Below are 57,671 nucleotides of genomic sequence, written 5' to 3' on the forward strand. Positions count from 1 at the left end.
TATGACGCGGGGATCATCGAACTTCATTTCGTTCGACACCCATTGGTCATAGACTTCAGGTGGTTGCGTACGCAGCATAAGATCCTCGACCCAGTCCGTCGCAGGCCAACCCGTTGCGCCGCCCGAGGCCAGACCGACGCACAAAGGCGTCTCGCCGTCCTCGACCATCTGATCCATCAGAGCCTTGAATTCTTCCATGGTTTCGGGCACTTCATACCCAAAGTCTTCGAAGTTTTCGGGCACGTACCAAACCAGCGATTTGACGTTCACATTGAAGAAGAACCCGTAAAAATCGTCAGACCCTTCCGCGTCCTCAAACGTACCCAGATCGACCCAGGATTGTCCCGCGGCGAAGTTTTCCTTGATCCAGTCCGCAGTGCCTTCGGCCAATGGCGTCAGATAGCCCTGTTTTGCGAGGTTTGCCGCCAAACCAGGCTGCGGGAAAACAGTCAGATTCGGCGCCGAGCCTGCGGCCGCATCAATCAGGATCTGCTGTTCCAGAGAATCCGAACCCACATAGCTGGAATTCGCGCCTGTTGCCTCATCGAAATAGGCCACGAGGTTTTCGAAGGACTTGCCCTCGCCAGCCAGCCAGGGGCCGAAAATGGTCAGGCTTTCGCCGGAAAGATCATTCGCTTCGGCAAAGGCCTGAAACCCATCCCAGTCAAAACTGCCCTCGCCGACGGCGTGGATCATCTCACCCTCTGCCTGAACTGATCCGGCCATCAGGGCGAGTGCCGCCGCACCTGCGTAAAGCCCGTGTTTCATCAAATCCTCCTCCCAAGCTTTCATGTACTCAAAGACTCGCTTTCAAAGCGCTTTGGTTGACGTGTGTTATCCGCTAACATCGGCACCCTGTCAATATTTTGCTTCCCAGCGCCAAAATAAATTATATTTTTTGCTTTTAACGCAAAACAAGTTGACGGATGCCGTATTTGCTCACAAAACAAAAAAGAGCCACTCAATTTAAGGCGCTTTGAATCGTAAAATGAACCTGAAGCAGCTCTCGGAAGTTCTGGGCCTTTCGCAAACTACGGTCAGCCGGGCGCTGAACGGGTACCCCGAAGTGAGCGAGGACACACGTGCGCGCGTTCAAGCCGCGGCACGCAAACACGGGTACCGGCCGAACAGTCGCGCCAAAGGGCTTGCGACCGGACGATCGATGGTGATCGGCCACGTCATTCCCAGCTCGTCCCGGCATGAAATGGTCAACCCGATCTTCGGAGATTTCGTCGCCGGTGCCGCAAAGAAATACGCTGAACATGGCTATGACATGATGTTCACCAATGCCGACGACACTTCGATTGAAGAAGCGTATCGGAGTCTTTTTAAGCGCGGCGCGGTGGACGGAGTCGTGCTGCAAGGCCCCAAAGTAAACGAACCACGGATCGAAGTCCTGACCCGCATGGGCGTCCCATTCATCGTGCACGGACGCTCGACCGGCGTCGACGCTCAGTATGACTGGATCGACGTGAACAACAAAAGTTCGTTCATGCGCGCCACGCGCTTTCTGATTGACCTTGGCCATCGCCGTATCGCTCTGATCAACGGTCTGGAAGATATGGATTTTGCCCAACGCCGCCGCGACGGATATCTTGAGGCGCTTGGTCAGGCCGGGCTTGCGCCCGATGCAAATCTGATGCGCAGCGCTGAAATGACAGAGGTTTACGGCCATCACGAAACGCAGAACATGTTGCGCCTCGATTCCCCTCCGACCGCTATTTTGTGTTCATCGATGATCTCTGCCATCGGCGTACGGCGTGCGCTGTCCGAAAACGGGCTTGAGATGGGTACGGATGTGTCAGTGATCGCCCATGACGACGACCTGTCCTATTTGAAGAACGGGCAGGATGTTCCGATTTTCACGGCAACACGCTCATCCGTCCGTCAGGCGGGTGAAATGGCGGCTGACATGTTGATCCAGCGCATCAAATCCCCGAATGATCCCGTCAAAACCAGGCTGCTGGAGGCCGAGCTGGTCGTTGGTAGGTCAACCGGCCCTGCACCCAACAGGGTGCAACCATGAAATACGCACGCGCTGACTTTCCCAAAGATTTTCTCTTTGGTGTTGCCACTTCTGCGTACCAGATTGAAGGCCACGCACAGGGCGGGGCGGGGCGAACTCATTGGGATACCTTTGCGGCGTCGCCAGGCAACGTGGTGCGCGGGGAAAACGGAGACGTCGCATGCGATCACCTGAACCGGTTCGAGCAGGATTTCGATCTGGTGCGCGAGGCCGGGTTTGACTGTTATCGTTTTTCAACCAGCTGGGCACGCGTACTGCCCGACGGGCGTGGTCAGGTCAATCAGGCAGGGTTGGATTATTATGACCGATTGGCGGACGCCCTGCTGGAGCGCGGTATCCGCCCCTGTGTGACGCTTTATCATTGGGAATTGCCGTCAGCGCTTGCGGATCAGGGGGGATGGTGCAATCGCGACGTCGCGGATTGGTTCGCGGATTATACACAGGTCATCATGGGTCGGATCGGAGACCGGATGTTCAGTGCCGCGCCGATCAACGAACCCTGGTGCGTCAGTTGGCTGAGCCATTTTGAAGGCCACCATGCGCCCGGTCTGCGCGATATCCGCGCCGCGGCCCGGGCGATGCATCACGTTTTGTTGGCCCACGGGCGGGCCATTCAGACCATGCGCAGTCTTGGGATGAGCAATCTGGGTGCCGTGTTCAACCTCGAATGGTCCGAGCCCGCGGATGACAGCGCAGATGCGCGGCTTGCGGCAGATCGCTACGATGCGATCTACAACCGGTTCTTCCTTGGCGGTGTTTTCAACAAGGAATATCCCCAAATAGCCCTGGAGGGGTTGGAGCCGCACTTGCCCAAGGGCTGGCAGAACGACTTTGAAACCATCGGCACACAAGTCGATTGGTGCGGGTTGAACTACTATACCCGAAAGTTGATAGCCCCGGCGGACACCGCTTGGCCCAGCCTGCAAGAGGTTCCCGGACCGTTACCCAAAACGCAGATGGGATGGGAAATCGATCCCTCTGCCCTAACCCGCTTTCTTGTCAGAGCAAGGAAAGACTATACGGGCGCCCTGCCAATCTATATCACCGAAAACGGTATGGCGAGTGAGGAGCGCGTGCAGGACGATGATCGTATCGATTATCTCGACAAGCACCTTGCGGCCGTACTGGACGCTTTGGCACAAGGTGTTCCGGTGAATGGCTATTTTGTCTGGTCGCTGCTGGACAATTATGAATGGGCCTTCGGGTACGAGAAGAGGTTTGGACTGGTGGACGTGGATTTCGAAACACTTGCGAGAACGCCCAAAGCGTCTTTCATGGCGCTGAAATCCGCCCTGTCCGGGGGTCAGAGTGTCTCTCGGCCGTTAGCGCAACCATTCGGTGCCGTGCATGAGCATTGGAACCTGGTTGCGGATATCGGCGGTACGAACACACGTCTGGGCGTTGTTACGAACGGAGAATTGGCAGATCTTCGGAAACACCCGACGGGGACATTGGAAGATCTGCTCGAGGCGTTCCATGACCTCAGGGACGAGATCGGAACCAACCCACAGGCCGTCGTAGCAGCCGGAGCCGGGCCGGTCAGGGACGGAACGATTCAGTTGACCAACGCGAACCTGGATCTTTCGGAAACCGAGCTGACGAAAGCAACAGGAGCAGAGCGCACTTTTGTCATAAATGATTTCACCGCTGCGGCGTGGTCAGTGGCCGAGGTGACTCGGTCGGATGTTGCGGTCTTGCAGGGTCAGGAGGCGCCGCCCGCAGGCACACGGCTGGTTGTAGGGCCCGGAACCGGGCTTGGCGTTGGTGCTTTGCTTTTTTCCGAAGGCAGGTATCACACGGTCTCCGGCGAAGGCGGGCACGTGGGCCTGTACCCGCGCCATCGCGACGAAGTTGATATCTTTGAGGCGGCACGTCGCATCGCACCGGGCTGTTTCTTTGGCGACAGCCTGGCGCTGGAAGCAGAAATGTTCCTGAGCGGAACCGGCCTGCCGATCCTGTATCAGGCGGTTGAATTGGCAGCCGGTCAGGCGCGGTCTCAGGCGCGCTCTGCAAAGGAAATTCTGAACGATGCCCGCAACGGTACCGATCTGGTCGCCGAAAAAGCCGCGCAGATTTTTACCACCCATCTGGGTGCTTTGATGGGTGATCTGGCGGTCACCTTGATGCCAGAGGGAGGCGTTTTCCTCGTCGGCGGCGTTGCCGAGAAAAACCGCTGGCTATTCAGCGACAACTTCAAGGATGCGTTCAACGGCGGCGGCCGCTTCAGCGACTTGCGCCGCTCCCTGAACCTTTACGTGTCTGAACAGGCAGAGTTCGGGATCATCGGCGCAAACAACTTCTGCAAGAACGCGCTGAGACAGCAACCAGACTGACCGAATTCTCTGTACCAAGAAGGACCAAGACATGATCCTGTGCTGTGGTGAAGCGCTGATAGATATGATTTCAGAACCGACCGCGTCGGGCGCAATTGGTTTTGTGCCACATACTGGTGGTGCAGTTCTGAACACAGCCGTCGCGATGGGACGTCTGGGTGTTCCGGTTGGGATGCTGACAGGTTTGTCATCGGACATGTTCGGCCAGCAACTGATCGATGCGCTGAAAGCGAGCCATGTGGACACGACACATGTCATCATCTCGGACCGCCCTACCACGCTTGCCTTTGTGCAGCTCTCGGATGGACACGCGTCTTACAGCTTTGTTGATGAAAACACCGCAGGCCGGATGTTGCTGCCCGAGGACATGCCCGATCAGCTTCCCGCTGTCTCTGCCCTGTATCTCGGCGGAATCAGCCTTGCGTGTGAACCTTGCGCAGATGCATATGCCGCCCTTCTGGACCGCCACGGTTCCGACCGTGCGGTGATGCTGGACCCGAATATTCGCCCGGATTTCATCAAGGATCAAACCCGGTTTCGGACGCGTTTGAACCGCATGATCTCGCGTGCGGATATCGTCAAGGTTTCAGACGAGGACCTGGACTGGATCATTCCGGGCGCTGAATCCGAAGCCGCAAAGGCGTCTGTGCTGTTGCAGGCGGGTCCTTCCGTTGTCATCGTCACGCGCGGCAGTGACGGGGCGCACGGTTACTTGGCGGATGGTTCCGAAGTTTCGGTTCCTGTGAAGCCCGTTGAAGTGGTCGATACGATCGGCGCAGGTGACACGTTCAACGCCGGCGTTCTGACCGAGCTCAGCCGCGCAGGGCATCTGACCAAGTCAGGTCTGCGCGGATTGACGGTTGAAAGCCTGCAAGCAGCCATGGAACTGGGCGCTGACGTGGCGGCCGTGACCGTTTCCCGAGCCGGGGCAGAACCCCCCTGGGCGCACGAACTTTGATCTGTGGGACGGCATGATGAAACGATCCGAAATCAACCGTATCAAGACCCGGGCACAGGCGTTCATTCAGTCCTTCGGTGCCGTGTTGCCACCCTTTGCGGATTGGTCGCCCGAGAAAATGCGCAGCCCTCTGGCCGAAACGATCCGCAGCCGCGGGCTGGGATGGGACATTACCGATTACGCCCAGGGCCGTTTTGATGAACTTGGACTGTTTCTATTCACTTTGCGCAATGGTGAGGCGAAGGATCTGAAATCCGGGCGCGGGATGCTCTATGCGGAAAAACTGTTGATCTCGAAAGAAAATCAGCTTTCTCCGATGCACCGGCATATCATCAAGGCAGAAGACATCATCAACCGGGGCGGCGGCGATCTCGTTCTGGAAATCCATGCGTCGGATCCAAACGGTGGCGTCGACCGCGACAACCCGGTGACGGTCCCAAGCGATGCCTGCCCTGTAACCTTGCAACCCGAAGAGCACTTGCGGCTGAAGCCGGGGCAAAGCGTAACTCTGATGCCCGGCATCTGGCACGCTTTCTGGGCTGAGCGCGGCGATTGCCTTATTGGCGAGGTATCGACCGTGAATGACGACCGAACGGACAATGTGTTTGAAAAGCCAATCCCACGGTTTTCAAAGGTCGAGGAAGATACCGAACCGGATTTTCTTCTTGTATCAGACTATTGACACCGTTCGGTCCGGGCTGGCGCAGCAGGATCGCTGGCTCAACCGTTGCAATTCCGTCCACCACCCTTTCGCCTGCCGCTTGACAAGTCAGGCGTAGCCGGACTAGCTGAGCGGGATGGTTCCGTTAGGGATGAAAATGGGAACACGGTGCGGCGCTGGAATGTGCCAAGTCCGTGACTGCCCCCGCAACTGTAAGCGGTGAGCGACGCCACTTCACCACTGACCCAAAAGGGTTGGGAAGGTCGGCCGAGCAACGACCCGCAAGTCAGGAGACCTGCCATCACACTATGAACCAACCCGAGGCGGGGCGTCTCGGAAGGAGGCTTGATGGCGCGTTTGCGTAATATCCGGGTATGTGCCCTCTGTCTGCATCTGGCAAACGACGGAGAAGGCAATGACCTGCTATTCTGATCACTACGTTCTGATCTGTTCAACATGTCAGGGGACGATGTCTGCCGAAGCCGCACAAGACGCGCTGGATGCCCGGTTGCCTGACGGTTTTGAAACCCGAATGGTGGCCTGCATGGCAGGTTGTGAACGGGCCATGACCGTCGGATTTCAGGCCCCGGGCAAAGCGCAGTACCTGTTTGGCGATATCACGACATCCCGCGATCTGTCTGCCTTGGTCGAATTTGCGATCCAGTTCGGCGACAGCGACGACGGCTGGACCAGTGCCTCGGACCGCCCCCCTGCCCTTTTCGCAAAGACCTTATCGCGAATTCCCGCGTTGCCTTTCGGGGGGTCATCATGAGTTTTCTGATTGCAGAGAATTTGGAATACTACGCGCTCAATGGCGACATCCTGTTGCAGGATGTGTCCTTTCGTCTGGAAGAAGGATCAATTCTGGCAATCGCCGGGCCGAACGGCGCCGGCAAAACCACTCTGCTGAAACTGCTGTGCGGGATTGAACGGATTGCGTTGGGCGATGTTTGGATAGAAGGACAAAGCCTTCGGACCCTGTCCGCCCGCCAACGTGCCCGCTCCATTGCTGTGGTCGGGCAGCAGGAAATGCCCGACGGGCGGATGCGCCTGCAAGACTACGTTGCGCTGGGGCAAATCCCGATTCAGGGCGAACGTTCGGTGGCTCAGCACAGGGCTGATCTTGAACGGGTGCTGACGACGACCGAGCTGTTGCATTTTGCCAACAAAACTATGGGTCAACTGTCCGGCGGAGAACGTCAGCGCGCACATATCGCGCGCGCGCTGGCACAGAACCCGTCCTTGCTGTTTCTGGACGAGCCAACCAACCATCTGGACCCCGATGCCAAGGGGCACATGCTGTCTCTGGTCGCTGATCTGGGGGTAACGGTCGTCATGATCGTCCATGATCTGGTCATGATCCCGGAATTCGCCACCCATGTGGCGTTGATGAAAGCCACGCGCCTGACGGGGTTCGGGCCTGTTGGCGAAGTTCTGACCCCAGACCGGGTAAGTGAGACATTCGGCGTGGATTATCTGTGCTTTCAGCACGAAGGCCGCATGATCCCCGCACTGGACATCCGAAAACGGAAATTGTCATAATAACAGGAGCTTACATATGATGCAGAAACTCTGGCCGGTGGTTGTCTTCGCTGGCTTGGCAGGTGGCGTGGCAGCGGAAGCCGTCACCGTGGACAATTGCGGCGAACCGCTGGTTTTTGACTCGGCGCCGGAACGTCTGGTCGTGCATGATATGAACATGGCGGATATGGCCTTTGCACTCGGCCTTCAGGACGAGATCGTGGGACTTACCGGGATTTCGGGCTGGTACAAAACCAGCCCTGACTTTGATGCTCAGCGCGGCGACATCCCAGAGCTTGCCCCCAAATACCCGACGATTGAAAACCTTGTGGCCGTCGAACCTGATCTGTTTTTTGCCGGTTGGTACTATGGCATGAAACCCGGCGGAGATGTCACGCCCGACACGCTGGAACCCTTTGGTATCAAGACCATGATCCTGACCGAAAGCTGCGTGCATCTGGACGAGGATCGCCCCGAAGCCAGCATGAACCTGTTGTTTGATGACGTTCTGCGCCTGGGCAAGGTCATGCAGGTCGAAGACAAGGCCGAGGCGCTGGTTGCCGGCTGGAAGGACAAGTTGTCCGCCATTCAAGCAAAAACAGCCGATCTGGAAAAGCCGCGGGTATTCCTGTTGGACGGACCGGCCGATGCTCCGTTTACCGCCGGCAAGTTCGCCATTCCCGATGCGATGATCGCAGCCGCTGGCGGTGAGAACGTAACTCATGATCTGGATACCAGCTGGGGCCGCACGTCGTGGGAAGCTGTGGCAGCGGCTAACCCGGAATTTCTGGTGCTGCTCGACTATCAGTCCGGCAACGGCGCAGAGGACACTTTCCAGTTCCTCAAGGATCACCCGGTGATGTCACAAACGGACGCGGTAAAGAACGAGCGCTGGATTGGCCTGCGTTACGAAGAGCTGACTCCCGGCCCGGCAAATATCGAGGCGATCGAGAAGATGGCACAGGCGATGCACCCGGAGACCAACTGATATGGTCCAATTGGGCCGTTTGATAGTGCTGGGGGCGGTTGTTCTGACCGCCCTTTTGCTGTTGTCGATCGTCTATGGGACCACCCCAATCCCCGTGCGCGAAGTCTTTTCGGCAATCGGCCTCGGAACCGGTATGGTGGAAGGAGACATGTCGCCCTTGCACCGGATCGTCTTCGACCTTCGCCTGCCCCGCGCCCTGTTTGCCGCCGTGATTGGTGCGGGGCTGGGCGTCGTTGGTGTCGTTCTGCAAACAACGACGCGAAACGATCTGGCAGATCCGTTTCTGTTCGGTCTGTCCTCGGGTGCTGCTGCCGGCGCCGTTCTGGTGATCACCGTCACAGGGGATGTCCTGGGAATCTGGACGTTGCCGCTGGCAGCATTTTGCGGTGGCCTGATCGCGTCCGGCATTGTTCTGGCGCTGGTTCAGGGCTTGCGTACGAGCGCACCCGAAAAACTGATCCTGGCTGGCCTGGCGGTGTCCTTTCTGTTTTCCGCAATCACCAACTACCTTATTTTCTCTGGCGACAATCGCGCGGCTCATTCGGTGATATTCTGGATGCTTGGCGGCCTGGGACTGGCAAGATGGGAAACATTCCCGCTTGTCCTGATCGGACTGGGCCTGATCCTGAGCTATTCACTTTATCGCAGTCGGTGGCTTGACGCGCTGCTGACCGGGGATTTCACAGCCTCGTCACTGGGTATTCCCGTTCAAGGTCTGCGGTTCAGCATGTTTTTCGTTGCCGCTTTGGCGACGGCCAGTTTCGTTTCAGTTGCCGGTGTCATCGGCTTTGTCGGGCTGATGGTGCCTCATATTGCACGCGGCATCGCCGGTACTCTGCACCGAAACCTGCTGATTGTCTCGGCGATCGTGGGCGCGATTCTGCTGACATTGTCCGATATCTTGTCACGCCTTCTTCTGGCCCCGCAGGAGTTGCCCGTCGGAATCGTCACAACGTCAATAGGATCACTTTTTGTCTTTTTGTATTTGTTCAAATCTGATCGCGGAAGCTAGTTTTCCAAGGTTGCGCAACACTGTCATTTCTCAGCATTGATGAGGTCAAGCAGTTCAGCATGCAGTTCAGGGGTTGCGGCGGAAACGACCGCGCCATCTGAATCGAGGGCCAACGCATGCCCGTGCCAATCGGTCATCACTCCGCCAGCAGCCGTGATCAGAGGTGAAAGCGCCAGATAGTCATAAGGTTGCAGATCGTAATCCACCACAGCATCGACATGGCCCGAAGCAAGCAAGGCATGGGGGTAACAATCATAGGCAAATCGGCGCGTCTGCCCTGCATTCATCAACCGGTTGAACAGGTCAGGATGGTCGCAAAAAATCTTGTCGCCTTCATTCACATACAAAACCGAATGATCCAGACGCGTGGTGTGCGACACCTCTATCGGCCGCCCGTTCAGGCTGGCCCCGTTACCAACCACACCCAAATAGGTCTCATGCAAGGCCGGCATTCCGACCAGCCCCAACCGAGGGCGCCCATCCACAAGGTGCGCCAAAAGGAACCCGAACAAAGGATGGCCGGACAGAAACGAACGGGTTCCGTCAATCGGGTCAATCACCCACATATGACGCCCGTCGCCTGCTTCTTGCCCGTGCTCTTCGCCAAAGATGCCGTGTCCGGGAAAATGCTGTTTCAGGTAGGTACGTACTTCTGCCTCAACTGCCTTGTCGGCCTGCGTCACCGGGCTTTCATCCTGTTTGAATTCAATGCCCAAAGACCCCCGAAAAAAATGCATCGCGGATTCCGAGGCAATATCAGCAATCTTCTTCGCATGCTCAGTCAACGCATCTGGGGTTACCATTTCCGGTCCTTTCGGCTGAAGTCATCCAATCTCCGACGGATGAAAGGTTGTTTACCCTGAAAGCTGAATGAGAAGTCTTGCAGTTCAGTTTTCAGATGGGCATGAGGTGTGACAATACTGAAACTTTATCAATGGTTTATGGATCGAAACCCGTCAGATTCGACGAACTTTCGCACATTCGGGGCGGATTTGCCCTGTTTGCATGCTTTCCCCGTGTGTTCCGATCGCTGTGCGTGTGTCTGTTGATCAGCTCTTGCACCCTCGGGTCAGGTCTTCACCCGGCTCATCTGCGGGTCGTAAAGCGGTTGCAGCGTCACTTCGCAAGGAACCCTCTGAGTGGCGACATCCAATTCATATGTCCCTGATGTGACGTATTGTGCGTCGACACCGTTGGCGTTTCGGATGTAACCGTAGCCGATCGACTTTCCGACGGTGTAACCATAGCCGCCCGAAGTCAGCCATCCGACCCTTTCGCCATTCCGATAGATCGTTTCACGCCCCAAGAGTACAACCTCGGGGTCAACCGTGAAACATGCCAGCATCTTCTTTACGCCGCCGGTTTTTTGCGCCTCAGATGCGGCGCGCCCTTTGAAATCAATATTTTTCCGGAGTTTCACGGCCCAGCCCAAGCCGCTTTCGAACGGCGTATGATCTGGCCCGATATCCGAGCCCCAGGCGCGATAGCCTTTTTCAAGACGCAGCGATTCAATCGCCCTGTAGCCCGCATTGATCAAACCATGCGGGCGCCCTGCCTCCGTCAAGGCGTCATACACGGTCTGTGCATATTCCACCGGCAGGTGCAGTTCCCAGCCCAGCTCACCCACATAAGTCACGCGCAGCGCCTTGACCGGGCACCCCGCGATCCCGATGGTGCGGATCGTGCCAAACTTGAATCCGCTGTTCGAGACGTCATCGCGCGTCACCGTCGCCAGAATCTCACGCGATTTTGGCCCCATCAATGACAGAACCGCATTCGATGAGGTGATATCGAACAGCTGGCAATTCATGCCCTCGGGAATGCTGCGGTTGATCCAGTCGAAGTCATGCGTGGCATAGCCGGTGCCGGTGACAATATAGAACTCATCATGGGCTACGCGCCCAACAGTCAGGTCACACTCGATCCCGCCCTTGTCGTTCAGCATTTGGGTATAGACAAGCGCACCAACCGGCTTGTCCACATCATTGGCACAGATCCAGTTCATCGCCGCCAAAGCATCCGGGCCCTTGAGGGCGAATTTGGCGAAAGAGGTCTGATCGAACAACACAGCCGCTTCGCGTGCCGCTTTATGTTCGCGCCCGACAGCATCGAACCAGTTCTGGCGGCCAAAGCTGTATTCATCCTTGGGCACCTCGCCCTTTGACGCGTCCGCGTACCAGTTGGGGCGTTCCCAGCACAGTTTCTCGCCAAAACACGCGCCCTGCTTTTTCAGCGTGTCATAAAGCGGCGACTTTCGGCAGGGGCGGCCCGAGTCGTGTTCCTCATGCGGCCAACCCATCGTGTAGTGTTTGCCATATGCCTCGACGGTACGTGTGCGAACCCAGTCGGTGTCGAAATGCGGGCGGCCAAAGCGGCGGATATCGGCAGACCACAAATCGAAGGGCGGCTCACCCTTGTGCACCCATTCCGCCAGCGCCATGCCCGCACCACCGCCAGCCGCGATGCCAAAGGCATTGAAGCCCGCACCGACGAAAAAATTCCTCAACTCGGGCGCTTCGCCGATGATGAAATTGCCGTCGGGCGTGAAGCTTTCCGGCCCGTTGGTCAGCGTCTTGATGCCAGCGTTCTCCAACGCGGGCACGCGCCCCAGCGCAAGTTCCATCAGCTGTTCGAAATGATCGAAGTTGCTGTCGAGAAGGGTATAGTGGAAACCTTGCGGAATACCCTTGGTGGCCCAGGGGATCGGGTTCGGCTCATAGCCGCCCATGACCAGACCTCCGACTTCTTCCTTGTAGTAAGTCAGCCGGTCGGGATCGCGCAAAGTGGGCAGATTGCCGGGCACGTCGAAAGGTTCTGTCACCATGTACTGGTGCTCCATCGGAACCAAAGGAACGTTGACGCCAAAGCGGCTGGCAAAGGTGCGGGACCATTGCCCGGCGCAGCAGATCACTTTTTCACACTCGATCCGACCGTGTTCGGTGATTACCGCACGAATTTTGCCATCTTCGATCTCGATATCGGTGACTTTGGTATCTTCGAATATCTTCGCCCCGGCCATGCGGGCGCCCTTGGCCAATGCCTGCGTGATATCTGACGGGTTCGCCTGACCGTCTGTCGGCAGGTAAGCCGCGCCGATCACGTCAGAGACATCCATCAAGGGCCACAGCTCCTGCGCCTCGGATGGGGTCAGAAGCTGCATGTCCAGACCAAAGGAATGCGCCGTAGTGGCCTGGCGTTTCACCTCGGTCCAGCGCTCTTCGTTGCAGGCCAGACGCAAGCCGCCGTTCATCTTCCAGCCAGTGCCAAGCCCTGTTTCCTCTTCGATCTTGTTGTACAGATCGACGGAATAGCCCAGCAATTGCGTGATATTGGCGTTCGAACGCAACTGTCCCACCAGCCCTGCGGCGTGGAAGGTGGTGCCCGAGGTCAGTTTCCTGCGCTCCAGCAGAACCGTATCCGTCCAGCCCAGCTTGGCCAGGTGATAGGCGGTCGAGCAGCCGATGATCCCGCCACCGATAATGACGGCTTTGGCTGTATTCGGAAGGTCGGTCATGTCTGTCCTCAGGTGTTTTTGAAATCAGTTAGGGCTGCGCGGAACCGCGCCAGGTTTTCAGCTGTGTAGGCTGCGTAATCAAAGTCGATATCCGAGGTGATCTCGGACACCATGCTCCACATGGTTTCCCGCAGCAGCGAGGCGCATTTCATCGCCGTATAGCGGTGGCGCAGATCGTCGGTGACCGGGGCTTCAAAATAGCTCTCCAACACCCAGTCTTCCTGTTCAGGCGACAGGCCATTGTTCGACGCCAGCCCGCCCAGATCGAACAGCGGAGAATTGAACCCGGCATAGTCGAAATCGATCAGCCAAAGGCGGTTGCCGTCGTTCAGAAAGTTGCCACAGAGCAGATCGTTATGGCCAAACACCATGTCATACGGGCCGGCCTCGCGTTCCAACGTAGCGCCTGCATCGATCAGGTCAGGGATCAGCGTTGTATGGACACTGCCGCGTTCAGTGAGTGTCGCGGCATAGTCGCGGATGACGTGGAACACCCAGAACACCAGCGATGGACCGCGCAGGTGCTTCGGTACCTCGGCATGGCACGCCTTAACCAATTCCAGCACGCGCGGCAGCATATCCGGGTTGCGGACATCTTCCTCGGTCAGTGTACGGCTTTCGATGAACTCTAGCACCGTCAGATCGCCTGACGAGTGTACAACCGCTGGCGACAAACCCGCCGCATGGGCGGCTTTGCTGGCGGCCAGCTCATTGAACCGCATCACCTGATGCAGGGGGATGTCGTCGCCTACACGCACCACATAAGACCCGCTGCCATCCGTGACCTTGTAGTTCACATTGGTTATGCCACCGGTCAACGGAGCGGCCTCGATCTCTCCCTGCCAGATCGGCAGAGCGCGGATGTGGGTCATCAGGTCGGAATGGCTCATATCAACTCTCCAGTCCAAAGCGGATGCGGGCCTGACGGGCACTGGCATTGATCAACCGATCGGCGATGATGGCAATGAAGGCAATCGACAGGCCGGCCACCAGACCGCGGCCGGTATCGGCCTTGGTCAGGGCGATATAGACCTCCTGCCCCAGATCGCGGGTGCCGACGAGGGCGGTGATCACCAGCATCGACAGCGCCAGCATGATCGTCTGATTGACGCCCAGCAGGATTTCAGGCAACGCCATCGGCAGGCGGATATGGCGCAGCAATTGCGTACGGGTGCAGCCGGAAACCAAACCGGCTTCAATCAGTTCCTCACTGACCGAGCGCACGCCATGGGCGGCATAACGGACCGCCGGGGCCAGCGCATATAGAACGATGGCAATCAGGGCGGTGAAATCGCCAACCCGGAACAGCATGACGACAGGGATCAGGTAAACAAAGCTGGGCAGGGTTTGTAGCGTGTCGATCAGCAGGTTGATGGCCGTCCCAGCGCGTTTGTTCAGTGCCGCCAGAACACCCAGAGGCACCCCGATCAGCGTCGCCAGAGTGACAGATGCGCCGCACAGATAAACCGTCACCATCGCCTTGGACCACAGGCCCGACACAAGGATCAGAGAGGCCATTCCTCCGCACAACAGTGCCAGACGCCAGCCGCCCGCGTGCCAGCCCAACAGGGTCAGCATTGCAATGACCCATGGCCACGGGATGCCCAGCAGAACCGTTTTGATCGGGATCATAAACCAGGTCAGGAAGAAAACCTTGATGGCCTCGAACGTGTCGAAATAATTTACGTTCAGGTATTCGACCGTGTTGTCCCAGAACGCGCCGGTGGTGATGGTCTGGCTTTCAGGATATTCCAACAACAGAGGCGAGAACTGTCCCAGCACCCAGGTCAGCAGCATCAGGACCACAACCAGAACCGTCCGGCGATGACGCGCGATCCACGAGCCGGGGACCTCATGATGCACCTGCCCCATCCGTTCGGCAAAGGCCTGGCTCAGACGGTCGACGGCGATGGCCAGAACCACGATGGCGATGCCGGCTTCGAACCCTGCCCCAATGTCCAGACGGCGCAGCGCGGCGAGGACGTCAAAGCCCAGCCCCCCAGCTCCGATCATCGAGGCGATGATGACCATGTTCAGGGTCAGCATGATCACCTGATTGACGCCCACCATCAGGCTGTGGCTGGCCGAGGGCACCAGCACGCGCCACATCAACTGCCGCCGGGTCGTGCCCGCCATGCGTCCGAAATCCAGAATCTCAGGATCCACACCTTTCAGCGCCAGCGTTGTGATCCGCACCATCGGCGGGGTCGCATAGATGATCGTCGCGACCAAGGCAGAGATCGGGCCAAAGCCAAACATGAACAGGATCGGCACCAGATAGGCAAAGATCGGGATTGTCTGCATCAGGTCCAGGATTGGTGAGATGATCTTTTCAAAAAGCGGATGGCGATAGGCGAGAATGCCCAACAGCAACCCTCCGCCCGCGCCAATCGGCACCGCGATCAGGACCGAGGCCAGCGTCACCATGGCGCTGTCCCATTGTCCGAAAACTGCAAGATAGACGAAGCAGGCCCCGACCAGAGCGGCCAATCCCCAGTCACGGCAGTATTGCCCCAAGGCGACAACGGCGGTGATGACCACGATCCAGCTGATCGCAGGCAGGATGACCTGCGCGTCATTTCCCTGACCGCTGACAAAGCCGTCGGCCAGCAGAGCCAATACCAGATTATAGGGCTGCTCGATCAACCACGCGATGGCGCGGGTGACATCGGTGAAGGACACTGGCCCGATGGCGGCATCCTCGATCAGCCATGTCATCGCCGAGGAAATGTAGGTTTTGAACGGGATCACCCAGGCCGAAGGGAACTTGGTCAACCAGCGCGCATCCAGCGCCTTGCTCAAATCACGACCGAAATAGCCAAGCACGATGGTGACCAGAACAAGCAGCAGAATGGCCATCTGGCTGCGGGTCAGGCGGATCATGCCATGTCTCCGCCGCCGAACAGCACATGCGCAACGGCCTTGCGGTCAATCGCTCCGACGGGCTGGCCCTCTGCATCCACGACGGGGATCGGCGCATCTGCCGCGATAATCCGTTCCGCCACGTCCGAGATGCGCGTGGATTGAGAGATCGGATCGCCCTCGCCCACAGCGCCGCAGGTCATGACACCGCCGACGGTCAGGACCTTTGAACGGGGAATATGTTTCGTGAATTCAGCCACATAGTCGGTGGCCGGGTGCATCACCAGCTCTTCCGGCGTGGCGATCTGGATCACCTCTCCGTCCTTCATGATGGCGATGCGGTCGGCCAGGCGAACGGCCTCTTCGAAATCATGGGTGATGAAAACGATGGTCTTGTGTAACCGCTCCTGCAACCGCAGGAATTCATCCTGCATCTCGCGCCGGATCAGCGGATCGAGGGCCGAGAACGGCTCGTCCAGAAACCATAGATCAGGCTCGGTCACCAAGGAACGGGCAATGCCGACGCGCTGTTGCTGGCCGCCGGACAGCTCACGCGGGTAATAATCCTCGCGCCCCTTCAAACCGACCAGTTCCACCACCTCGCGGGCCTTGGCCTCGGCTTCGGGTCTGGGCGTGGCCTGAATCGTCAACGGAAACATCACATTCTGCAAAACGGTCAGATGCGGCAGCAACGCGAAATGCTGGAACACCATGCCCATCTTGTGACGCCGGATTTCGATCAGCTCATTCTCGCTGGCGCGCAAGAGGTCAGCATCGTCGAACAGAACTTCTCCGGCGGTTGGTTCGATCAACCGGGACAAGCACCGTACCAGAGTGGATTTGCCGGACCCCGACAGGCCCATGATGACGAAAATCTCACCTTCCGAGATCTCGATATTGGCGTTGCGCACTGCGCCGATCACGCCTGCCTTGCGAATTTCTTCTGCCGTAGGTTCGGGGGTTGTCCGCAGCAACCGATCTGCGTTGGGGCCATAAAGCTTCCAGACGTTTCGGCACGACAGTTTGGTCTTGGGGGGCATCAGGGTGGTCCGGTTCGTTCGCGAAAAAGGCCAGAGCGGTCCGAGAGAGCGGCAGGCCCGCTCTGGCCAGTGGATTACTTCGAGATCCAGCCAGACCAGCGGTCTTTGTTGGTCTCCATCCACTCTGCAACAACGCTGTCGATTTCCACGCCGTCCAGATCGGCCTTGCCAACCATGGCGCTCATTTCATCATTGTTGATTTTGTAGGCTTCGATGATGTCATAAGCGCCCGGCCATTTTTCTTGCAGGCCAGACCAGGCTGCTTTCCAGATCGGGCCACGCGGCTTGCCGCAATCATAGGCCATGTTCGGGTTCACACCAACCGAAGGGTCGCTGTAACACTCTGGCGTAAATGGCGGAAACTCGACAAACTCGCCTTCGTATTTCGCCGGCGCCCAATGTGGGACATAGACCCACAGAACAATTGGATCCTGCCTTTGATAAGCGGATTCCAATTCTGCAAACAGGGCCGCGTCGGTGCCCGCATGGACGACTTCGAAATCCAGTTCAAGCGCTTCGACACGCTCGTCATCGAAGCCACCCCAGGTCACCGGGCCGCCGACATAACGCCCGTTCGGAGCAGTTTCCGCCGTCGCGAATTCCTCGGCGCAGTCTTTCAGTGCCTCCCAATTCGGCAATCCCGGGCACCGTTCCTTCATGTAGCTGGGATACCACCATTCTTCGATCGCCATCAGGCCGGTTTCGCCGACATTGACAACCTTGCCGGTGCCGGTTGCCTCGTCCAGCGCTTCGCGCCCGGTGGTTTCCCAGATTTCCATTGCCAGATGCAAGTCACCCGTTTTCAGACCGGCGAATTGAGCAATGTAATCCGCCTGAACATATTCAACGTTGTACCCGGCTTCTTCCAGGATCGAACCCATGATCTTGGTATTGATCAACTGCCCCGACCAGTCGTGCAGCGTCAGTTTGATTGGGTCCGTGGACTCAACAGCCCATGCAGTTGTTGCGGCTCCGGCGGCCATGAGGGCCAGCGCGGAAATTCCCATTTTACAATTCATAACACCTTCTCCCTGTCGTGATTTTTTTTGATGAATCGGTGGTATTGAGTATAGACGACCACATCGTGGGGTTTTGTGTCAATAAAAACCACGTAAAGCCACATAAATTCCTGCTCGAGGCAAGTTTCAACGGCTTCTCTTTGGTAGAACGTTGCTTTATGTGGGTATTGTGGTATGACTTAACGTCCCTTATGACGATGCCATCAGAGCGCGAAACATGAACCTGCCGACCACAAACCAACGAGAAGAAGAAATCCTGCGCGCCCTTTTTCGCGCGGGCGGTTCGTGCCGCGTAAGTGTTCTGGCGAATGAACTTGGGGTCAGCCTGGAAACCATTCGGCGAAACGTCCGCAATCTGGAAGAGCGCGGCATCGTGCGCAAGGTCCATGGCGGGGTTCATCTTCTCGAAGACATTCTGGAACCGTCGCTGCAAAGCCGCCTGGACAAGAAGGTTGACGCGAAAGAGAAGCTGGCGAAGGCGGTTGCGGAGGTCATCAGTGACGGAGACTCCGTTTTCCTCGATATCGGCTCTACTACCGCTTATGTGGCGCAGGCACTTTGCAACCACAGTGACCTCTTTGTCGTGACGAACTCGGTTTTTGTTGCTCAGGCATTGGCTTCAAGAAACAACAACCGGGTCTTCATGGCTGGTGGCGAGCTGCGGTCGCACGATGGGGGCGCATTTGGTATTGAAGCTCAGGACCTTATCAAACGTTTGAACGTCCGTTTCGCCGTTCTTTCAGTCGGGGCGGTCAATGCGGACCCGGGCTTTATGCTGCACGACCTGCAAGAAGCAAACCTGGCCCGCGTCGCCATTCGAAACGCACAGGTCCGCATTGTCGTGGCCGATGGCGAAAAGCTGGGAAAGCGCGCGCCGGTCACATTGGAACCTGCCGACAAGATCAATCTGTTCTTTACCGATGTGAACCCGCCCGAGGACATCTGCCAGATGCTGTCGGCAAATGAAATCGACCTTGTCGTCGCCGAATAAGCGCCTAACGCTTTTCGGCAATGACCCAAACCGGGTGGTAAGTCAGAGGAACCCTACCGTCTTCTCCGAACTTTTGCACGTAGTCAGCTTCGAACCGGGCCAAGGTGGACCGGGTCCATGCACCCTGAGCCCGGCCATTTACCCCTGTACTGCGCAAATGCTTCAGCACATCTCTGGGTGTGTCAAAATAGGATGGCCGAACACTTTGGCCAACCGTCAGAATCTTGAACGGCCCATCTATGGCGGTTGCAAGGGCGTCAGGCAGGCATAGGCCCGGTGCACGGGCTGTCGATCCGATTTGCGCAAGCTCTTGATATTGCAATGGACCAAACCCGGAAATCGCCAGCCACCCTCCGGGTTCAAGCGCCTCGGCAACCTGTTGCAGTAAACCGGCCGGATCCTCCATCCATTGGATCATCGAGGCCGATGCGACCAAATCCAGCTTTGCAGGCCATTCGACCAGGCGGACGTCTCCGTCAACGAAAGCCGCATTTTCCGCATCTGCCGTCGCCCGAGCCTGCGGCGCGATATCGTTCAGGTGAAGATCGGGAAGATCAAAGTTCTGCCGCAGCAACCGGGTCAGATGGCCAGTGCCGCATCCCAGCTCGAACGCCACATCAAACCGGTTCGGCGCGCCAACCCGGCGCATCTCGGAAACCAGCTTGCGGGCAACCCAGGCCTGCTGGCTGGCTGTATCGTTGTAAGTCTGGAAGCTTCGGCTGAAGCTTCGCTGCACCTTGTCTGCCAATTGCGCGGTCATGACATCCACTCCGCCCAGCTTTGCCCCGGTTGGAAAGGTACATGCGGAGCAGCGACGCCCTTGACCACATCCGGGGGCGCGGCCCAGGCTATCCTTTGAGCATTGGACGGAATGATCCGGTCCCGCTCTGATATCCAAACCCGATCAAAGCCGGGATCAGGCGCCGAGCCGCGTTCGATTACCGCGTGAAGTTCCTTTCTTGCCTGCTCGATGTCCAGTTCAGGTACGTCAGCAGACAGTCCGGCGCGTCGGCAAAACTTGACGAAACTTGACGAAGACAGCTGATCCGCCGTGGCCCGGACAATATCGGGCGCGATGCCCCTGCCTGCGCAGGCAGGATGCAACGTACCGCTGACGGCAACCAGCCGGTCAGGGCGAAACCCTGTGCTGGCCAACCAATGGGCCGCGGATGCGACGCCGAAAGAGAACGCAAGCATTTCGACTCGGTCATACCCGGCCAGATCGGGCAAGGGATCATCGAGCCGGGTATAGTCATCCACCAGCAGAACAGATCCGCCTCCGGTCAGCCCGCGGAACGGGGCAGAACCCAGCGCCCACCCCCCGAAGACCAGTGTCAGCTTGCTGTCATCCGATTGCGCCAGCCACTGGTGTCTCATTGCTTCCCCCCGGCCAAAGCGACCATCGCGCTGGTGATCCGGCCGAGCTCATCAGGTGAAACAATGTAAGGCGGCATACAATAGATGTTGCGCGCAAAGGGGCGCAGCCACACTCCGGTTTCAGGGGCCAGCCGATGAGCGACTGAAGGATCAACCGTTTCCTTCATTTCAATAACGCCAATGGCGCCAAGAACCCTGACATCTGCAACGCCCGGCAAACTGCGCGCTGGCTCCAGTTCGGTCCGCATCTGGCGTTCGATATCAGCCACCTGGCGTTGCCAGTTCCCCTCGGCCAGAAGTCTGAGGCTGGCCGAACCTGCGGAACAGGCCAGAGGGTTGGCCATATAGGTCGGGCCGTGCATGAACACTCCGGCCTCACTGTTGCCAATGCCATACGCCACCTGCCTGCTGGTCACGGTAGCAGCAAACGATATATGCCCCCCGGTCAATGCCTTACCCAGACAAATAATATCCGGGGTTATGCCCGCATGATCGGTGGCGAACAGCTTGCCGGTTCGGCCAAATCCGGTTGCGATCTCGTCAAAAATGATCAGCACGTCATGGGCATCGCACATGGCGCGTGCCGCGCGCAGCCATTGGGGATGATAGAAATACATGCCCCCGGCGCCTTGAACCACGGGTTCAAGGATCAGGGCCGCGAGGTGATCGCCCTTTTCGGCCAACAGTCGTTCCAGCGCCTCCAATCCGTTCAACGCGCTATCTTCGGGCCAGTCATCCCCCAACCGAACCTGGGGACGCGGCAGGAAGTGCTGGATCGACAAAGCCCCCCGGAACAGCCCGTGCATACCCGTCACAGGGTCACAGACGCTCATCGCTTTCCACGTGTCACCGTGATAGCCGCCCCGAATTGTCGCAAATTCGAATTTGCGGGTGCGGCCATGGGCCATTTGATACTGCACCGCCATCTTCATCGACACTTCGACCGAAACAGACCCACTGTCGCAATAGAAAATGCGGTCCAGCCCTTCGGGCAACATGTCGACCATCCTGCGCCCCAGATCAATGGCCGGATGGTGCGTCAGCCCTCCGAACATCACATGAGGCATCTTGTCCAGCTGGGACTGCATGGCGGACGTAATTTCGGGATGCTTGTGGCCGTGGATGGCGCACCACCATGACGACATGGCGTCTATCATCTTTGCGCCGTCCTCCCGATAGAGATACACGCCCTCGGCCCGGTCGATGAGATGCATCGCGCCGGGATCGGCCACGTTGGTATAGGGATGCCAAAGGTGGTTGGCGTCAAACTCCAGCGGGGTCACAGAAACCTCCGTATGGTCGCCACGTCTATGGACGAGAAGGCATCTGACAAGCTTTGCTGCGTCAGGTCTCCAAGATAAGGCAGGCGTCCGAGGTGTCGCACCTTGCTCATTTCGACGATGGTTTGTTCCACGTCGGGCTCCGGATCTCCGACAAAGGCAACGCCGACCACTTCGCACCCAGCGCCTCGGAGTGCCATCAGGGACAACGTAGTATGGTTGATCGTTCCCAACGCCGTGCGCGCGACCAGAACGACCGGGGCCTGCCATTGGGCAATCAGATCCAGATAGTAGGATTTGCGGTTCAGAGGCACCATCAGCCCCCCTGCCCCTTCCACAACCAGCGGCCCCTCAACCTGCGGCAGCGCTAGCCGGGACAGATCGATCTCTATACCCATATCTTCGGCAGAAAGATGGGGTGAGGCGGGCATGTTCAGGCGATACGCCTCGGGCAACACGCCCACGCCGGACAAGGTGCAGACGGTTTCCGTGTCCGTTGCATCCTCGAGCCCCGATTGAACCGGCTTCCAGTAAGTGGCGTTCAGGGCCGCCGTCAGGCCAGCCGAAAAAACTGTTTTTCCGACGCCCGTGTCGGTTCCGACAATGACCAGAGCGCTCATGCGGCCTCCGACTGATGGCTGGAGATGGTTGCAAACAGGGCCGAAATGTCCTCAGGACTGACATTCCCGGTGATCGAGACGCGTAGACGGGATGTGCCTTTCGGAACGGTAGGCGGGCGAATGCCGCGAATGTCAAACCCCTGATGTTGCAAAGCCTGTGCCATCGCCATCGTGCGGGCCTCGTCCCCAAGAACGACGGGAATGATCTGGCTGTTCAAGGCCGCGTCAGGCAACCCAGTTTCACGGGCTGCATCATGTGCATGGCGCAGACGTTTGAGTGCAGCAGTGACCAAATCGTCATTCCCGGCCAGTTCACGCAGGACGGCCCGTACCAGCGCAGCATTCAGAGGGGACGGCGCCGTTGCAAAGATAAAGGGCCGTGCGCGGTTGATGAGGGTATCGATCATCGCCCGCGGGCCACAGATCAGCCCGCCGGAAACTCCAAGCCCCTTGCCGCAGGTGTGCAGGGTCAAAAGGTCAGCGTTCAGATCATGCGCCAGACCTTTGCCATTTGCCCCGAAAACGCCGGTTGCGTGCGCCTCATCCACGATCAGAACAGCTTGGGCTTCACGCGCCAGACATGACAAATCTTCCAGCGGAGCCAGATCGCCCTCCATGGAATAGACGCTTTCAACGGCAATCCATACCTGACCCTGCCCACCAGCGGATCGCCATTCGGTCAGAACGTTGCGCGCATCCGCGACGTCGTTGTGACGGAAAGCGCGCAGATCCGCTCGGCTGGCGCGCATCCCCTCATGGGCGCTGGCGTGAACCAGTTCGTCATACAAAACCAGATCCCCGGCAGCCGGCAGGGTGGAAAAGATTGCCTGATTGGCCTGAAACCCCCCGCCCATGAACAATGCGGCCTCGGCCCCAAAGAACGCAGCTGCTTCGTGTTCCAGCGCCTCATGCTCGGGGTGATTTCCCCGCAGCAGCCGCGAGCCACCCGAGCCCACGGGCACGCCGCGCGCCAGCGCGGCCTGTGCGGCCTCTTGCAACAGGCTTGACCCGGCCAAGCCCAAATAGTCGTTGGACGCAAAATCCAGCCCGCGCGCCGGGATCAAAACCCGGCGGCGGTGCCGGGCTTCCAGCGCACCCAGCATGGATTCCAGTCGTTCGACTGCTTTCATTCGGCGGCTTCCGTGCGTTTATGGTCTTCAGCCGTTTCGGCCTGAAGGCCCAGTTTTGCAAACAGGATCGAGTCGGTGTCTTCTTCGGGGTTTTCCGCCGTCAAAAGAGTTTCACCGACAAAGATGGAATTTGCTCCGGCGAAGAAGCACATCGCCTGCATCTCGTCGCTCATGTCGCTGCGCCCGGCGGACAACCGAACATAGGCTTTGGGCATCAGGATGCGAGCGGTTGCGATGATCCGCACAAAGTCGATTGGATCAACCGGTTCCGCATCAGCCAGCGGGGTATCCGCCTGTGGCATCAGCATGTTGATCGGCACCGAATCCGGCGGCGGGGTCATGTTGGCCAAAGTCAGCAACATATCGATACGGTCGCCAGTGTGTTCACCCATCCCCAGAATACCACCCGAGCAGACCTTGATCCCGGCTTCTTGCACCCGGGTCATCGTGTCGATCCGGTCCGCGAAAGTACGGGTTGTGATCACTTCGGAATAATAGCGTTCGGACGTGTCGATATTGTGGTTGTAATAGTCCAACCCGGCATCGCGCAGCTGAACCACCTGGGTGTCATCCAGCATGCCCAGCGTCATGCAGGTTTCCATGCCCATCGCCTTGACGCCTTCCACCATGGCAACCAGGGCAGGCATATCGCGCGGCTTGGGCTCGCGCCAGGCGGCCCCCATGCAGAACCGGGTCGCGCCACCGTCGCGGGCCTTTTTGGCCTCGGCCAGTACACGCTGAACCTCGATCAGCTTCGATGCAGGCAGGGTGGATCCGTTGCGGGCCGATTGCGAGCAATAGGCGCAATCCTCGGCGCACCCGCCGGTTTTGATCGACAGCAGCTTAGAGGTCTGGATCTTGTTCGGATCAAAGTTCTCGCGGTGCACGGTCTGTGCCCGGAACAGAAGGTCCATCAACGGAAGGTCATGAACAGCTTGCGCAGACTTTCGGGTCCAGCCGGAATGAGGGATGATCATTTTATCTATAAAACTTCCTGCAGCTTGCGTTGCCGAGGATTTATTATCGATAAAATCTGAAGGCGCAACCGTGTTGGCGCAAACGATCCCAAATCAAGCGGAAATGCCGCGCTTTTCAGAAATCAAGACCAAGATCAACGGTTCGGGCGGAATGCGTCAGCGCCCCGGACGAGATGTAATCGACCCCGGTCGCCGCAATTGATGCAACCCGGTCCAACGTCACATTACCGCTGGCTTCGGTCTTCATCCGCCCGTCCACCATGGCAACCGCTTCGCGCAGCATCTCGTCATCCATGTTGTCCAGCAATACGACGGACGCGCCGCCAACCTCGAGCACTTCCGCCAGCTGGTCCAGTCGATCGACTTCGATCTCGACGGCCATCATGTGGCTGGCTTGCGCTTTGGCGGCCTCAAGAACCTGACGCACACCCCCGGCAGCGGCAATGTGGTTGTCCTTGATCAGGATCGCGTCGGACAAAGAGTAGCGATGATTGAAACCGCCGCCATGCAGCACGGCCTGTTTTTCGACAATGCGAAGTCCGGGCGTGGTTTTGCGGGTACAGGTCATGCGGGCATTCGTGCCCTTTGTCTGCTGAACAAAGCTGGCAGTTTTTGTGGCAATACCGGTCAGACGACCGGCAAAATTCAGCGCGACCCGCTCACCCGAAAGGATCGAGGCGGCAGAACCTTTGATGGTCATCAGCGTGTCGCCGCGCCGACAGGGCTGGCCATCCTTGACATGCGCCTCAACCTCAAGCGTCGGGTCGACCAGCCGGAACGCAATCGTCGCCACCTGCATGCCCGAAACGACGGCATCCTCACGCGCATTCAGCCGGGCCGTATAGGTCGCGTTCGGCGGGATCACGGCGCGGGTGGTCACGTCACCGTATGCTCCCAGATCCTCCATCAACGCCGCGCGGATGACGGGTTCGAGGATCAGATCGGGCAGGGTCGCAAAACTCATGATATTTCCTTGCAGGCTTCGGCGCGAATGTGCAGCGCGTCGCTAAGATACATCCGGGATCGTTTGCCGGGGCCATCGGCAGTTTCCGGAAAGTCGGATCGCTCATGCGCGCCGCGGCTTTCTTCGCGCTGCAATGCCGCCGCGGCGATCAAGGTTGATGTGGCACACATGTTTCTGAAGGACGGGCATGTGCCATGCTGCTCTTCGAGCGTGGCAATCCTGCGCAATGCCCGGCATAACCCGGCGCGGTTCCGGACCACGCCAACATCGCGCGACATGGTCGTGCGCAACATACTGACCGCTTCAGACGTATCGGGGATGTCAGCTTGATCAAATTGAAGGGCCACAGGTTCCGACGCGGAAGTGTCCGGAATCGAACGCGCAATGTCCTCGGCACAGATGCGTGCAAACACCAACGCTTCGAGCAAACCGTTCGAAGCCAGCCGGTTGGCGCCGTGAAGGCCGGTCGAAGACGCCTCGCCGCACACCCACAACCGATCCAGCGTCGCGCGGCCATCAGTGTCTGTGGCAATCCCGCCCATGTGGTAATGCGCTGCCGGAGCAACCGGGATCGCATCCCGGACCGGATCGATTCCGTTGCGCGCGCAATATGCGGCAACCGCCGGGAAAAGTTCGTTGATTTGCGCGCCCAAAGCCTTGCGGGTGTCCAGCATCGGGCAGTTGCCGGCCTGTACCTCGGCAAAAATCGCCCGGGCCACAACGTCGCGCGGGGCAAGCTCGGCATCAGGGTGAACGGCCTGCATGAAACGCTCGCCGTACTTGTTTATCAGTATTGCCCCTTCTCCGCGCAAGGCCTCGGTCGCCAGCGGGGCCGGGTCTTCACCCACGTCCATGGCCGTGGGGTGGAACTGCACGAATTCGGCATCGGCGATCAGCGCCCCCGCCCGTGCGGCTATTCCGATGACCTGCCCCCGGATGCGGGCCGGATTGGTCGTCAGGGCATAAAGCCCGCCAGAACCGCCGCCCGCCAACAATACGGCAGGTGCACGAAGCGTCACGGACGCAGATCCGCTTTCCGAGGCATCCTGCAGAACCACGCCCAACACGCGCCCTTCCGTCACTTCCAGCGCAACGGCAAGGACCCCCTCCAACACCTGCACCGACGGAGTTTCGCGCACTCGTTCGATCAGGGCGGCCATGATTTCACTGCCTGCCTGATCGCCCTTTACCCGCACGACGCGGGCAAAACTGTGCGCGGCTTCTCGGGACAGGACATACCCGCCACCCTCGGTGCGATCAAATGGTGTGCCCAAAGTGGTCAGGTCCAGAATATAGTCCCGCGCTTCTCGGGTCACCAAATCCGCAACGTCAGGTTCGACGGTGCCTGCCCCGGCATTGACGGTATCAACGGCGTGGCTTTCCGGGCTGTCGGCCAGGTCCATCGCCGCCGCCACGCCACCCTGCGCCCATGCCGAACTTGCACCTTCGCCCAAAGGTTCAGGCGAGATGATCACCACCGGTCGCGGCGCCAGTTTCAGCGCAGCATAAAGCGCGCCAATCCCGGCCCCGACAATAATGACGCGATCCGTAGTGATGTCGGTCATTGCCGATCAGATGCCGAGCTTGCGGGACAGATCAATCATCGCCTGTACAGATTTGCGGGCCTTCTCTGCCACGTCTTCGGCGACCTCGACCTGGCCTTCCATCGTGTGCAGAGCATAGAGGATCTTTTCCAGCGTGATCTTTTTCATGTACGGGCACATATTGCACGGCCCTACGAAATCGACGTCGGGCAGTTCATCCGCGATGTTCGACGCCATCGAACATTCGGTGATCAGCATCGCCTTTTCGGGTTTCTCATCATGCACATATTTGATGATCCCGCTGGTTGAACCGGAATAATCCGCCTCGGCCACCACATCCGGCGGGCATTCCGGGTGCGCAATCAGGCGCGTTCCGGGGTTCCATTCGCGGAAGTCGCGCAAGTCCTGTGCGGTGTATTGTTCATGCACGATGCAGGAACCGGGCCAATACACCACGTTCTTGTGGCTTTCATTGGCCACGTTTTGAGCCAGATATTGATCCGGCGTCATGATGACCGTGTCGCTTTCCATGGCATTCACGATCTGCAAGGCGTTCGACGAGGTGCAGCAGATATCCGAGGCCGCTTTGACCTCGGCAGTGGTGTTCACGTAAGACACAACCGGCGCACCGGGGTATTTGGCCCGCATTTCGTCGATTCCTTCGGCAGTAATCGATTCTGCCAAAGAACAGCCGGCATCCATGTCGGGCATCAGAACAGTTTTCCCGGGGCTCAGAATTTTCGATGTCTCGGCCATGAAATGAACCCCGGCCTGAACGATCACATCCTCTTCCACCTCGCTGGCCTTGATCGCCAGTTGCAGGCTGTCACCCACGAAATCGGACACACCATGATAGATTTCCGGTGTCATGTAATTGTGCCCAAGGATCACGGCGTTACGCTCTTTCTTGAGCGCGTTGATCGCCCGCACATAGGGCGCATAGATCGCCCAATCCGGCGGGCTGATCACACGATCCATACGGGCAAACGTGTCTTTCATCTCATTGGCCAACGTGGCCGATGGGGCGAGGTCATAGACGTCCGAAAGAACAGTGCGGACTTGTGCAATATCGAGCAACGGGCGAGCCACCTTTGTCAGTTGTCGTTAGCCTGGCGGGCTGCTTAACGGCTTAGCCCTAGCGGAAACATCCCCGGTTCGAAACCGGAAAATGAGACGTTAGCGCTAAGCCATGCAGACAAATTCAAAGATGAATGGCAAATCAGCCCAGAATCCCCGGCAGTCGCAGCCCGTGCTCACGTGCGCATGCCTTGGCATCCTCATAACCCGCATCTGCGTGTCGCCAGACGCCAGAAGCCGGATCGTTCCACAGAACCCGTTCAAGGCGTTTAGCCGCTGCATCGGTGCCGTCGGCACAAATCACGACGCCCGCATGTTGGCTGAAACCCATGCCAACGCCGCCTCCGTGGTGCAGCGAGACCCATGTCGCGCCCGATGCGGTATTGACCAGCGCGTTCAGCAGCGGCCAATCCGACACCGCGTCCGAGCCGTCCTTCATCGCCTCGGTTTCGCGGTTCGGCGACGCGACCGAGCCGCTGTCGAGGTGGTCACGACCGATGACGACCGGCGCCTTCAACTCTCCGGTTTTGACCATCTCGTTAAATGCCAGCCCAGCCTTGTGGCGGTCACCCAGTCCGATCCAGCAGATGCGCGCGGGAAGGCCCTGAAAGGCGATGCGCTCCTGCGCCATGTCGAGCCAGTTGTGCAGATGGGTGTTTTCGGGGAACAGTTCCTTCATCTTTGCATCAGTTTTGTAGATATCCTCGGGATCACCCGACAGCGCGCACCAGCGGAACGGGCCAATGCCGCGGCAAAACAACGGGCGGATATAGGCGGGCACGAAACCGGGAAAGGCAAAGGCGTTTTCCAAGCCTTCGTCCTGCGCCACCTGCCGGATGTTGTTACCATAATCCAGGGTTGGCACACCCGCGTTCCAGAAATCGACCATGGCGGCCACGTGTTGCTTCATCGACGCGCGCGCTGCCTTTTCCACGGCCTTGGGGTCGCTTTCCCTCTTGTCTTTCCACTGCGCCATGCTCCAGCCCAATGGCAGATAACCGTTGACCGGATCATGGGCGCTGGTCTGGTCGGTCACGATATCGGGGCGCATCCCACCCGCCTGCATCCGCCGGTAGATCTCGGGGAAAATCTCGGCCGCATTGCCCAGCAATCCGACCGATTTCGCCTCGCCCGCCCTGGTCCAGCGGTCGATCATTTCCAGCGCTTCGTCCAGCGTCTCGGCCTTTTCGTCGAGATACTTGGTGCGCAGGCGGAAATCGATGCTGTCTGGATTGCACTCGACGGCTAGGCAACACGCCCCCGCAAAGACCGCCGCCAGGGGTTGCGCGCCACCCATGCCGCCCAGACCGCCAGTCAGAATCCACTTGCCGGTCAGGTCCCCGTCATAGTGTTGGCGTCCCGCCTCGGCGAAGGTTTCGTAGGTGCCCTGAACGATGCCTTGCGTCCCGATATAGATCCACGAACCGGCCGTCATCTGGCCGTACATCATCAGGCCCTTCTTATCGAGCTCGTTGAAGTGGTCCCAGTTGGCCCAATGCGGCACAAGGTTCGAGTTCGCGATCAGCACCCGAGGTGCATCGGCATGCGTCCGAACGATGGCGACCGGTTTGCCGGATTGCACCACCAGCGTTTCATCTTCCTCCAGATCCTTGAGGCTGGCAACGATGGTATCAAAATCTTTCCACGTCCGCGCGGCACGGCCGATCCCGCCATAGACAACCAGCTCATGCGGGTTCTCGGCCACATCCGGGTGCAGATTGTTCATCAGCATCCGCATCGGGGCTTCGGTCATCCAGCTTTTGGCGTTCAGTTCGGGCCCTGTCGGGGGAAAGATGTCACGGGTATTTTTACGAGGATCGGTCATCGGGCAAGCTCCAATGCAGTGTCATGGATAGCGTCAAGAATGTCTTTGAGCCACCGGCGCAGGCGGTCGGCTTTGTCGGTGTCAAAAGCCCAGGGCGGCGCTTCAGTTTTCAGGTAGGTCGACTGAGCCAGCTCCATCTGGATCGCGTGAACCCCTTCGGAGGGGCGGCCATAATAGCGCGTTGTCCATCCGCCCTTGAACCGCCCATTCAGAACAGCCGTATAGGGCGAGGACGTCGCGAATTCATGCGCTATGGCTTCGATTTCCGGCGCGCAGGTCGCCCCATTGTTCGTGCCGATGCTCATATCGGGCAGAGTACCTTCGAACAGAAAAGGAATATGGCTGCGGATCGAGTGGCAATCATACAGCACCGCAACCCCATGGGCCGCCTTCACGCGTTCCAGCTCGGCCTTCAGGGCGGCATGATACGGTGCATGAAAAGCTTCCCGTCGTTCGAGGATATCCTTTTCGGAAGGCGGGATGTCCCAGATTCCCTGGCCGTCAAAATCCGTCAGCGGTACAAGAGAGGTCGTGTTCTGGCCGGGATAGAGTGACGCGCCCGACGGGTCCCGGTTGGCGTCGACCACATATCGGTGGAAGGTCGCCCGAACCGTGGTCGTACCGGGCAGAAGTCCTTCATACAAGGTATGAACATGCCAATCCGTATCTGCTAGAGCTTTACCCCGCGCGTTCAACTTGGCCTCGATCGTGGCCGGCACATGGGTACCGGTATGCGGCAGACCCAGCACGATGGGGCTGTCACCGCGCGAAATCTCGACCGGGCCGCTCATGCGCCAAGTTCCGGCATGGCGATGCCCGTGCCACGGGCAATCTCGCCACTGGCAATCAGGGCCGAGGCTGCTTCGATCTCGGGTGCCATATAGCGATCGTCACCCAAGGCCGGCACCACGGCACGCAGCCGTGCCATCACGGCCTGCAACGTTTCGCTCGTAGGCAGCGGCGCGCGGAACTCGACCCCTTGTGTGGCACACAGCAGTTCGACCCCCAGAATGCGTTCCAGATTGGCAACCATCTGCCCCAATCGCCGCGCGCCATGGGCCGCCATCGAAACGTGATCTTCCTGATTGGCCGATGTGGGCGTCGAGTCCGTCACGCATGGATTGGCCAGATGCTTGTTTTCGCTCATCAGTGCGGCGGTCGTCACCTCAGCGATCATATAGCCCGAATTCAGGCCCGGATTGGGCGTCAGAAAAGGCGGCAGATCAAAGCTGAGTGCCGGATCGACGATCAACGCAATGCGGCGTTGCGCAATTGCCCCGATCTCGGCCACGGCGAGCGCAATCATGTCTGCGGCAAACCCAACGGGTTCGGCGTGAAAATTCCCGCCCGAAACGATCAGGCCGGTTTCCGAAAGAACCAGAGGATTGTCCGTCGCCGCGTTGGCCTCGATTTCCAGCGTTGTTGCAGCCTGCCTCAGCACATCCATCGCGGCCCCCACCACCTGAGGCTGGCAGCGGATACAATACGGGTCCTGAACCCGGGTATCGCCAACCCGATGGCTTTCACGAATGACCGACCCGGCCAGCAGCGCCCGCATGGTCACGCCGGCCTCGATCTGCCCGCGATGCCCGCGCAACGTGTGAATTTCCGGTTGCAACGGGGCGGTCGAACCCATGATCGCATCCGTCGTCAGCGCCGAGGTAACCAACGCGCTTTGCGCCGCCTGCCACGCGCCAAACAGCCCGGACAGCGCAAAGGCCGTCGAAAACTGGGTGCCATTGATCAGCGCCAGCCCTTCTTTGGGGCCCAGTTCGATCGGGTGCAGACCCGCTTTGGACAGCGCAGCGTCACCGGGCATCACATCGCCACTGAATTCGGCCTCACCAGCGCCCATCATGACGGCAGCCATGTGGGACAAGGGCGCAAGATCACCCGAAGCTCCAACTGAACCCTGCGCCGGGATCACCGGGGTCACACCTTGTGACAACATCCCTTCCAGCAGGGTGATCACTTCTGGCCGAACCCCCGACGCTCCGCGCCCCAGGCTCAGCAATTTCAGAACCATCATCAATCTGGCAAGGGCGCGCGGGATCGCAGGGCCAACACCGCAGCAATGGCTGAGGATCAGGTTGCGCTGCAAGGTTGCCGTGTCCTCGGCCGCGATTTTGACGCTGGCCAGTTTCCCGAACCCTGTGTTCACGCCATATACGGCGGCCTCTCCCGTCGCCGCATCGGCGATGCGCTTGTGCGCTTCTTCGACGGCCGGGCGGCAGGCTGGGTCCAACCGAACAGCGCACTCTTCGCGAAGGACCAGTTCCAGTTGCGACAGGGTAACGGTGCCCGGGGTAAGGGTGAGGGTCGTCAAAATATACCTCCGAATATGCGGGTATGAAGAGGGTTGAAGCCGATGCGATAGGCCAATTCCGCGGGGTGTTCGACATTCCAAACCGCCAGATCAGCGCGCCGCCCGACTGAGATCTGACCGCAATCAGCCAACCCGAGAGCACGGGCCGCGTGAACCGTCACGCCTTGCAGGGCCTCTTCTGGCGTCATGCGAAACAGGGTGCATCCCATGTTCATCGCCAGCAACAGCGAGGTCATCGGCGCCGAACCGGGATTGCAATCCGTGGCAAGCGCCATGGGCACAGCATGCCGGCGCAACAGGTCAATCGGTGGCGCCTGTGTTTCGCGCAAGGTGTAGAAGGCCCCCGGCAGAATAACACCGACGGTACCGGCCTGCGCCATGTCCAGAACACCTGCTTCGTCAAGATATTCTATATGATCTGCCGAAAGCGCGCCGTATCCGGCAGCCATTTTTGCGCCGCCCAAATTCGACAATTGTTCGGCGTGGATCTTGATCGGCAGGCCAAGCGCTGTCGCGGCATCAAAAAGCGGGATCAACTCTTCGGGTTGAAAGGCGATGCCTTCGCAGAAGGCATCGACCGCATCGACCAATCCCTCGGCATGAGCGGCGCGAAGCGTGGGAATGCAGACCTGATGAATGTAGTCCGACGCCCTGCCCTCATAGTCCCGAGGCACCGCATGAGCACCCAAAAAGCTGGTCAGAACACGGACGGGGCGATGATCGGGCAACGCCCGAGCCGCGCGCAACATGTTCAATTCAGTCTTGTCATCCAACCCGTAGCCGGACTTTACTTCGATGACCGATGCCCCTTCGGCCAGCATCGCATCCACACGCGGCAATGCCTGTGCGACCAACTCCTCCACTCCGGCTGCGCGCGTGGCCTTGACCGTCGAGATGATCCCGCCCCCGGCGCGCGCGACCTCTTCATAGCTCGCGCCGTTCAGGCGCATTTCGAACTCTGCGGCGCGATGGCCACCGTGAACCACATGGGTGTGGCAATCGATCAAGGCGGGCGTAACCAGGCGCCCACCCATTCGAGCCCTTGGCTGGTCGGCGAAACGTGACGGAAGATCCACAACAGGGCCGACCCATGCGATGCGCCCGTCCTGCAACACGATCGCGGCATCCGGGACCAAACCGTATGGCGCGCCGCCTTCGGTCATAGTTGCGGCATCAAGATCCGTCAAAACCTGCGTTTGCGTCTGCATGTGACTCGCACCCTCCGTGCATTTCCTGCTTTTCTAGTACATTTCTATCATTTATATGTCTATGCATAAAATGAGGTGAAAAATGGCTATCTTCGCTAATCGCGCATTACTGAGCACCGGTTGGGCTATGAACCTGCGGGTAGAAATCAGGCAAGGGCTGATGGTGTCGCTGCAACAGGGCGCGACGGCGCAAGAAGGCGATACTTGCGTCGACACTTTGCTGCCCGCATTGGCCAATCTGCACAGCCACGCATTTCAGCGCGCGATGGCGGGTATGACCGAATATCGAAAGGCCGGTCGCGACAGTTTCTGGACGTGGCGGGAACTGATGTATCGCTTCACTGCGCACCTTACGCCTGAACAGGTGCAGGCGATTGCCGCTCTGGTCTATATGGAGATGCAGGAAGCCGGCTATGCCTCGGTTGGTGAATTCCATTATCTGCATCACCAGCCAGACGGCACACCTTATGACAATCTCGCAGAGCTGTCCCAGCGGATCATGGCTGCGTCGGCCGAGACGGGAATCGGACTGACGCATCTGCCCGTACTTTATTCTTACGCAGGGGTCGGCGAGCAACCGTTGGAAGCGGGACAGCAACGATTTGGCAATGATGTGGACCGCTATCTGGCGTTGGTCGAACAGGCGCAGGCGGCACTGGGCGATCTGCCGGATGACTGTCAGATAGGCATTGCCCCGCATTCCTTGCGCGCGACATCACCGCAAGATCTTGCCCGGGTTCTGGACGCAAAAAAGACGGGACCTGTCCATATTCACATTGCGGAACAACCCATGGAAGTTGAACAGGTTCACGAGGGTCTGGGCGCCCGCCCGGTGGAATGGCTGCTGAACAATGCAACGGTAAACCATCGCTGGTGCCTCATCCACGCCACTCACATGACGGAAAAGGAAACCCGCGATATGGCCGCAACGGGCGCGGTCGCGGGGCTTTGCCCGATCACCGAGGCCAATTTGGGGGATGGCCCCTTCAATGGAGCCGTCTTTCTTGAAGCCGGTGGTCGTTTCGGGGTCGGGTCGGATTCAAACGTGTTGGTTTCGATGACAGAGGAACTGCGTACGCTGGAATATTCCCAACGCCTGCGAGATCTGTCGCGCAATGTCCTGGTCGAAGGGGAGGGTTCGGTTGGACAGACACTGTATTGCAATGCGGCTTTGGGCGGTGCGCAGGCCCTGCGGCGCGCGGCGGGGCAGATCGCAGAAGGGATGCTGGCGGATCTTGTTGCTATTGACAGTCAGGATCCCGCGCTTTGTGCCCTGCGTCCTGAACAGTTGCTCGACGGGTTGGTCTTTGCCGCGAAGGACCACGTAGTGACCGATTTGTGGTCGGCTGGCCGCCATCAGGTACGCCGGGGCCGCCATATTGCTCGGGATCGGATTGTATCTGACTATCGACAGGCCATGGCTGATCTCATGCCGAGACTTTGAGCTTGCTGCGCCTTTACGGGCCGACAAAAATGGCCTCATAATAACAATATGTTTGTACGTAATTGGATGAACACCACGTGACCGATCAAAAACCTCTCGGCTTTCAGGACATTCGGGACGAAGTCGTGAACCGCATTCAAACCCGTGTCTGGCCACAGGGCAGCCTGTTGCCCACCGAGATGGAACTGGCAGCCGAATTCGGTGTTGCACGGGCGACGGTCAATCGGGCGCTGCGGGAACTTGCCGAACAGGGACTTGTCACCCGCAAACGCAAGGGCGGCACGCGTGTCGTGACCACACCGGTAAAGCAGGCGAAATTGCCGATCACTGTCGTTCGGCAGACCATCGAAGAAATGAACGCCGAATACCGCTATGCTCTGGTCAGCCGAACACTGATCGATTGCCCCGCGTGGTTGCAGGCAAAGCTGAGCATCCCGGAAGGTGCGCAGGTCGTCCATCTGCAATGCATGCACCACGCCGACAACCGTCCGTTTCAGTTCGAGGAACGCTGGATCAACGTCAGCACCGTGCCTCAGGTTCTCGACGAAGATTTCCTGACCACAGGGCCGAATGAATGGCTGCTGTCCGAGGTGCCGTTTTCAAACGCTGAAATTGCCTTCTCGGCCGTCCCGGCAACAGGGCATTTGCAGGAGTTTCTGGCGGTACCGCCCGGCACACCGTTGTTTCAGCTAGAACGCACGACATGGTTTCGCAGCGATCCTGTTACTTTCGTGCGCATGACCTTCCATCAGGGATACCAGATGCGCACCACGTATTGAGGCCAGAGCACCGAACAGGTTTTGACATAGGAGCAAAAACCTTATCACTTCGATCCCACCTTCCTGACTGTAGTGGCAGTCACCTTTGCCCGCGCAGGTTCCGAGGCGGCCGAGTTTTGGCTCTCGTTGTTCAGCGGCCAAGACAGAGACAATTGTGCAATCGTCGGAATGGCAAATATGGCGGCAGGTCGTCTCGAACCTCAGCGTGGTCAGGTCGAAACGTTTGCTGATACGGCTTGATCCATCTTGTTTGGGAAGCCTCCCCTCAAGTTCGTATCCGAAACAGTGTGTAAGCCGGATAAAATCAAACGGCGGAGCATCCTCTGGGGTAGTGGATGACAAGGAGCAAAGCGCGTGCCCTTTTCGAAGGGCCAGAAACAATGGTTCAGACCAGATTGAAGTGAAATCCAAAGCGGCGCTGCTGTTGATCTTCGCCGCAAGCGCCTTGTCCAGCAAGTGATCATCGACCATACGCAACATGTTTTCAGGCAGATCCTCGACCAGCGTGACCCGCATCCACGGAAACAGCGGGCTGAAGGTTTCAGAGAGATATCCGGTCAGATAAGGGGCCTAAGTCGGAGTCATTCCGACAGTCAAAGGAACTGCTTCGGGGTCGCGGAATTCGGTTGCGGTGTCACGGATTTTCCGCGCATCGTTCAGAAGGCGCCCAGCCTGTTCAACGACACGGGCACCGTACAGTGTCGGGGCACATCGTTGTTGAGGCGCAGGAACAGATCGGTTCCCAATTCCTGTTCAAGTTTTTTGATCTGGTTGGCCAAGGGTGACATTCGCACCGTCACCCTGAGCGGCAGCCTGAACGCAGAGCAAGAGCCCGGGCCGGCCTTGGACAGCAAGGTCACCGGCCACGCGACCGTAGTCATCACCCGGAATTCGGCGACCGGAGAAATCTCGTATTCCAGCGAACTGAGCGTTGTCGGTCGGAGCGAAGCTGACCTGAACACACCCATCCCCGGCGCGGTTTCAGCCATCCATCTGCACAATGTGCCGGTCGGCCGAAACGGCCCGGTTGTACAGGAATCGCTGGCGGAGGCAGGCGCCACGCTGAACGTGAACGCATCAGGGGGCTCGGTGTCATCGGTCAGGACGTGATCTCGAACCAGGTCGAAACCGATGGACTGTTTTCAACTAAGTACGTCATTGACTCGGCTGATGGCGACGTGATTGTCGGCAGCGATCTGACCAATGCGCTGAACGGCGCGGTCGGCGTTGATCCGCAGAACGGTGAAGGCGGCGACGACATCCTTATCGGTTGCAATTCGGCGATTTCGGGCCGGATTAGACTTGGTGACGTCAACAAGCTGAAAATCGGTCAGGCCACACGGATTCGTTTGTCGTCTTATGCGCAGGCCGATGTGTCCGAGGCCCGAGGTTCAATCTTTAATATCTCAGCCGACGCATTGGAGGACGAACGCACTGGCGAGTGCAATTTCAAGACCCGGGTCAAACTGAACGATCGGCAATCCGACGAAGTGGCGGCTTTGGACTTGGTCCCCGGCATGCCCGCAGACCTGTTCGTCAACACAAGTGAACGCGCAGTGATTGCATATCTGGCACAGCCTGTCAGCGAGCGTCTGGCCAGAACTTTCTTCGAGTAAAGGGTTTTAAAAGACTTGCAGCTTTAAACTGTTGTGTATCGAGTGTTTTGGTGAGTGAGCGATGGCCTGCGCCCCTGTTCCGGGCGCGGGCCATCACTTTTGTGGATCAGACCCCGTAACGGGCAAGAAACATGTCAACGGCCTGAGCAGCGACCTGATCTATTTCTTCCTGGGTGAACGTGTTCTGAATGCCAAAAGCCGCCCGGGTCCAGATCCGCACTTTGCACAGTTCGGAAAACTGCTCGGCAGCGATATGTACATCATCAATGGCCAATTCACCCTTGGCCACGGCTTTTTCCAGATACTCGGCCATCTGTCGCTGGCCGTTTTGCGGCCCTGCCTCGTAAAACGCACGGCCAAGCTCGGGAAACCGGTCGCGCTCGGCAACGCAGATCCTGAAAACCTGCTGCGCGAAATCCGACACAAGGAAGGCCGTCAATTGCGTCGCCGTGATCTGAAGCACTTCGCGGGCGGGTTTGGTTTCGTCGATCATCGAGATGACCCGCTCGGCCATCAGGCAGCATTCTGTCTGGGCCACTTCCATGAACAAAAGGCGCTTGTCCGGGAAATAGCTGTACAGCGTTGCTTTTGACACGCCCGCCGCGCGGGCAATGTCATCCACACTTGCCCCTTCAAACCCATCCGACATGAAAACCTCTCGAGCCCCGCGCAGAACCTGGTCGAATTTACGGCCGGTGCGCAGGATGGTGGCGGTCTGGGTCATGTCTTCTCCTCGATCGATAGCTGCGCCAGTTTATAAACCGCTCGGTTTAGATACAACGATTCTCAAATATTCCAGCGAAGCGGAGGTTGCATTTGCTTTGATGTCGGGTACTTGCAGCGCGTTCAAACCGTGCTAGGACTGGGCCCATGGCCGAAATCTTTCTGCGCACCCTTCCGTTTTTCGCGATTATCGGCCTGGGCTTTTGGGCGGGGCGCACGCGTTTTTTCACGGCTGAAGCAACGGCATATCTGACCAAGTTCGTCTTTTTCTTTGCGCTGTCGGCGATGCTGTTTCGCTTTGCCGCCACCCTTCCCTTTGCCGAGATTTTCAATGCCCGGCTCATCCTTGGATATCTGCTGGGAACCATGACCGTTTACGTTTTGGCGTCGGCCATCGCCTGGCTGCGCGGGCTCGACATTCCGACCGCTGCGGTCGAGGCTCAGTGCGCGGCCATCGGCAATGTCGGGTTCCTCGGGCTGCCCATGCTTTCCCTTTTGTTCTCCGAGGCTGCGATCGGGCCCGTGATGCTGGTTCTGACCGTCGATCTGGTCGTGTTCTCTTCCCTTATCGTGATCCTGATCAATGGCGGCCGTGATGGCAAACTGACCCCGACCACCTTCAAGTTGATCGGAATGGGTTTGGTCCGCAATCCCATGATCGTATCCATCTCGGCCGGTCTCATCTGGTCCTCGCTGCAATTGCCTGTTCCTGAACCTCTTGGCGATTTTCTGATCATTCTCGGTGGTGCAGCGACTCCGGGTGCATTGTTCGCCATTGGCGCGTCATTGGCAGACAAGTCGGCTGAACGTGTCCAGATCGCGGCATGGTTGAGCTTCTGCAAACTGGCGATCCATCCGGCCTGCGTTGCGGTCGCTCTGTTATGGCTGATACCGATTGATACTTTTCCCGCAACTGTTGCCATCTCTGCCGCTGCTTTGCCCGTTGCGGGCAATGTTTACATGCTGGCCGCGCATTACGGCATTGCCCCGCATCGCGCGTCGGCGGCAATCCTTCTATCCACAATCGTCAGTATTCTCACCGTGCCGATGGTGATCGCCTGGGCGGGCACATTCTGACCTTCACCTTCTCGAAAAATACTCTCAACGAAGGCGCACAGACTTTACGCCGGGTCCGCGGATCGTTAGCCATGTTGCGACTCGAAAACAAGGACGGTGCCTGATGGAAACCCTTTCGGAAAATGCCTGTTTTGGCGGTGTGCAGGGCGTGTACCGCCACGCCTCTTCGTCGTGCAAGTGTGACATGACTTTTGGCCTGTTTCTTCCAGCCGAGGCCAAGGACGGGCCGGTCCCGGTTCTTTGGTATTTGTCGGGATTGACCTGCACCCATGAAAACGCGATGACCAAGGCCGGGGCTCAGGCGTGGGCCGCGGAACAAGGGATCGCCGTGGTGTTTCCGGATACCTCGCCGCGTGGTGACGGCGTCGCAGATCATGAAGATTATGATCTGGGTCAGGGCGCAGGGTTCTATGTGAACGCGACACAGGAACCCTGGGCGCCGCATTTCCGGATGTGGGACTATGTCGCCGAAGAGCTGCCCGCCCTGCTGTTCGAAAACTTCGCCATCGACAGCGAACGCCAAGCCATAACGGGCCATTCCATGGGGGGGCACGGCGCCCTGACGCTTGCCATGAACCTGCCCGGACGCTTCCGTTCGGTGTCAGCCTTTGCGCCGATCTCGAACCCGACCGGAGCGGATTGGGGACGCAAACAGCTGAGCGCCTACCTTGGTGACGACGAAACGCTTTGGGCAAAACACGATGCGTCCTTGTTGATGAAGAAAACCGGCTTTGACGGTCCGATCCTGATCGACACAGGTGCAAACGATCAATTCATGGACCTTTTGCGCCCCGAAGCGTTGGCGCAAGCCATCGCCGAACGCCGCCAGCAAGCGACGTATCGCTTCCAGCCGGGTTACGATCATTCGTACTTCTTTGTGTCCACGTTTATGGAAGATCACGTCATCTTCCATGCCGAGGCACTGTACGGAGACTGAGGGATGAGCAATTACGATTATGACCTGATCATCATAGGGTCGGGGCCTTCTGGGCGTTCTGCGGCGATTCAGGCAGGCAAACTGAAACGGCGTGTGCTGGTCATCGACCGCAAAGACCGTTTTGGTGGCGTCTCTGTCCACACCGGCACGATTCCGTCCAAGACCCTGCGCGAAACGGTTCTGAACCTGTCGGGCTGGCGCGAGCGCAGCTTTTACGGGCGTTCATACCGGGTAAAGGATCAGATCCGGGCAGAAGACTTGAAAGCCCGCCTGCATATGACCCTCGACCATGAAGTCGACGTGTTGGAACATCAGTTCAACAGGAACCATGTCGAAACCCTGGACGGTCTGGCCAGATTTGTCGGGCCGCACGAAGTAGAGGTCGCAACCGATGCCGGGGAAACAACGCGTGTGACGGCCGCGAAGTTCCTGATTGCGACAGGCACGAAAACCTATCGTCCGGATTATGTCCCGTTCAACGGCAAGACGGTGGTGGATGGTGACGAATTTCTGGAAATGGCAGAGATTCCGCGCTCGCTGGTCGTTATCGGTGCCGGGGTCATTGGCGTGGAATATGCCACGATGTTTTCAGCCCTAGACGTGCGTGTGACGCTGATTGAACCCCGCGACACGTTTCTGGATTTCATCGACAGCCGGTTGATCCACGACTTTACCCATCAGATCCGGGAAAACGGTGTCGACCTGCGTTTGGGCTCGGCTGTCGAGAAGATTGAAGACGCCGGTGAACATGTGGAAGTGACCCTTGAAAACGGTCGCCACGTTCGCGCTGAAATGCTTCTGTTTGCGGCCGGACGCATGGGGGCGACGTCCAAACTCAATCTGGATGCCGTCGGGCTGGAGACGGACCACCGCAACCGGATCAAGGTAGACCGCAAGACATATCAAACGGCGGTTCCGCATATCTATGCCACGGGCGATGTGATCGGACATCCGTCGCTGGCATCAACCTCTTTGCAGCAGGGGCGCGTGGCTGCCTGTCACGCCCTTGAAACGCCCACGCTGCCGGAAAGCCCGTGGTACCCCTATGGCATCTATTCAGTGCCCGAAATATCAACCTGCGGAATGTCGGAAGAAGAATTGCAGGAGCGCAACATCCCCTACGAGGTCGGTGTCGCGCGATTCCGCGAGACGTCACGCGGGCATATCATGGGGCTGGAACACGGCATGTTGAAAATGCTGTTCTCGCTCAAGACCCGCAGGGTGCTGGGTGTCCAGATCGTTGGTGAAGGCGCGACGGAGTTGATCCATATTGCGCAGGCCGTGCTGAACCTGAAAGGTACGGTGGACTACTTCGTTCAGAACACGTTCAACTACCCGACTCTTGCCGAAGCGTATAAAATCGCGGGCCTGGATGCGTTCAACCGCATGCCCATACCCGAGGAATTCAAGGTCAAAAAGAAACCGGTGGAGCCGGCAAAGAAAGAGGCAAAGAAGGCGTGACGACGCTGTATGTCGATGGCGATGCCTGTCCTGTAAAAGCCGAGGCCGAACGGGTCGCGACGCGGCACAAGGTGCCGATGGCGCTGGTGTCCAATGGCGGGCTTCGTCCATCGGCCAACCCGCTGGTGCAGGTCATTGTCGTTTCCGAAGGCGCGGATGAGGCCGACAAATGGATTGCCAAACGCTGTGGAGAAGGAGATGTCGTCATAACGTCCGACATCCCTTTGGCCGCAAAATGCGTCGAAGCAGGCGCACGCGTGCTGCGCCCCAATGGTGAAACCTTCACCGCGGCAAATATTGGCCAACAACTGGCAATGCGTGACTTGATGGCCGATCTGCGCGCGGCCAATCCGTTGGGAACCGGCGGCGGTGGGCGACCCTTCGGTAAAGCCGACCGCTCGCGGTTTCTGGACGCCTTGGAACGGGAAATACGTGCCGCCAGAAAGGGATGATCATTCCTTTTGCTAGATCAAATACTGACCCGAATTCCGAAACGCCCGTTTACAAGTACCTCATTAGAACGCACCCTGTGCTTGAATTCCGATCAGGCTTTTCGAATACGGAGACTGCGTTATGAAAGTACAAGGCACCCATTACCGGTCTATTTGGTGGGACAAACCGGCAGGCGTGGTTCGGATCATCGACCAAAGGTGGTTGCCGCATGATTTTCGGGTCGTAACCCTGAAAACGCTTAATGAATTTGCAGCTGCGATACGGGATATGTGGGTCAGGGGCGCACCTTTGATAGGCGCGACCGCTGCGTTTGGAATTGCCGAGCAGATGTCTCGGGACAGCTCAGAAGCCTCGTTTGACGCCGCGTATGACGTTTTACATGCAACCCGACCCACGGCAATCAACCTGCGCTGGGCATTGGACAGATGCCGAGAAGCGCTGATGCCGCTTGCTCCGGGTGACCGCGCCGAGCGCGCCTGGTCGCTGGCGCAGGAGATTGCAGACGAAGATGTCGAGATCAACGCCGCAATCGGCCGGCACGGGTTGGAACTGATCAAGGATATCGCGGCCCGAAAACCCGCCGGTGAGCCGGTTCGGTTGCTGACGCATTGCAATGCGGGATGGCTGGCGACTGTGGATTGGGGCACGGCCACAAGCCCGATGTATCACGCACATGACGCGGGCATCCCCTTGCACGTCTGGGTGGATGAAACCAGACCGCGCAACCAGGGCGCACTGACATCTTGGGAATTGGGCGAACATGGCATTCCCCACCGCTACATCGTGGATAATGCCGGCGGTCATTTGATGCAGCACGGCCTGGTTGATTTGGTGATTACGGGCACGGACCGAACCACGGCCCAAGGTGATGTTTGCAACAAGATCGGGACTTATCTGAAAGCTTTGGCTGCGCGGGACAACGGTGTGCCATTTTATGTCGCCCTTCCCTCTCCTACGATTGACTGGACCGTTCGCGACGGTGTGGCCGAAATCCCGATCGAAGAACGTAATTCCAGGGAAGTCTCCCATGTCATGGGGGTTGATGGGCAGGGGAACATCTCGGATGTACGCGTGACGCCAGACGGCACGGAAGGTGGCAATCCTGCCTTTGATGTCACCCCAAACCGGCTGGTGACAGGGCTTATCACCGAGCGCGGCGTCAGCGAGGCGTCTGCTGACGGGCTTGCCCGGTTGTTTCCCGAACGGGCTGGTTAACACTTTGTTTAGCACAGTCTTGAATTGTGCAATCGCCCACGCGGATCATGCACCCGCTTAACTTGCTGAGAATGAATGATGATTGAAAACTGGTACAGGGCCGACGAGGCACGTAAATGGCGTGACCGGGCCGGAACAGAACTCGCAGATCAGGAACTGGGCGAACGTGTCTATACCTCGCGGCTGATCGGTCAGAACCCGGACCTCCTGATGCACGGGGGAGGCAACACGTCGGTCAAACTGGAACGCCCTGATCTGTTTGGCGATCCACAGCGCGTTCTGCATGTCAAGGGATCTGGGTGGGATCTGGACAGCATCGAGGCACCGGGCTTGCCGGGTGTGTGGCTAGATCCTTTGATGAAACTGCGCGCATTGGACCATCTGTCAGATGCACAGATGGTCAATGTTCAGCGCGCCAATCTGTTGGATTCGAGTTCTCCGAACCCCTCTGTAGAAACTCTGTTGCATGCATTTTTACCGCACAAATATGTGGATCATACGCATGCGACACCCTTTCTGGTGTTCGCCAATCTGCCAAATGCCGAGGACGTCTGCCGCGAGATTTTTGGCGACCGACTGGGCATTGTGCCCTACATCATGCCTGGCTTCGGGCTGGCCAAAAAGGCGGCCGAGGTATTTGACGAAAACCCGAATGTCGAAGGGCTTCTGCTGCTTCAGCACGGACATTTCACGTTCGGCGCGACGGCGCAGGAAAGCTATGACCGGATCGTGGTGCATACCAACGAGGTTGCTGCCTATTTCGGGATGAAGGACCTGACGACAATTGGCCGTCGCGATCCGGCTGAGAATCTTGAGGTATTGCCGATCCTGCGCGCGGTCATCGCCGAAGTGGCGGCCCAACGGGATGACCCGATGCCGGTTTTTGACCTCCGCAACGGGCCGGATGTCATGCAGTTTTTCGATCGTCCGGATATTGATTCATTGGCCCAGCGGGGCATGGCGTCGCCGGATCACGTATTACGGACAAAAGGCTGCCCGCTTGTATTGCGCGCGTCGGATTTGTCTGGGGGGCGGTCTCGGATCAAGGCAAAGGTCGAAGAGTTTGCCAAAGACTATCGGGCGTATTTTGAACGGCAGGCGCCGCAGGCCGACGAACGCAAGAAACTGCTGCCTCAAGACCCCAAGCATGCGTGGATCGAGGGCGTGGGGATCCTGGGAATGGGCCCGAACGCAAAGGCTGCCTCGGCCGCGGCAGATCTTGCGGAACAAAACCTGCGGGTGCGATCAGTGGGCGAAGACGCGGGCGGTTTTTTTCCCATCAATGAAAAAGATCGCTTTGATTGTGAATACTGGTCCTTGGAACAGGCGAAGCTGGGCAAAAGCTCACCACCTCCGCTTCAGGGCAAGATTGTGATGGTGACCGGTGGTGCAGGGGCGATAGGTCTGGCAACCGCCAAGGCCTTTGCTGATGCCGGTGCAAATGTCGTTCTGGTGGACCGGGATGAACGGGCGTTGGCCAAGGCCAAATCGACCCTTGGCACATGGCATTCGACATATGCCTGCGACGTAACCGAGAGAGGCGCCGCAGATGCCGCGATTGCGGCGGCGATACACCGGTTTGGTGGGATCGATGTAATGGTATCGAATGCCGGGTCGGCGACTTCGGGCGCTTTGCTGGATCTTGGTGACGACGAATTCCGCGCGGCTTTTGAACTGAATTTCTTCGCGCATAAGGCATTTGCGACACAGGCTGCCCGAGTGATGCAAGCTCAGGGCCGCGGCGGTCAGATCCTGTTCAATATCTCCAAACAGGCGATCAACCCGGGCCGGAACATGGGGGCCTATGGTACGCCAAAAGCCGCCACACTGTTCCTGTTGCGCCAGTTGACGCTTGAATTGGCCGAATACGGAATCCGTGTGAACGGGGTGAATGCAGATCGAATTCGGTCTGGCCTGCTGACGGATGGGTTCATTCAGGAACGCGCTGCCGCACGTGGCGTTTCCGAGGAGACCTATATGTCAGGCAACCTGCTGGGCCGCGAAGTCGAGGCGAAGCATGTCGCGAACGCCTTTGTTGCGCTGGCGCTGATGGAACGCACCACCGGTCATGTCGTGACGGTGGATGGCGGCAATACCGAGGCCGAACTTCGGTAACGCCTTTGCCCGATTGGTTCCCTGCCTGTGGCGTGTCGATGTGCCTCAGGCAGGAACTGCTGACCGGTTCTCGCGGATCGGCAGGTGGACTATGGCGCTGAAGGCACCGATCGCGACCCCGATCCACCAAACCATGTTGTAGTCGCCATACTGGTCATACATGCGTCCGCCAAGCCAGACGCCCAGGAAGCTGCCGATCTGGTGGCTCAAGAAGATAAAGCCATAGAGCGTTCCCATATAACGCAGACCGTATAGATGCGCGACGAGCCCCGAGGTCAGCGGCACGGTGGCCAGCCAAAGCGATCCCATCACCAGCGAGAACACGATGACCGTAAGGGGTGTGATCGGGAACACGATGAACAAAGCCGCTGCAATCGTCCGGCCCGTATAAACCGCTGCCAGAAGGTATTTTTTCGGAAAGTGGTTGCCGGCCCAACCCGCCAGTAGCGTGCCGCCGATATTGGCCAGACCGATCAATGAAATCGACACCGCACCAAGTGCGGATGTAGAGGTGATCCCGATGGAATGCAGTACGCCTCCGGGCTGGATTGGTCCACACATCTCGGCCACGAAAGCCGGGAAATGCGCGGTGATGAAGCCCAGCTGGTATCCGCAGCTGAAAAAACCCAGAAATATCAGCGCATAGGAAGGGTCGCGGAACGCCTTTCCCAGAATCTCGCTCATGCTTTCTTGCATCTCTGCCTTCGAAACGGGCTGTGGTGCACGCATGAAGGGCAAGGTCAGCACAAGGGCAAGAATTGCCGCGGCAAACACGACAAAAACCTGCTGCCAGGGCAGGAAAGTCAGCAGCCATTCAGCGGTCGGCGCCCCCAGAACCTGCCCAAAGCTGCCCGCAGCAGTAACGATGGCCAGCGACATGGACCGGTTTTCATCGGTGGACGCGCGTCCGACAACCGCCAGAACCACGCCAAACCCGGTCCCGGCGATGCCGAAACCCACCAGCCACGCGTATATCTGATGCTCGAACGGTGTAACGGACCACGCCGTCAGCACCATGCCAGCCGCGTACGTGAGAGCGCCGAGGATGATGGCTCGGCGGTCGCCCACCTTTTCGGCAATCGCCGCAAAGATCGGCTGCCCGATGCCCCAGGCCAGGTTTTGAATTGCAATCGCCATCGAGAAATCGGTCCGCAGCCAGCCGAACTCATCGGCTATCGGAATCTGGAATACGCCGAACGACGCACGAACGGCGAAGCTGACCGTGATGATGATACATCCGACAATCAGAATCGGATTCAACAAGCGGGCGGATCGGGGCATGGAACCTCAGGCGTAACGTCCGAAGGACCGTATTACTTTTGGTGTCACCGTCAATTCAGCAGATTTGCGGTCACGGATAAACAAAATTGATGTGTCGCCAAAAATGGCTTCTTTTCAACGGCCGAGGCGACGGGTAAGGCTCGGATTCATGACGGATCTTATTTCGCTTTACGAGGCCCGCATCGCGGACGGAACGCTGACACGCGACGACGCGCAAGAGGCCGTTCTGCCCCAATTCGAACGCATCCGGGCGGCGCTGTCCAAGCCGGTCAAACGCGGGCTCTTCCGCAAGGCGCCTCCGCCACCCAAAGGGTTGTACCTGTGGGGCGGTGTCGGGCGTGGGAAATCCATGCTGATGGACATGTTCGTCGATACGCTGGGCAATATCCCGGCACGACGCGTGCATTTTCACGCTTTCATGCAGGAAATTCACGCCGGAATGCACAAGGCCCGGCAACAGAATGTCGAGGATGCCCTGGCACCGGTGGCGAAAGAGGTGGTCAATTCAGTTCGCTTGCTCGCGTTTGACGAAATGCAGATCACCGACATTACGGACGCAATGATTGTCGGGCGGCTGTTTGACTTGTTGCACGAAGGCGGCGTGGTCGTGGTTACCACGTCGAACAGGCATCCCGACGATCTGTACAAGGATGGGCTGAACCGGCAGCTGTTCCTGCCGTTCATCGCGCATATCAAAGAGCAGTTGCAGGTGTGGGAATTGGTGTCGCCGACGGACTATCGGCAGAACCGGTTGGAGGGTGCCCCGGTCTATTTCACTCCGATTGGCCCAGAAGCCCGGCAGAAGATCAGAGAGGTCTGGACAGATCTTGCCGGTGGACCCGCTGATCCGCTTGTGCTGCACGTCAAAGGCCGGGCCGTTGAATTGCCCGCCTTTCGCAACGGGGTCGCGCGGGCTTCATTCTATGATCTGTGTGGCCGCATGCTTGGGCCGGGTGATTATCTGGCGATCGCCGAAGAGGTAAAAGTGCTCGTGCTTGAGGACATCCCACGCCTGTCGCGCAACAATTTCAACGAGGCCAAACGTTTTGTCACCCTGATTGATGCGCTTTACGAAGCCAGGGTGCGTTTGATCTGCTTGGCTGCAGCGGAACCCGAGATGCTGTATGTCGAAGGCGAAGGAACCTTCGAATTTGAACGCACGGCATCACGCCTGCGTGAAATGCAGGATCAGGATTGGGGGCGACAGGGACACTGATCCGCCCGTATCGCCCGCGCCCCATCCAAGACAGTGTCAGCCAGATCATGAGGTTGGCACGCGCCTACGCGTTTTCTTGCAGAATTTTCCCAGCCAGATAGAGCGAGCCGCAGATCAGAACCCGCGCCTGCGGGTCATTGTCCGCAATCACTTTCAATGCGTCCGCCACGCTGTCGGCGGTGGATGCGGGAAGGTTGACCCTGGCCGCAGCCGCAGCGGTTTCTTCCGCGCTGAGCGTTGCGGTCTCACCCGGAATGGACACGGCTGTCAGACTTGTCGCTTTCTCTGCCAGAGGTGCAAGATACCCTGTCACATCCTTGGTGTTGAGCATGCCGCAGATCATGTGCGTGGGTTTTTGCGGCAGGTTCGTCAGTACATCCGCCAACGCGATTCCGGCGGCGGCGTTGTGACCACCATCCAGCCAAATCTCGGCATGCGGCGCCTGATCGACAAGCGGGCCGGATTTCAGACGCTGCATTCGCGCCGGCCATTCGGCCTTGGTCACGGCAGCTTCGTATGCGTCGTCGCCCATGTTCAGATGGCGCAGAACAGCCAACGCTGCGCCCGCATTCTGAATCTGATGTGCGCCCAGAAGGTTGGGCAGAGGCACATCCCGCAAACCGGTTTCGTCCTGATAGATCAGACGCCCGTTTTCTTCCTGCACGTGCCAGTGCTGACCATGAACCAACAAAGGCGCACCCAAGCGGGCGGCCGTGTATTCGATGACCTCAAGCGCTTCGTCCTGTTGTGGGCCGACAATGCACGGAACGCCGGGCTTGATGATGCCCGCCTTCTCCGCCGCGATCTTGCCCAAAGTATCACCCAGGAACTGTTCATGGTCGATGGATACGGGGGTAATAACCGTGACGGCCGGGTTTTCGATCACGTTTGTGGCGTCCAGGCGCCCGCCCAGCCCGACCTCGAGCAATGTGAAATCTGCCTTGGCGCGGGAAAAGGCCAACAGGGCGGCGCATGTTGTGATCTCGAAATAAGTGATGTTTTCGCCGCCATTCGCAGCGTAGCATTCATCCAGAACCGCCGTCAGTTCTGGCTCCGAGATCAGCTCTCCGGCCAATCGAATACGTTCATGAAAACGGGCCAGATGCGGCGAGGTATAGGCGTGTACCGAGCGCCCTGCCCTTTCTAGACCCGCTCTGATCATCGCCTGAGTCGAGCCTTTGCCGTTGGTCCCGGCAATATGAATGACCGGCGGCAATTTCAACTGCGGATTGTCCAATGCCGCCAGCAGACGCCAGACACGGTCCAAGGTCAGATCAATGATCTTGGGGTGCAGCGCCATCATCCGGTCGAGGATGGCGTCGGACGTCCTGGCCGTCATTTCTGATCTGTCTCTTCGGCGGGGAGTTCTGTTGCGTCGGTTGGTTCCGGTGCCGGCAGATCGCCCATGATCGCCGGCGGCAGATTCATCAGCATCCGCGTGATGGTAATCAGTTCATCGCGCATTTCGGTACGTCTGGTGACACGGTCCAGCATCCCGTGATCCAGCAGGTATTCGGCGCGTTGAAAGCCTTCGGGCAGTTTTTCGCGGATCGTCTGCTCGATCACGCGAGGCCCGGCAAAGCAGATCAGCGCGTTGGGTTCCGAGATATGGACATCGCCCAGCATCGCATAAGACGCAGTAACGCCACCGGTTGTCGGATGAGTCAGTACCACGATATACGGCAGGTTGGCTTCCTTCAGCATCTCGACTGCCACGGTGGTGCGCGGCATCTGCATCAGGCTGAGGATACCTTCCTGCATACGGGCGCCACCGGCTGCCGAGAACAGGATCAGCGGCCGTTTGAGTTTTACCGCCTCCTGCGCGGCGGCGATGATCGCGTTGCCGACATACATGCCCATCGATCCGCCCATGAACGAAAAGTCCTGCGCGGCGGCCACAATGGGGGTGCGGCCAATTTCACCCAAGGCAACCAGCATGGCTTCCTTTTCGCCGGTCTTCTTCTGCGCTGCTTTCATGCGGTCGGGGTATTTCTTCTGATCGCGGAATTGCAACGGGTCGTCTTTTGGCGCGGGCACTTCAAGTTCGGTAAAGATGCCGCCGTCAAACAAGTGCTTGAACCGCTCACGCGGTGTGATCGCCATGTGGTGGTCGCACTGTGTGCAGACATTCTGGTTTTCCGCCAGCTCGCGATGGAACAGCATCGTTCCGCATTCGTCGCATTTGTGCCAGAGGTTTTCAGGCACTTCGCGGCGTGAGAAGATCGAGTTGATCCGGGGGCGGACGTAGTTTGTGATCCAGTTCATGTCGGAACCTTGGCTTGTGCGGTGTTGACGTCAAATAGGACGCCACGGAAGGAATTGCAATCAACGCCTGAGCGCAAGTCGCGCGGCCAGCCAGCAAACGAACATCACGGCAAGGTCCACCAGAAGCCAGGGACGAAGCTGTTCGGCATCAGATGCATCAAACGGAAGGGTGAACAGCGCCAGTCCGTTCAGGTTGTCGGGCAACGAGATGAACAGCAACGCAATGATGTTGTTGAAAAAATGCAAGGCGATAGCTGGCCCCAATGTTCCCGCCCGTGCCGTTAGGTCCGATGTCAGCAGACCGAAAACGCAAGCCCACAGCGCAATCAGCAACGCGTTGTCGCCAGCCATGTCCGGTGTGTAATGTCCAATTGCAAACAGGATCGATGGTACCCCCATCCAGATGACAGGCGATTGGAATCTGGCTGCCAGGGTTTGCTGAATATAGCCTCTGAACAACAGCTCTTCGGCGCTGGTCTGCACCAGAACAACCAAGGCCGAAACCGGCAAAAGAAGAAGCCAGGTTGACAATGGCAGGTTCTGCGACAGAGATCCGCCAAAGCCATAAGGCGGCAGCAGGAACCCGACAACGCCCAAAATAAGAAGTGCTTTCAACACTTTAAGGAATTGGCCCGCAGCCAATCGGTACCCGCCCACGATGGACACCAAAGACCTGTGCTGAACCTGCCGCGCGGCGACGGCCACGCCCAGAATGATGAATCCGAAACTGGCCAACAGCAACAGCAGCGCGAGGGGTGAACCGCCCAACAGAAGCGTCTGCGCCCAGTTTTCCGGACCCATCCCGGCAACCACGGTAAAAAATACCATGTTCAGAACGCTGACCAGCACGGCAACCAGCAAGAGCCCCAGCAACAGGCGCCAGATTTCCGGTTTGCCGCGTGCGGTTTCGACCAGATGGTCATGAGCGGAGTATGCTTTAGGCATTTTCACCCGTGCTTTCCTGAATCGCCTGATCCGTAATCGTCGGGAGCAGCTCCTCGGGGTTCTGCGCCGCATTGATTCTTGTGGACAACGTAGTCAGATATCCCGCAACAGTCTGTAGCAATTGCGTAGCAACCGAAGCGTCGCTTTCGACCACGGCACGCAGTTCCTCGGCGCCGATACGCAGGAACCTGCAATCTTCGGTGGCGACCAGATCCAGTTGTCTGGGCTCTCCTGTTATGATCGAGAGATCACCGATCAGCCGCCCGGGTTCGATGATCGAGATCGGGCGTTTTTTTCCATCATCCGTGGGCCAGTCCAGCCTGGCCTGCCCTGAGACGCACAGATACGCCGCGTCGGGCGCCTGACCACGCGAGAAAATGACTTGCCCCGCTGCTGCTTCGTACCATTGCGCTGAGAACGCCAACAACCGCTGGTTGCGGCCATCCACGCCGGAAAACAACTCGGTCGCCGAAATGATTTCGAGCTTGCGGCTCAGATCGTCCGACGTGCTGTCTTCTTGCGGGGATTTGGATCGTGACACACCATCGATACGGCCATCCTTGATTTCCACAAACAGATCATACGCTTCGGGATGTGCAAAGTGATCTTCCATAAAGATCATAATGGAATCCGGCAACAATTCCCGCAGTTTCAGGCGGGTGCGCAACCGGCTTTCGGAATCGTGACTTGCCAGGGCCCTGTCCAGAATCAGGACGTCAGGCCGTTTGATACCCGCGCGTGAGAATGCGGCACGCTCCTGAAAGACGGTCGGCAGATTGTTCCCGCCCAGGCCTGCTGCCAGATCGTAGATGATGGCAGCTGCACGGCGTCGCAGGCCGGCTTCGTTCATGGCTTCGGCCACAACGTCTTCTATTTCGTCCGCGTGTGCACCGGCCATCAACGAAACCCGGCCGTAGATCGCATTTTCCATCGCGGTCAGACGTGGCACATAGATGTCCGGCGCAACTGACATGAACATGCCGCCCATCGCGTCCAGCAGCCGCTTGGCCTGACTTTTGCGGATGGCAAGAATCTTTTCCTTGTATTCTTCCGGGAAGTTTGGGCCAATCTGCTCGGCCGTCAACAGGAACGGTACTGTCAATAGCAATGCGCGCTCCTGGTCGCTTACGGCCATATCACCCTTGGCTTTGCGCCGTTCTTCGATATCCAGCAATTTGTGATACATGTCCTTGGACATGCCAAGCCTCAGGAAAAGCGGGTGATCCGCCCCGTCCCGCCCGAAGGTCTTGCTGAGCGTGTCCATGACGGCCTGAGAAATGCTGATCACGTCGTCAACCAGATCATGGGCGCTGAGCATCTGAACGAACCGTTCGTCACCCGCCAGTATATCCGGAGAAATGTCCTTGGATGGCGCCGCGAACAACAAGTTTCCGCCCAGCGGAACTGCCGGGTTAAAGCGATCAGGGTCGAAACGGTACACATATCGATCAAGCCCCTTTTCTGCCAGGCGCTCGGCGATGGTCCCTCGTAAATTGACAACTTCCTGTGCCAGGACCGGGTGAATTTCCGGGTCGAACTGCGTACGCAAAGTGCGGCGGAACATGAACTCGTCGATGCCCATCGCTTCCACCAGCTGGAACCACCAGTCACGTATGTCGTCGATATCGTCAAGACCGGCGAGACCCGGGTCAATCCATTCATCGTCCAGAGAATCCGGTGAATTGCCTGCACGAACAGCTTCGATCTGCCACCGCGTCGGGGCCTTGAGCATATCTGCTTGATGTCGTGGATGCGTGCGCAAAGGCATCATGAGGTTGTCGCCCAATGTCCCGTCAAACAGGTAAGGGCGCGAATAGGCATAGCCGATCCGTGCCGCGATGACGGCCTGATGCAGACCCCGCAGATTATGCCCGGCTATTATCACCTCACCCTGAGCCGGCAACACCTCACGAGTCAAAAGCTGTCCCAACGCACTGCGTTCCGACGCCTGTCCAGACTGAATTGCGACGCGCGCGCCACGCGGAATGGTCAGATCAAGATCTTCGAGAACGGTTTTCCCATCGCTGTCGCGAACCGTCACATTTCGCAGCTCGATGTCGCCAGTCAGACGCGGGATGGTTTCAGGTTCTCCCTCGAACAGCTCTTCCGGTATCATGTTGTCAGGCGCAAATCTTTCGGTGACGATTTCCCACCGCAAAGACATGTCCTGTACCTGATTGTAATAGGTCAGCAGATCCTTCCATGGGCCGCTCAGATCCTTATAGGCGCCCAACGCGGCAACCAGCGCACCTACGGTCACCTCACCGGTAATCGCCAGATATCCTCCCACTGAATAAAACAGGAAGGGTGTCATCTGAGTTATCAGGTTGTTGAGGAACTTCATGAAGAATTTTTTGTTGTAGATCTTGAAACGGATCTCGAACAGTTTCCCTAGCCGATGGCTGAATTGCGCAAGGCGATAGCGCCACCCTCCGTTGGTACGCAGATCGCTGATACCTGCCGCAGTTTCGCCGATCTCCGAGCTCAGACGTCGGACTTCCTGAATGCGGTCCTTGTTTAGAAGGTTGATCTGCCGCTGAAGCTTGGGGATCAGCCAGGCCTGAAGCGGGATCAGCGCGATACTGGCAAGTCCGAACCAAACGCTTTGCATGAACAGGAAGGTGACGATCGTCATCATCTGGCCGAACTGGAAAACCGGCTGCGCGATGGCATCCCCCATCAGGCCACCCATCGGTTCGGCCTCGGACGTGATCATCGATACTAGCTCACCCTGGCTGGTGGTCGCAAAATAGGATTTCGGAAACCGCATCGACCGTTGAAACAACGTATAGCGCAGGCGCCGCAGCATGCGCTCGGCAAGGACGCCCTTCATCGTGTTGATGCGCATCTTCATGACACCGCTCACGATCACCGTCGCCAGGAACGCAACACACAGTATCATTAGATACTGAACCTGCGTCACGGTGAAGCTCCAGATGGTTACCGTGTCACCCGGCGCGCCGATTGCGTCGTTGATGATCTGTTTGGGAAGTTCCAGCGAGGCGTAAAGAAACGGGAACGACAGGACCGTCAGCAGAAGTAGAACAAGTTGCTGTTTCTTCGAATATTTCCAAATGAAGGCAAATAAAGTGGACTCCATAACCTGGCCTTGTCATGCGCTAAACTGTTGTGTGGCTGTTCTTGGGATGACCCACTTTGCAGGAGCCAAACGGTAAGCACTGACCCGGTACATTGCAAGAATAGACCGGTTCAGTTTCAGCATGTTGCGCCTATCCAAATTGTGGTCAGACCCCAACAGGAAAACACAAGGCTTCAATAGCAATTCCGTTATTACGGTTTTGTTCATGCCGTTGTCCTTGACTAAGGCCGGGCATTATCGGACGACGTGGCCATGGGCAGGATTCTGGATCGCTATATTCATCGCAAGACTCTGGGGCGCTGGCGTCGGGCCGCGCATCAGGCGCCTTATGCCAGCCAGGCAGATTTGCGCTTGCAACGGGATCAGGCCCGCAGTTTGCGCAGGCATCTTGATCATTTAATTCTGCAGGCAGACAGTCGCTTGATCCGGCCGACGATTGGGTCCACACAGTTTCCCAAACCCGTCGGAACAGACTGGAGCTGCCGTCCCGACCTATGGCGTGCGCCCCTCACGCAACCGGGTGTGGCTTCGGCACCGCGAAAGACCGTCCTGGACAGTCAGGTCAGCGTGTTCCACGATTGCCCGTTTTCTGAAATTGCCGTGCGGCAAGTCCGAAACAGAGAGGACAGAGATTTGGCTCCGTTCAGTCTCGTGATCGAGGCTTTCAGCTTTGGGGGGTCCTTCCTGTCCGTTTCGGTTGAATTGCCTGAGGACGCTGCAATTCACCTGACGCGCGAGCATCTTGTGAGGCTGGAAACCCTGATCGAGTGTGAAAAGCCATCGGGCGTTTTCGCGCGCCTCAACATTCAGCACGGGCCCAATATGGAACAGGTGTTGCGACGCCTTGATCCCGGCGAGGTATCAAAGGCCGTGGATTTTGATCTGGCGCATCTCCCCCTGAATGAGCGCAGGATCGAAAAAATCTGGCTGGATTTGATTTTTGAAACGCCCGAGATGAATCGCATGGTGGTGCGGGATCTTACGTTTTGCCGTTTTCATCGCGCCGATTTGTGAGAAGATCAGTCATGACGCAGACCAAGCTAACCTTCATACGGTTCGAAAACGGAATCTGGCAAGGCCACATTCAAGCCAGCAGTACGCCTAACCCCGAGGTAAGCTATCAGGGCGAAACCCTGAGCAATGTTGACCTGTCGCCCGCAGCAGACGGATGGGACTTGCGCATACAGGTGCCTGTTGCAGCCCTATCCGAAGGCGTGCACACGTTCGTCGTTGCAGATGCAGCCACAACCGAGAAACTGGGAAGCTTCACGGTGATTGCCGGTGAGCCCGCCGCAGATGACCTAAGGGCCGAAATCGATTTGCTGCGGGCTGAACTGGATATGCTGAAACGCGCTTTCCGCCGGATCTGCCGCGACGACCCTTGATCCGTTCCGGCTGGTTTTCCTGTCAATCTTGCCGGATTCGTGCATCATTGGCGTTTTCAGAACGGATCGCGCCTTATCATGGATCGCAGCAGCATAGTCAAAGTCATCGCTTTGATGGTTACCGGATTTGGTATCGGTATTGATTTTACCGGCGCCCTGATGCTGGTGCCTGCGATCGAAAGCAGCTTTGACGCCGATATTACCAGCACCCAATGGGTTCTGAACATCTATGCCTTGTTTTTCGCCATGACCATGGTCGCAGGCGGGCGGCTTGGCGACATGTATGGCCACCGCAGAATGATGCTTTTTGGCCTGTCGATCTTTCTGTTTTCCTCGGTCATGTGCTTCGTTTCGCCCAGTCTTGATTTTCTTGTCATTGCGCGTACGCTGCAAGGCATCGGCGCGGGTTGTGTATGGCCCTGCACGCTGGCCTTCGGGGCAACCAAAGTATCAAAGCCAGAACATCGAGCCTTGGTGATGGGGCTAATTCTGGCAGGTGTGACCACCGGAAACGTGTTTGGTCCGATGATCAGCGGATTGGCCGTGAACTTGGGAGAGTGGCGCTACTTTTTCCTTGCCAATGTCGTTTTTTCCTGCATTTCGATGGCCACCGCGCTGATCCTGATGGAGCGCGAAACACAGCACAAACCGGATGAACACCTCGACTTCGCCGGGATGGGTGTGTTGTCTTTTGCCGTTTTGCTGCTGCTTTACGGTTTGGATGTGGGCGCGGACTGGGGGTGGACGTCCGTCCCGTTGTTGATGCTGTTTTTCACCAGCGCTGCGCTTTTCATTCTGTTCCCCAAAGTCGAGAAACGCGTGACAGAGCCACTGCTTTTGCCGCAGATGATGCAAAACCGCGAGTTTCGCATCACCCTTGGCCTGAACATGTTCAACGTGTCCGCGGCATTTGTGGGGCTGCTGTATTTTCCCCAATACATGCAAAAGGTGCTGGGCTGGTCGACGTTTGAATCGGCACTGGGCTTGGCGCCGCTGACCGTGTTGCTTGCCGTGGGATCAATTGTTTCGGGTACGCTTTACAATGATTTCGGCCCCAAGCGGCTGCTGTTTTGGGGATATCTGATCGCAACGATCGGCGCTGCGACCATTGTCGTGCTGCCCGGTGATCTGGGGTACTTTCGCATCCTGCCCGGCATGGCGATGATCGGGCTGGGCGCAACTTTGACGGTTGGGCCGTCAGGCACTGCTGCAATGTGCGCCGTAAAGCCGGAACGGGCTGGGCTGGTTGGCGGCCTGAGTTTCATGACCCACCTGGTTTACGGCGCAATCTCTGTCGCCTGTGCCACGGCCATCATGTACGTCGTCAGCCTGTCTGAGCTTCGCCAGTATGTGGCCGCTTCGGGCATCAAGTTGACCGAAGCAGAGCTTCGCACGATCAATGGCGGAACACTTGATACGCCGTCCGCCCACGCGGTAATAAGCCGGTTGTCATCCAGCGAGGCAGAGACGGTTCAACGGGCATTGTCGGCGGCGTTTGACAGCGGGATGAGTATGGCTTTCGTCTTTTCGGCCTTGTCCGTCTCGGTCGGTCTCGTTCTGGCGCTGCTTCTCGACGAAAAGAAACTGCACCGGATCGAAAGCTGAAGTCGGGAGCCAAGGGCTGCGACACCCGCAGCCCTTACCGTTTTACTGTGACGGCCCGTTGGGGTTGAAGGCCGATAGTCCCTTCAGGATATCGATGGCATAGGCCAGCTGGTAATCCTCTTCCCTCAGCTCTGCGGTTGCCTCGGCCTTGGCGCGATCTTCTTCTATCTGGCGGATCTCATCTTCGCTCAGGCTGTCATTGTTGAGGCTGCCGCGCAGATCGGCCTCGGAGCGCGAACGGGCGTTGGTTTCTTCCTCTTCCGGTTCTGGCGCCGGACGGGGTTGTTCCACGATAATATCAGGGCTGACACCCAGAGCCTGAATCGACCGCCCCGATGGGGTGTAATACCGGGACGTGGTCAGGCGCATCGCACCATCACCCCGCAGCGGCATCACCGTCTGAACCGACCCTTTGCCGAAGCTTTTGGTGCCGACGACGATGGCCCGGCGATGATCCTGTAGCGCGCCCGCGACGATTTCAGATGCCGAGGCCGAACCACCATTGATCAACACGACAATGGGTTTGCCTTCCGCCAGATCGCCGGGGGTGGCATTGAAACGCTCACCCTCTTCCGGGTCCCGTCCACGGGTCGAGACGATTTCCCCTTCGTTCAGGAACGCATCCGAAACTTTGATGGCCTGTGTCAACAGACCGCCCGGGTTGTTGCGCAGGTCCAGTACGACACCATTGACCTTGTCGATACCACCAGCTTCTTCGATCTGTTCCTTCAACCCTTCCTGTAGGTTGGGGAAAGTCTGATCATTAAAGGTCGTTACCCGCAGCACGACACTTGTGCCCTC

Annotated in this window: 51 protein-coding genes, 1 pseudogene and 1 riboswitch (2 of these 53 only partly in view); of the genes and pseudogenes, 24 read left to right on the forward strand and 28 right to left on the reverse strand. The window is 58.2% G+C overall.

All coding sequences use genetic code 11. The annotated features are described in order from the left end of the window. On the reverse strand, positions 1 to 768 hold the 5' portion of the coding sequence (locus tag GS605_RS09235) for an ABC transporter substrate-binding protein (protein ID WP_171723789.1). The gene continues 591 nt to the left of window position 1, outside the view; the window shows 768 of its 1,359 coding nt (coding positions 1–768); the start codon lies at positions 766 to 768; its stop codon lies off the left edge, out of view. A 220-nt stretch (positions 769 to 988) separates the two neighbouring features. Between GS605_RS09235 and GS605_RS09240 the strand changes: the two genes are divergently transcribed. The 9 genes and pseudogenes from GS605_RS09240 (at position 989) to GS605_RS09275 (ending at position 9,499) form a co-directional block, all read left to right on the forward strand. Beyond that, positions 989 to 2,026, forward strand: coding sequence for a LacI family DNA-binding transcriptional regulator (locus GS605_RS09240; protein WP_171723790.1), 1,038 nt, complete (start codon positions 989 to 991; stop codon positions 2,024 to 2,026). Further along, positions 2,023 to 3,324 (forward strand): annotated as a pseudogene (locus tag GS605_RS21035) (GH1 family beta-glucosidase); the annotation flags it as partial. The gene GS605_RS09240 and the pseudogene GS605_RS21035, both read left to right, overlap by 4 nt. Beyond that, on the forward strand, positions 3,301 to 4,359 hold the full coding sequence (locus GS605_RS21040; protein ID WP_253283283.1) for an ROK family protein: 1,059 nt from the start codon (positions 3,301 to 3,303) through the stop codon (positions 4,357 to 4,359). The pseudogene GS605_RS21035 and the gene GS605_RS21040, both read left to right, overlap by 24 nt. 31 nt (positions 4,360 to 4,390) lie before the next feature. Beyond that, a complete protein-coding gene (locus GS605_RS09250) occupies positions 4,391 to 5,317 on the forward strand; it encodes a carbohydrate kinase (RefSeq protein ID WP_171723792.1) in 927 nt (308 codons plus the stop codon). A gap of 16 nt (positions 5,318 to 5,333) precedes the next feature. Continuing rightward, entirely contained in the window at positions 5,334 to 5,999 is a 666-nt protein-coding gene (locus GS605_RS09255) for a D-lyxose/D-mannose family sugar isomerase (RefSeq protein ID WP_171723793.1), read from the forward strand. 99 nt (positions 6,000 to 6,098) lie between these two features. Further along, positions 6,099 to 6,296: riboswitch (cobalamin riboswitch) on the forward strand. Positions 6,297 to 6,393: 97 nt separating this feature from the next. Then, positions 6,394 to 6,750: a DUF1636 domain-containing protein gene (locus GS605_RS09260; protein ID WP_171636155.1), complete on the forward strand. Its 357-nt coding sequence runs from the start codon at positions 6,394 to 6,396 to the stop codon at positions 6,748 to 6,750. Further along, positions 6,747 to 7,520 (forward strand): ABC transporter ATP-binding protein, encoded by a 774-nt coding sequence (locus GS605_RS09265; RefSeq protein WP_171723794.1) that lies wholly within the window; start codon positions 6,747 to 6,749, stop codon positions 7,518 to 7,520. Before GS605_RS09260 ends, GS605_RS09265 begins: the two co-directional genes overlap by 4 nt. Before the next feature lie 16 nt (positions 7,521 to 7,536). Beyond that, positions 7,537 to 8,487, forward strand: coding sequence for an ABC transporter substrate-binding protein (locus GS605_RS09270; RefSeq protein WP_245223510.1), 951 nt, complete (start codon positions 7,537 to 7,539; stop codon positions 8,485 to 8,487). A gap of 1 nt (position 8,488) precedes the next feature. Continuing rightward, on the forward strand, positions 8,489 to 9,499 hold the full coding sequence (locus GS605_RS09275; RefSeq protein WP_171636159.1) for an iron ABC transporter permease: 1,011 nt from the start codon (positions 8,489 to 8,491) through the stop codon (positions 9,497 to 9,499). Positions 9,500 to 9,522: 23 nt separating this feature from the next. Here the strand turns inward: GS605_RS09275 and GS605_RS09280 are convergent, their stop codons facing one another. The 6 genes from GS605_RS09280 to GS605_RS09305 form a co-directional block, all read right to left on the reverse strand. Further along, positions 9,523 to 10,302: an inositol monophosphatase family protein gene (locus GS605_RS09280; protein WP_171723795.1), complete on the reverse strand. Its 780-nt coding sequence runs from the start codon at positions 10,300 to 10,302 to the stop codon at positions 9,523 to 9,525. A gap of 266 nt (positions 10,303 to 10,568) precedes the next feature. After that, a complete protein-coding gene (locus GS605_RS09285) occupies positions 10,569 to 13,013 on the reverse strand; it encodes an FAD-dependent oxidoreductase (RefSeq protein WP_171723796.1) in 2,445 nt (814 codons plus the stop codon). Between the two features lie 8 nt (positions 13,014 to 13,021). Further along, complete coding sequence (locus GS605_RS09290; protein WP_216600145.1) at positions 13,022 to 13,903, reverse strand: phosphotransferase; 882 nt, start codon at positions 13,901 to 13,903, stop codon at positions 13,022 to 13,024. Position 13,904: 1 nt separating this feature from the next. Next, entirely contained in the window at positions 13,905 to 15,896 is a 1,992-nt protein-coding gene (locus GS605_RS09295; RefSeq protein WP_171723797.1) for a proline/glycine betaine ABC transporter permease, read from the reverse strand. After that, entirely contained in the window at positions 15,893 to 16,915 is a 1,023-nt protein-coding gene (locus tag GS605_RS09300) for a glycine betaine/L-proline ABC transporter ATP-binding protein (RefSeq protein ID WP_171723798.1), read from the reverse strand. Before GS605_RS09300 ends, GS605_RS09295 begins: the two co-directional genes overlap by 4 nt. 74 nt (positions 16,916 to 16,989) lie before the next feature. Next, the gene (locus GS605_RS09305) at positions 16,990 to 17,934 is read right to left on the reverse strand and encodes an ABC transporter substrate-binding protein (RefSeq protein WP_171364311.1); all 945 of its coding nucleotides are present in this window, start codon (positions 17,932 to 17,934) and stop codon (positions 16,990 to 16,992) included. 217 nt (positions 17,935 to 18,151) lie between these two features. On the opposite strand from GS605_RS09305, the gene GS605_RS09310 reads away from it, so the two are divergent. Continuing rightward, positions 18,152 to 18,925 (forward strand): DeoR/GlpR family DNA-binding transcription regulator, encoded by a 774-nt coding sequence (locus GS605_RS09310; protein ID WP_171723799.1) that lies wholly within the window; start codon positions 18,152 to 18,154, stop codon positions 18,923 to 18,925. Between the two features lie 4 nt (positions 18,926 to 18,929). On the opposite strand, the gene GS605_RS09315 is transcribed toward GS605_RS09310, so the two are convergent. The 13 genes from GS605_RS09315 to hutI all read right to left on the reverse strand — a co-directional run bounded on the left by GS605_RS09315 (position 18,930) and on the right by hutI (position 33,253). Then, on the reverse strand, positions 18,930 to 19,685 hold the full coding sequence (locus GS605_RS09315; protein ID WP_171636172.1) for a methyltransferase: 756 nt from the start codon (positions 19,683 to 19,685) through the stop codon (positions 18,930 to 18,932). Next, complete coding sequence (locus tag GS605_RS09320; protein ID WP_171723800.1) at positions 19,682 to 20,302, reverse strand: DUF452 family protein; 621 nt, start codon at positions 20,300 to 20,302, stop codon at positions 19,682 to 19,684. Before GS605_RS09320 ends, GS605_RS09315 begins: the two co-directional genes overlap by 4 nt. Then, entirely contained in the window at positions 20,299 to 21,585 is a 1,287-nt protein-coding gene (gene bioA, locus GS605_RS09325; RefSeq protein ID WP_171723801.1) for an adenosylmethionine--8-amino-7-oxononanoate transaminase, read from the reverse strand. The genes GS605_RS09320 and bioA overlap by 4 nt, the downstream gene beginning before the upstream one ends. Beyond that, positions 21,582 to 22,202, reverse strand: a complete 621-nt coding sequence (gene bioD, locus GS605_RS09330) for a dethiobiotin synthase (protein ID WP_171723802.1) — start codon at positions 22,200 to 22,202, stop codon at positions 21,582 to 21,584. Before bioD ends, bioA begins: the two co-directional genes overlap by 4 nt. Then, the gene (locus GS605_RS09335) at positions 22,199 to 23,332 is read right to left on the reverse strand and encodes an 8-amino-7-oxononanoate synthase (protein WP_171723803.1); all 1,134 of its coding nucleotides are present in this window, start codon (positions 23,330 to 23,332) and stop codon (positions 22,199 to 22,201) included. The genes bioD and GS605_RS09335 overlap by 4 nt, the downstream gene beginning before the upstream one ends. Next, positions 23,329 to 24,309: a biotin synthase BioB gene (gene bioB, locus GS605_RS09340; RefSeq protein WP_171636182.1), complete on the reverse strand. Its 981-nt coding sequence runs from the start codon at positions 24,307 to 24,309 to the stop codon at positions 23,329 to 23,331. The genes GS605_RS09335 and bioB overlap by 4 nt, the downstream gene beginning before the upstream one ends. 115 nt (positions 24,310 to 24,424) lie before the next feature. Further along, the gene (gene nadC / locus GS605_RS09345) at positions 24,425 to 25,273 is read right to left on the reverse strand and encodes a carboxylating nicotinate-nucleotide diphosphorylase (RefSeq protein ID WP_171723804.1); all 849 of its coding nucleotides are present in this window, start codon (positions 25,271 to 25,273) and stop codon (positions 24,425 to 24,427) included. Continuing rightward, on the reverse strand, positions 25,270 to 26,838 hold the full coding sequence (locus tag GS605_RS09350; protein ID WP_171723805.1) for an L-aspartate oxidase: 1,569 nt from the start codon (positions 26,836 to 26,838) through the stop codon (positions 25,270 to 25,272). The genes nadC and GS605_RS09350 overlap by 4 nt, the downstream gene beginning before the upstream one ends. Positions 26,839 to 26,844: 6 nt before the next feature. Further along, complete coding sequence (gene nadA, locus GS605_RS09355; RefSeq protein ID WP_171723806.1) at positions 26,845 to 27,894, reverse strand: quinolinate synthase NadA; 1,050 nt, start codon at positions 27,892 to 27,894, stop codon at positions 26,845 to 26,847. A 142-nt stretch (positions 27,895 to 28,036) separates the two neighbouring features. After that, positions 28,037 to 29,719 (reverse strand): urocanate hydratase, encoded by a 1,683-nt coding sequence (gene hutU / locus GS605_RS09360; protein WP_171723807.1) that lies wholly within the window; start codon positions 29,717 to 29,719, stop codon positions 28,037 to 28,039. Further along, positions 29,716 to 30,510, reverse strand: coding sequence for an N-formylglutamate deformylase (hutG, locus tag GS605_RS09365; RefSeq protein ID WP_171723808.1), 795 nt, complete (start codon positions 30,508 to 30,510; stop codon positions 29,716 to 29,718). The genes hutU and hutG overlap by 4 nt, the downstream gene beginning before the upstream one ends. Next, positions 30,507 to 32,045, reverse strand: coding sequence for a histidine ammonia-lyase (gene hutH, locus GS605_RS09370; protein WP_171723809.1), 1,539 nt, complete (start codon positions 32,043 to 32,045; stop codon positions 30,507 to 30,509). Before hutH ends, hutG begins: the two co-directional genes overlap by 4 nt. Next, complete coding sequence (gene hutI, locus GS605_RS09375; RefSeq protein WP_171723810.1) at positions 32,042 to 33,253, reverse strand: imidazolonepropionase; 1,212 nt, start codon at positions 33,251 to 33,253, stop codon at positions 32,042 to 32,044. Before hutI ends, hutH begins: the two co-directional genes overlap by 4 nt. Positions 33,254 to 33,335: 82 nt before the next feature. Between hutI and GS605_RS09380 the strand changes: the two genes are divergently transcribed. Continuing rightward, positions 33,336 to 34,697: a formimidoylglutamate deiminase gene (locus GS605_RS09380; protein ID WP_171723811.1), complete on the forward strand. Its 1,362-nt coding sequence runs from the start codon at positions 33,336 to 33,338 to the stop codon at positions 34,695 to 34,697. A gap of 77 nt (positions 34,698 to 34,774) precedes the next feature. Next, positions 34,775 to 35,476 (forward strand): UTRA domain-containing protein, encoded by a 702-nt coding sequence (locus GS605_RS09385; protein ID WP_171723812.1) that lies wholly within the window; start codon positions 34,775 to 34,777, stop codon positions 35,474 to 35,476. Here the strand turns inward: GS605_RS09385 and GS605_RS21245 are convergent. Further along, the gene (locus GS605_RS21245; RefSeq protein WP_371807750.1) at positions 35,387 to 36,037 is read right to left on the reverse strand and encodes a LysR substrate-binding domain-containing protein; all 651 of its coding nucleotides are present in this window, start codon (positions 36,035 to 36,037) and stop codon (positions 35,387 to 35,389) included. The genes GS605_RS09385 and GS605_RS21245 overlap by 90 nt on opposite strands. A 201-nt stretch (positions 36,038 to 36,238) precedes the next feature. Here GS605_RS21245 and GS605_RS09395 point away from each other — a divergent pair, with 201 nt between their 5' ends. Both GS605_RS09395 and GS605_RS09400 read left to right on the forward strand, forming a co-directional pair. After that, entirely contained in the window at positions 36,239 to 36,586 is a 348-nt protein-coding gene (locus tag GS605_RS09395; RefSeq protein ID WP_171723814.1) for a CHRD domain-containing protein, read from the forward strand. After that, positions 36,583 to 37,092, forward strand: coding sequence for a hypothetical protein (locus GS605_RS09400; RefSeq protein WP_171723815.1), 510 nt, complete (start codon positions 36,583 to 36,585; stop codon positions 37,090 to 37,092). Before GS605_RS09395 ends, GS605_RS09400 begins: the two co-directional genes overlap by 4 nt. 106 nt (positions 37,093 to 37,198) lie before the next feature. On the opposite strand, the gene GS605_RS09405 is transcribed toward GS605_RS09400, so the two are convergent. After that, positions 37,199 to 37,816 (reverse strand): TetR/AcrR family transcriptional regulator, encoded by a 618-nt coding sequence (locus tag GS605_RS09405; protein ID WP_171636198.1) that lies wholly within the window; start codon positions 37,814 to 37,816, stop codon positions 37,199 to 37,201. A 146-nt stretch (positions 37,817 to 37,962) separates the two neighbouring features. Between GS605_RS09405 and GS605_RS09410 the strand changes: the two genes are divergently transcribed. The 6 genes from GS605_RS09410 (at position 37,963) to GS605_RS09435 (ending at position 45,073) form a co-directional block, all read left to right on the forward strand. Beyond that, positions 37,963 to 38,892, forward strand: coding sequence for an AEC family transporter (locus tag GS605_RS09410; RefSeq protein WP_171723816.1), 930 nt, complete (start codon positions 37,963 to 37,965; stop codon positions 38,890 to 38,892). A gap of 103 nt (positions 38,893 to 38,995) precedes the next feature. Beyond that, a complete protein-coding gene (fghA, locus tag GS605_RS09415; protein ID WP_171723817.1) occupies positions 38,996 to 39,829 on the forward strand; it encodes an S-formylglutathione hydrolase in 834 nt (277 codons plus the stop codon). Between the two features lie 3 nt (positions 39,830 to 39,832). Continuing rightward, positions 39,833 to 41,290: a Si-specific NAD(P)(+) transhydrogenase gene (gene sthA / locus GS605_RS09420; protein ID WP_171230389.1), complete on the forward strand. Its 1,458-nt coding sequence runs from the start codon at positions 39,833 to 39,835 to the stop codon at positions 41,288 to 41,290. After that, the gene (locus GS605_RS09425) at positions 41,287 to 41,742 is read left to right on the forward strand and encodes a YaiI/YqxD family protein (protein ID WP_171723818.1); all 456 of its coding nucleotides are present in this window, start codon (positions 41,287 to 41,289) and stop codon (positions 41,740 to 41,742) included. The genes sthA and GS605_RS09425 overlap by 4 nt, the downstream gene beginning before the upstream one ends. A 121-nt stretch (positions 41,743 to 41,863) precedes the next feature. Beyond that, a complete protein-coding gene (gene mtnA / locus GS605_RS09430) occupies positions 41,864 to 42,958 on the forward strand; it encodes an S-methyl-5-thioribose-1-phosphate isomerase (protein WP_171723819.1) in 1,095 nt (364 codons plus the stop codon). Between the two features lie 75 nt (positions 42,959 to 43,033). After that, on the forward strand, positions 43,034 to 45,073 hold the full coding sequence (locus GS605_RS09435) for a bifunctional aldolase/short-chain dehydrogenase (RefSeq protein ID WP_216600147.1): 2,040 nt from the start codon (positions 43,034 to 43,036) through the stop codon (positions 45,071 to 45,073). Between the two features lie 45 nt (positions 45,074 to 45,118). Here GS605_RS09435 and GS605_RS09440 read toward each other — a convergent pair whose 3' ends face one another. Then, a complete protein-coding gene (locus GS605_RS09440) occupies positions 45,119 to 46,354 on the reverse strand; it encodes an MFS transporter (protein WP_171723820.1) in 1,236 nt (411 codons plus the stop codon). A 148-nt stretch (positions 46,355 to 46,502) separates the two neighbouring features. Between GS605_RS09440 and zapE the strand changes: the two genes are divergently transcribed. After that, positions 46,503 to 47,570 (forward strand): cell division protein ZapE, encoded by a 1,068-nt coding sequence (gene zapE, locus GS605_RS09445; RefSeq protein WP_171723821.1) that lies wholly within the window; start codon positions 46,503 to 46,505, stop codon positions 47,568 to 47,570. A gap of 64 nt (positions 47,571 to 47,634) precedes the next feature. Here the strand turns inward: zapE and GS605_RS09450 are convergent, their stop codons facing one another. The 4 genes from GS605_RS09450 to GS605_RS09465 are packed head-to-tail and all read right to left on the reverse strand — an operon-like array spanning position 47,635 to position 53,880. Next, complete coding sequence (locus tag GS605_RS09450) at positions 47,635 to 48,909, reverse strand: folylpolyglutamate synthase/dihydrofolate synthase family protein (protein WP_171636209.1); 1,275 nt, start codon at positions 48,907 to 48,909, stop codon at positions 47,635 to 47,637. Then, complete coding sequence (gene accD / locus GS605_RS09455) at positions 48,906 to 49,835, reverse strand: acetyl-CoA carboxylase, carboxyltransferase subunit beta (RefSeq protein WP_171636211.1); 930 nt, start codon at positions 49,833 to 49,835, stop codon at positions 48,906 to 48,908. Before accD ends, GS605_RS09450 begins: the two co-directional genes overlap by 4 nt. 60 nt (positions 49,836 to 49,895) lie before the next feature. Further along, positions 49,896 to 50,780 carry a CPBP family intramembrane glutamic endopeptidase gene (locus GS605_RS09460; RefSeq protein WP_171723943.1) on the reverse strand — a complete coding sequence of 295 codons (885 nt, stop codon included), beginning with the start codon at positions 50,778 to 50,780 and terminating at the stop codon, positions 49,896 to 49,898. Then, positions 50,773 to 53,880 (reverse strand): ABC transporter transmembrane domain-containing protein, encoded by a 3,108-nt coding sequence (locus GS605_RS09465; protein ID WP_171723822.1) that lies wholly within the window; start codon positions 53,878 to 53,880, stop codon positions 50,773 to 50,775. The genes GS605_RS09460 and GS605_RS09465 overlap by 8 nt, the downstream gene beginning before the upstream one ends. A gap of 252 nt (positions 53,881 to 54,132) precedes the next feature. On the opposite strand from GS605_RS09465, the gene GS605_RS09470 reads away from it, so the two are divergent. The 3 genes from GS605_RS09470 (at position 54,133) to GS605_RS09480 (ending at position 56,870) form a co-directional block, all read left to right on the forward strand. Then, a complete protein-coding gene (locus GS605_RS09470; RefSeq protein WP_171723823.1) occupies positions 54,133 to 54,894 on the forward strand; it encodes a DUF6478 family protein in 762 nt (253 codons plus the stop codon). Between the two features lie 11 nt (positions 54,895 to 54,905). Further along, positions 54,906 to 55,265 carry a hypothetical protein gene (locus tag GS605_RS09475; RefSeq protein WP_171636217.1) on the forward strand — a complete coding sequence of 120 codons (360 nt, stop codon included), beginning with the start codon at positions 54,906 to 54,908 and terminating at the stop codon, positions 55,263 to 55,265. 78 nt (positions 55,266 to 55,343) lie between these two features. Continuing rightward, positions 55,344 to 56,870 carry an MFS transporter gene (locus GS605_RS09480; protein ID WP_171723824.1) on the forward strand — a complete coding sequence of 509 codons (1,527 nt, stop codon included), beginning with the start codon at positions 55,344 to 55,346 and terminating at the stop codon, positions 56,868 to 56,870. A gap of 42 nt (positions 56,871 to 56,912) precedes the next feature. Here the strand turns inward: GS605_RS09480 and GS605_RS09485 are convergent, their stop codons facing one another. Next, on the reverse strand, positions 56,913 to 57,671 hold the 3' portion of the coding sequence (locus tag GS605_RS09485) for a S41 family peptidase (protein ID WP_171119151.1). Its footprint extends 582 nt past the window's final position; 759 of the gene's 1,341 nt are visible here — the last part of the coding sequence; the start codon falls outside the window, past its right edge — the gene reads right to left on this strand; the stop codon is at positions 56,913 to 56,915.

It is taken from the genome of Ruegeria sp. HKCCD7559 (assembly GCF_013110575.1).
GTDB lineage: Bacteria > Pseudomonadota > Alphaproteobacteria > Rhodobacterales > Rhodobacteraceae > Ruegeria.

Coding starts and splice junctions, on each gene's coding strand:
- GS605_RS09240 (WP_171723790.1), top strand. CDS start 989: ATGAACCTGAAGCAGCTCTCGGAAGTTCTGGGCCTTTCGCAAACTACG.
- GS605_RS21040 (WP_253283283.1), top strand. CDS start 3,301: ATGGCGCTGAAATCCGCCCTGTCCGGGGGTCAGAGTGTCTCTCGGCCG.
- GS605_RS09250 (WP_171723792.1), top strand. CDS start 4,391: ATGATCCTGTGCTGTGGTGAAGCGCTGATAGATATGATTTCAGAACCG.
- GS605_RS09255 (WP_171723793.1), top strand. CDS start 5,334: ATGAAACGATCCGAAATCAACCGTATCAAGACCCGGGCACAGGCGTTC.
- GS605_RS09260 (WP_171636155.1), top strand. CDS start 6,394: ATGACCTGCTATTCTGATCACTACGTTCTGATCTGTTCAACATGTCAG.
- GS605_RS09265 (WP_171723794.1), top strand. CDS start 6,747: ATGAGTTTTCTGATTGCAGAGAATTTGGAATACTACGCGCTCAATGGC.
- GS605_RS09270 (WP_245223510.1), top strand. CDS start 7,537: ATGATGCAGAAACTCTGGCCGGTGGTTGTCTTCGCTGGCTTGGCAGGT.
- GS605_RS09275 (WP_171636159.1), top strand. CDS start 8,489: ATGGTCCAATTGGGCCGTTTGATAGTGCTGGGGGCGGTTGTTCTGACC.
- GS605_RS09280 (WP_171723795.1), bottom strand. CDS start 10,302: ATGGTAACCCCAGATGCGTTGACTGAGCATGCGAAGAAGATTGCTGAT.
- GS605_RS09285 (WP_171723796.1), bottom strand. CDS start 13,013: ATGACCGACCTTCCGAATACAGCCAAAGCCGTCATTATCGGTGGCGGG.
- GS605_RS09290 (WP_216600145.1), bottom strand. CDS start 13,903: ATGAGCCATTCCGACCTGATGACCCACATCCGCGCTCTGCCGATCTGG.
- GS605_RS09295 (WP_171723797.1), bottom strand. CDS start 15,896: ATGATCCGCCTGACCCGCAGCCAGATGGCCATTCTGCTGCTTGTTCTG.
- GS605_RS09300 (WP_171723798.1), bottom strand. CDS start 16,915: ATGCCCCCCAAGACCAAACTGTCGTGCCGAAACGTCTGGAAGCTTTAT.
- GS605_RS09305 (WP_171364311.1), bottom strand. CDS start 17,934: ATGAATTGTAAAATGGGAATTTCCGCGCTGGCCCTCATGGCCGCCGGA.
- GS605_RS09310 (WP_171723799.1), top strand. CDS start 18,152: ATGAACCTGCCGACCACAAACCAACGAGAAGAAGAAATCCTGCGCGCC.
- GS605_RS09315 (WP_171636172.1), bottom strand. CDS start 19,685: ATGACCGCGCAATTGGCAGACAAGGTGCAGCGAAGCTTCAGCCGAAGC.
- GS605_RS09320 (WP_171723800.1), bottom strand. CDS start 20,302: ATGAGACACCAGTGGCTGGCGCAATCGGATGACAGCAAGCTGACACTG.
- bioD (WP_171723802.1), bottom strand. CDS start 22,202: ATGAGCGCTCTGGTCATTGTCGGAACCGACACGGGCGTCGGAAAAACA.
- GS605_RS09335 (WP_171723803.1), bottom strand. CDS start 23,332: ATGAAAGCAGTCGAACGACTGGAATCCATGCTGGGTGCGCTGGAAGCC.
- bioB (WP_171636182.1), bottom strand. CDS start 24,309: ATGATCATCCCTCATTCCGGCTGGACCCGAAAGTCTGCGCAAGCTGTT.
- nadC (WP_171723804.1), bottom strand. CDS start 25,273: ATGAGTTTTGCGACCCTGCCCGATCTGATCCTCGAACCCGTCATCCGC.
- GS605_RS09350 (WP_171723805.1), bottom strand. CDS start 26,838: ATGACCGACATCACTACGGATCGCGTCATTATTGTCGGGGCCGGGATT.
- hutU (WP_171723807.1), bottom strand. CDS start 29,719: ATGACCGATCCTCGTAAAAATACCCGTGACATCTTTCCCCCGACAGGG.
- hutG (WP_171723808.1), bottom strand. CDS start 30,510: ATGAGCGGCCCGGTCGAGATTTCGCGCGGTGACAGCCCCATCGTGCTG.
- hutI (WP_171723810.1), bottom strand. CDS start 33,253: ATGCAGACGCAAACGCAGGTTTTGACGGATCTTGATGCCGCAACTATG.
- GS605_RS09380 (WP_171723811.1), top strand. CDS start 33,336: ATGGCTATCTTCGCTAATCGCGCATTACTGAGCACCGGTTGGGCTATG.
- GS605_RS09405 (WP_171636198.1), bottom strand. CDS start 37,816: ATGACCCAGACCGCCACCATCCTGCGCACCGGCCGTAAATTCGACCAG.
- GS605_RS09410 (WP_171723816.1), top strand. CDS start 37,963: ATGGCCGAAATCTTTCTGCGCACCCTTCCGTTTTTCGCGATTATCGGC.
- fghA (WP_171723817.1), top strand. CDS start 38,996: ATGGAAACCCTTTCGGAAAATGCCTGTTTTGGCGGTGTGCAGGGCGTG.
- sthA (WP_171230389.1), top strand. CDS start 39,833: ATGAGCAATTACGATTATGACCTGATCATCATAGGGTCGGGGCCTTCT.
- mtnA (WP_171723819.1), top strand. CDS start 41,864: ATGAAAGTACAAGGCACCCATTACCGGTCTATTTGGTGGGACAAACCG.
- GS605_RS09435 (WP_216600147.1), top strand. CDS start 43,034: ATGATGATTGAAAACTGGTACAGGGCCGACGAGGCACGTAAATGGCGT.
- GS605_RS09440 (WP_171723820.1), bottom strand. CDS start 46,354: ATGCCCCGATCCGCCCGCTTGTTGAATCCGATTCTGATTGTCGGATGT.
- zapE (WP_171723821.1), top strand. CDS start 46,503: ATGACGGATCTTATTTCGCTTTACGAGGCCCGCATCGCGGACGGAACG.
- GS605_RS09450 (WP_171636209.1), bottom strand. CDS start 48,909: ATGACGGCCAGGACGTCCGACGCCATCCTCGACCGGATGATGGCGCTG.
- accD (WP_171636211.1), bottom strand. CDS start 49,835: ATGAACTGGATCACAAACTACGTCCGCCCCCGGATCAACTCGATCTTC.
- GS605_RS09460 (WP_171723943.1), bottom strand. CDS start 50,780: ATGCCTAAAGCATACTCCGCTCATGACCATCTGGTCGAAACCGCACGC.
- GS605_RS09465 (WP_171723822.1), bottom strand. CDS start 53,880: ATGGAGTCCACTTTATTTGCCTTCATTTGGAAATATTCGAAGAAACAG.
- GS605_RS09470 (WP_171723823.1), top strand. CDS start 54,133: ATGGGCAGGATTCTGGATCGCTATATTCATCGCAAGACTCTGGGGCGC.
- GS605_RS09475 (WP_171636217.1), top strand. CDS start 54,906: ATGACGCAGACCAAGCTAACCTTCATACGGTTCGAAAACGGAATCTGG.
- GS605_RS09480 (WP_171723824.1), top strand. CDS start 55,344: ATGGATCGCAGCAGCATAGTCAAAGTCATCGCTTTGATGGTTACCGGA.